The following is a 57,671-nucleotide window of genomic DNA, read 5'->3' as shown; positions in this document are numbered from 1 at the left end:
GTTGGAGATAAATTAACACCACCAATAGGAAATAGAAATACAGGTTTTCATGTGATTATCCCATCTTATAAAGGTGCTAAACCACTTGATCAAATTTTCTTAATAATTGAAGAAGGTGATAGACAAGTAGAAAGCCAGTCTGCTGTAATCACTGAGCCGTATCAGTTGGATATGCCATTTATTTTAGTTCCGTATGCCAGTGTTCCAAATACTGGCGATAATAGGCTATCTTATTATGTGGCGGATGCAAATGGAAACATCACTGTGTCACCAGCCCTCTATTTTAATTTAACGCGGTCAGTACCGAATGTACCACCAGAGATTGAGCGTACATTAGCGGTACCTAGAATTTTCACTCATAAAGATCAGGAAGAACTTGGACAAAGAAGCAGGATCAATCTTGCAAGTATTTTAGGTGGGGGGCTGGATGCGCATATTTCTGTGGGTAAAAATAATGTAATAGATGTAGACAGTGTTATCAATGTGCGTATTTACGTTAATGGTATTGTACATGAGAATCCATCTTCGCAACTTTATTCTCCTGAGCCTCATACGGTAACTGCCGAAGAAGTAGCGGCTGGAGAGACTATTATTTCGCTTGGTCAGGCGTTCTTTACTGGTGTGGATTCGTATAGTGATGGGGGACCAGGTTCAGTTTATGTCACTTACAGCGTAGGCCAAAAGGAATCTAAGATTTGGTATGGACGTATTGATACTGTTCCACCTGGGCAGTATAGCTGATTGAGCATTTTCCATTTCTCCGGTCATTCTACTTATTATGCGAATCTACCTGTTATTGTTAACCAGTGAATCGTGGAATTAACAGTGATAGTATGAAGAATGGCAAACACGGCAGAAAGTGATTTAACAATTATCCTAATCTTGATCCTAAAATATGGTGGCTATATATGGTTATCTGGATATAAAGCTTATGCTTCGAGTGGGGATTTATTTATATGAGAAGTAGAAAGGAGATAGTAGATAGTAAGCATCGTTGTGTAAGCGCATTATTTTGATAGAAAATTAAGTGCTTTTTACTTATTGGTGTTTAACTTTAATATGAGGTTTAATATGTCGACAATTACAGCAGATATCGTTTCAGGAATAACGGTTTTAGAAGAGTGCCCAGTTGTTATCACTGTGATTTATTCAGGTGATGAATCTCATAAAGTAACGGAAACGACTGATATAGTGTACAGTGATCAGCAAGATGTCAGTTTTGATGAGACCCCTTGTATTTCAAGGGATGTCAAGAATAATACTTGCACTGCAAAATTTGTTGTTACTGCCAATTCTGGTGCCGGTGATTTCACCATAATATTTTCAATGGATAATACTACGGACCCCGATGCTAAATTAGAGATAGCATTTCATCTTATTGATAAAAATGGTTTTTCACATGCAGCGTTTGAACCTATCATTATTGGCGATTCGTTGATAAAAGATTTATCTCCGGCAGAGGATGATGAACAACCTTCTAAATTTTTCAATGGCAGCCTCCTTGTTAATATGTATGCTCAGAGTAAAACAAATGATCCGCTACCCTATTTTCAAATTCCTCTGGTAACGGATAAGCCAGTACGTATTTTTGAGGATGATAGAGATCAACTTACGACAGAAATATTGCCTTTTATTATTGAAAATGGTAATTATCAATATTATATTAATACCAATAGCAGGGGTTATGTTGCCTTAAGAGTTTTTCCTAAAAAATTTAAGGGTAACTATTCAGTACATATGTTTACAAAACTGCCATATTTGTTAAGAAATGCTTCATCAAGCATTCTATTTATTACAGAAGATATTGTTCCAAATCTTCCTGCACCAAACATTGAAGAATTGGTTGGTGATAAATTAACACCACAAATAGGAAATAGTAGTACAGGTTTTCATGTGATTATTCCATCTTATGCAGGTGCTAATCTACAAGATCAAATTTTCTTAGTGATTAGAGAAGATAGTGAAGAAACTCAAAGTCAATCTGCTGTGATTTCTAATATGAATCAGTTTGATATGCCATTTATTTCAGTTCCATATGCCAGTATTCCAAATATTGGCGATAATGAATTATACTATTATGCGGCTGATACAATGGGAAACGTAACTATATCATCCGCCCTCTATTTCTACTTAACGAGGTCAGTACCGAATCAACCACCAGAGATTAGGCGTACATTAGCAGCACCTAGAATTTTTACTCATAAAGGTCAGATTGAACTTGGACAGCGAGGTAAGATCAATCTTGTAAAAATTTTAGATGGAGGGCTGGATGCGCATATTGCTGTGGGTAAAAAAAATGGAATAGATGTGGATAGTGTTATCAATGTACGTCTTTACGTTAGTGGTGTTGTCAATGATATTCCATCTTCAAAAATTTATTCTCTTGAACCCCATACGGTAACTGCCGACGAAGTGGCGGCTGGAGAGGCTATTATTCTACTTGGTCAGGCACCTTTTACGGGTGTAGATTCGTATGATGATGGACCAGGATTAGTTTATATCACTTACAGTGTCAGAATAAAGAACTCCAAGATTTGGTTTGGACTCATTGATACTGTTCCCCCTGGAGGATAAATTTAGCTGATTGAGCTTTTATTTGTTTATTGGAAAATGCGTAAGCGTTTTCCATTTTCCCAGACATGTTTCTTATTTGTGAATTGGAGATTTTCTTATTACAGCTATAATATTTTATTAAGCATTATTATTTTATTTTCAATTAATAAATCATGGAGTTAATGGTGACAATATGAATAACAGCATATCAAGTGTGATTATCACAGAAAACGCGGCGAAAAGTGATTTAACCGATTACCCTAATCTTAATCCCAAAAATATTGTGACTATATATGGTCTACCTGGGTATAAATTCTATGCTACGACATCTATCGGTGCTTTTATTGTAGATGATAATGTTGATGTAGATCAGATCACATTGACGTTAGATGAGACTGGAAAAGGGCATTTTTATGTTCGTTCTCCGTTTGAACATAAAAATATTGAAAATAGTGAAGAATTTTCGGCTTTTGTGATGATTTACCCACAAGAGGATATCAATAAGGTCATATCTTTTCCACTTATTTTTGGTAATTATCGTCAGTCTGATGAAGCTATAGTATTTACCGCCTATAATTATACTACAGGCGCTCCGGCGGATGGGAAGACGCCTTGCTCGATATATCTTTTTATTGATCGTGAAAATAATGATGATATTAATCAAATCCGTATAAAAGTTAATAATAATGCACTTATCGATGGTTATAATAAAGACTGGGCAGATATTCCATTAAAGGAGGATGGTAGTGCGACAGTGAATGTGACTAGCAACACAGTAGGTAAAGTTAATGTTTGGCTAACAGCGCCTGATTCAGATTCAGGGGATAAAGTCAGTTTTGTTTTATCGTTCAGGCCGATTCCAATGGGAGATGAAATATGATTGCCAATAACGACAATACATTTATTCTTTTATCGTCGCCAGAGTTGCCGCAAGCAGATAACGATGGTCTGATTGACGTTTCTGTTCAACAGAACCAATATTTAATTATCAAAGTACCCTATCATAAGAAGTTAAAAATCTGGGATATGATAGTAGTAAGTGTTGGAGGAATCCTTTCTCGACCATATTATGTTCAGAATATTAATACTATTTTTTTTACTATAGCTATGTCGTTCTCTGAAATACCTGATGGTTGCTATAATGTGACTTATACATCAGCTGATGATTTCGAGAATGAAAATTTCTCTAAACCGGCTGTTATTAAAGTTATTAATTCTCCATCGATAAAATTATTACCATCAATTTACCCAGATTCAACATCTGGCGTTATTCACTATTCATCTCTTATACAACATCGTGGATTAAATGTGCATATCAGTTATCAGCAGATGCAGAAAGGCGATAGCGTCATATTCCACTGGCGGGGACATAATTTTAACTATGATCCAATTGCGAGGGCGGCCTGGGATGCACAACCCATAACAGTCAGTGATGAGGATATTAAGAAGGGTTATATTTCTTTAGTGGTGCCGGTGGAAAACGTGCTTTGTTTGGGTCAGGAAGGTGTGGGAACAGGGTATTATGAGGTTGGTAATACTATTTCTGCTCCAGGTTCAGTGATCTTGTCATTAATGGATATGTCATCTGTCATCATGTCAATTAGTGAAGGTGCGCCGATATTATCTAATGAATATCCCAGAATAAACCCGAAAAATTTGGTTGCGGTTTATGGGCCGCCAGGAAAGAGGTTATTGGCCAGTGTTGAGTCAGGCAATATTGTTGAAGGGGATGGTGCAAAATATCAATTTGCCCCTAATAGTTTCGGGTTGGCTTATTTCCATTTGCAATCTGAGGAAACGGGTAGTTTTCGCTGTACTGTTTCTGCGGAGGACGGGTCTGTAACATCGGGTGTAGGGCAGGCAATATTTAGTGAGTGGAGAGATGGCGGAGATATTATCAAAGCTTATGCATTTACCTCTGAAGTTCCTGCTGATGGCGTGAGTGTGTGTAGTGTTTATGTTATTGTGGACCGCACTGTCTATTCTGGCAAAAGATTACTTGTTCGTACTGATGGTTCAGCGATAATTTCAGGTTTTGGTGATAACGAGAGAGAGTTGCAGGTTGCAATTAGTAAGGATGGTTGTACAACTTTCCATATAACTAATACCAAAGCAGAAAAAAATAATGTGATAATAAGTTTACCCGATATTGATCAGTCGATTCAATTTTCTATTAATTTTAAACATTTTCCTTCTGTTTAACGTAAGGAATATTGTTAATTAGCATAATGTTATCAAGTGGAAATCATTTTGTTTTTAACTTTAAATCGATGATAGCATATATAAATATACATGATAGTGATAAATTAGGAGAATGAAATGGATAACGAACAGGTACTAGAAAATTCTAAGACATTAAATTGGATATCGAGTGAAAAAACCGAGACTGTGGATAAGTCTATACATATCGGTATAAAAGTAATTCAAGATAATTATTTGTTGCATGAAACGGATGTAATTTTCACGTTAGATAATGAATCTATGGCATTTAAAGAGAATAATGATCGTAAAATTATAAAAAGTACAGGAGTAATGGGTAAGATATCAGTTGAAATAATTTCCACTGGTTCAACTCCGTGTCAAGGGAATGTATATGCTTGTTTGGAAGATGATACTCAAATAAAAGCCCCTCCTCTCCAGATCGAGTTTACTGCTATTCCTGTGGCAACTCTTAATCTTGACTTAGGAAAAAATGAGGCATGGGCTAATAGTACCGATGAGAATACAGTAGTTGCAACTGCGTATGATAAGTCTGGTAACGGAATTAAAAGCCAAAAAATAACCTTCAATGTAGATGATTGGGCAACGGTATTTCCGTCTTCGGGTATAACAGATAAAGATGGTAAAATAACAGCTTCAATACAATCTAATAGTGCTGGGGAGGTGAGACTAGTAGCACAAGCGGAAGATATTGCAGAGGTTGCAATTATGCGTTTCACGGATAATCCATATCGGTTAGAGATCACAAAATTTCCGGATGTGTTATATTCATTTTCGAGCGGTATTATAGCCGGATATTTATATAAGAATGGCATAGGTGAGCCTAATGTAACTATAAAAGTATCTATGGGATCTTATCTGTTCCTGAATGATAAAGACAAAAATATGACTACCGATAAAAATGGATATTTTAGCTTTGGAGTTTATTCTACTTATTCTCAAGGGTATTCTCCTCGTCATGTACCTGCTATGAGTAAGTCTTCATCGGTTGGTATAAGTTATATTGTTGGACGGATATATAGTCAAAGGTGGATAGTATTAACTCCGGGGCTATATTAGGCGCTGGATATTTTTGGGGATACTAATTGCATGATTACTCATTGAAAAATCAGAGAAGTTCACTATTCTTAGCCGTTATCATGCAGTTTGAAAATAAGATGATTTTTATTATATCGGTAGGGATCATTGAATAAAAATATATAACTTGGATGGAATTTTACAACTATCATTGTTATACATCAATATTTAGTTAAAAACCTGAACTTCTCTTTAAGTGAAGTTCATGCTACCTAACTCATTATTTATTCATGTCATTTCTCACAATGATTAAGGAATTGTTATTAAATTTCCTTTAGTTGTGATCGCGTCCGCAATGACCTTTTGTGAAATAGGGCTATACTATAAATAGGCTATATAGTTATATAGAGTCAATTAACGTTAGCTTTTGAATTTTTCGGTTCTTAGTGTGCACGAAGAGTGTTGGAGGTAACAAATGAAACGTCAAAGTGCCTTCATAGTCGGTAATGTATTAATGGGTATTGGTATGTTGACCATTATTAGCAGCCTGGCTTATACATTACTGCCCCATATCTTCGGTTTTGGCTGGCCTGAGTTTTTATCTGAAGCAGCGCTATTGGGAGTTTTTATTGGTGCTCTTGTTTGGTTAGCTGGTGCCGGTGTGGGAGGCCGGGAAGGTGTGGCAGATCGCTACTGGTGGTTAAGAAACTATGATGAGCGTTATCGTCGTGGTGATCATCGGTATCCATAACAAAAACAGTGTTAGTTAGAATTCTTGCTAATGGAGATATATGATTATGTCTCTGGATAAGCAAAAAACCCGTTGAAGCTTTTGACAACGGGTTTTTTCTTATAAGGCGATTATGGATGAAACTTAGTGTTCAAACATTGCAGAGATTGACTCTTCATTACTGATGCGGCGGATCGCTTCAGCTAACATACCGGATAAAGTCAGAGTGCGAACCTTGTTCAGTGCCTTGATCTCAGCAGACAATGGGATGGTGTCACAGACAATGACTTCATCAATCACCGAGTTTTTGATATTGTCCACTGCGTTGCCGGAGAAAATCGGGTGAGTTGCATAGGCAAATACACGTTTGGCTCCACGTTCTTTCAATGCTTCAGCCGCTTTGCATAATGTACCGCCGGTATCAATCATGTCATCGACCAGTACGCAGTCGCGACCAGCAACATCACCAATGATGTGCATCACCTGAGAAACGTTAGCGCGTGGCCGGCGTTTATCAATGATAGCCATATCTGTGTCATTCAGCAGTTTAGCGATAGCGCGGGCGCGGACTACACCACCAATATCCGGGGAAACGACGATAGGGTTTTCCAATTCTTGCTGCAACATATCTTCCAGCAGAATCGGGCTGCCAAATACGTTATCAACCGGAACGTCAAAGAAACCTTGGATCTGTTCAGCATGCAGATCAACTGTCAGTACGCGGTCTACGCCGACACTGGACAGGAAGTCTGCGACAACTTTTGCGGTAATCGGCACACGGGCTGAACGGACCCGGCGGTCCTGACGGGCATAACCGAAGTAAGGGATGACTGCGGTAATACGTCCGGCGGAGGCACGGCGCAGTGCATCAACCATAACGACCAATTCCATTAAGTTGTCGTTGGTCGGTGCACAAGTGGACTGGATGATGAAAATATCACCACCGCGTACATTTTCGTTAATTTGTACGCTGACTTCACCGTCGCTGAAACGACCGACAGCAGCGTCTCCAAGATTGGTGTACAGGCGGTTGGCAACACGTTGTGCTAGTTCCGGGATGGCGTTACCAGCAAAAAGCTTCATATCGGGCACGAGAAAAACCTCAGGCTTGCGTCCAGAGAGATATTGTTGACCAATGCTCAGATGAACGGTATCTATTCATTGGTTCAATAACCGGGTATCCCAGAGCGGAAACTGTGCAAAGGTGAATTGTTGACGCCACGCGCAACAAAACCATGCAACCACTCAGGGGCTTGATTTAACACCTTACGGGCCGATGCTTCTGATTCGAATTCACCGAATACACATGCACCGGTCCCTGTCAGGCGTGACGGCGCGTATTCTAGCAGCCATGAAAGAAGCTGTTCAACCTTACGAAAACGTTTTCTTACAAGAGATTCGCAATCATTTGCGTACGGAGCCTGTAATAATGCGGCCAGAGAGCGAATTGGTGTATCACGTTTTAATTCCGGATCTGTGAAGACACGCAGAGTTGGGATCTCAATCCCAGGGTGAGCAACCAGATACCACTTCTCTTCTGGCTTTGCTATGTGCAGGATTTCACCAATACCTTCTGCAAATGCGGCGTGGCCTTTAATAAAGACTGGCACATCAGCACCAAGGCTGACGCCGAGGGTTGCCAGTGTCTCGTCTGTGAGGCTGGTTTGCCAGTGGTCATTCAGGGCTACCAGTACGGTAGCGGCATTCGATGAACCTCCGCCTAACCCACCGCCCATAGGCAGACGCTTGTTGATACAGATATCTGCACCTTGATGAGTAATGCCGGTACCGTGTTGATGGCTGTAGGATTGCAACAGACGTGCCGCGCGAACAATTAGGTTATTATCATGCTCTACGCCTTCTACCGGCGTCAGTAAACGGATTTCATTATCCTGACGTGGGGTGATGGTAATTTCATCACCATAATCCAGAAACTGAAACAAGGTTTGTAACTGGTGATAACCATCAGCGCGGCGACCGGTGATATAGAGAAACAGGTTAAGTTTTGCGGGTGAAGGCCAGGTCAGCGTCATTATTTTGTGGTCCAGTTATCCATTTTCAGCTTAATGCGGCGATCGCCCTGAGTCAGTTCAAGACGGTCAGGAAGAGAGGGGGTTGTGGCAGTATCGTAAGATTGATAATTAACCTGCCATGTTGCGCCATGTTGTTGATAGTTTAAAGTTTTCAACAGATAGTTAGCATCCAGCTTGAAGTCTTTTGCGTCACCAGGAAGACCGGTTATCCAATGTCGCAGATTATCCAGTGGAATATCCATATCGGTGAGTTGATAAATGATCTCTTCAGGATTATCACTGAAATATTTTTTACCCTGGTTATCGGTTAATTGCGTCATACCGGGCTGAACGATCAGCTCTAATTCAGTGCTGCCCAGTGGGTTTGTCAATAATAAACGGTAGCGCTCAGGGTTATATTGTTGCCAGAAAAAGCGGGCATAAACTTTCTTTTCATTAGCCAAATAGGCAAAAGATCCACGGGTCTGGTATTGGTTCAATTGCTGTAGTTGTTGTGTGTGTGCCCGCCACTGCGGGGAATCTGCCGAACTGTATCCACCGGGTTGCGTTAATGTACAGGCGGTCAACAGCACGCAAGAGAGTGGCAGCAGACGGAATAGTGATAATTTTTGCATTGGCTTCATTGGCAATCTCTGATTAATAACATGAAAACTTTTACACCACTTAATAGTGAAGAATGGCGCATTAATCCAGTTAAATCTCAAAAAATATCCTGAATAATGATATCAGACGTGGTTGAGCGTCTTTTATTGAACGGAGGTATCAAGTAGAATGCACAGCTAATTAAGAGTCCTTATTAAGGGTGATGATTTCATCAAAACAAGATGTTTTTTACGATGAATTGCCTTCCTGCTGATAATTCAATATGACTTTGTTAGCACTTGGTATCAACCATAAAACCGCTCCTGTATCCCTGCGTGAACGGGTGACTTTTTCACCGGACACTATCAGTGAAGCACTCGACAACCTTCTCCAGCAACCCCTGGTGAGGGGGGGAGTGGTATTGTCAACGTGTAACCGTACAGAGCTTTATCTCAGTGTAGAACAGCAGGATAATCTGTATGAACAATTGATTAACTGGCTGTGTGAATACCACCAGCTTAATCCCAGGGATCTAAAATCCAGTATTTACTGGCATCATGATAATGAAGCTGTCAGTCACTTGATGAGAGTAGCGAGTGGGTTGGATTCGTTGGTACTTGGGGAACCTCAGATCCTTGGGCAAGTGAAGAGAGCATTTGCCGAGTCGCAGGACAGCCATTCTTTATCGAGTGAGTTGGAGCGATTGTTTCAAAAATCATTTTCTGTCGCCAAGCGCGTCAGGACTGAAACAGAGATTGGTTCAAATGCGGTTTCCGTTGCTTTTGCGGCGTGTACCCTGGCGCGGCAGATTTTTGAAACACTTTCTGAACTGAATATTTTGCTGGTTGGTGCAGGGGAAACCATTGAGCTGGTTGCCCGCCATCTGAAAGAGCATCGGGTGCACCATATGATGATTGCTAACAGAACGAGAGAGAAGGCGCAGGTATTGGCTGACGAAGTTCAGGCGGAAGTGATCACTTTGCCTGACATTGATACACGTTTAGCCGAAGCTGATATTGTCATCAGTTCAACCGCCAGCCCTTTGCCTATTATTGGTAAAGGCATGGTTGAACGTGCATTAAAGTTACGCCGTAACCAACCGATGTTGCTCGTTGATATCGCAGTTCCCCGCGATGTAGAGCCTGATGTGGAAAAATTGAATAACGTCTATCTCTACAGTGTTGATGATTTGCAGGCAATTATTCAGCGCAATCTTGCACAGCGCAAAGCGGCGGCTGTTCAGGCTGAATATATTGTTCAGCAGGAAAGCGGTTATTTTATGGACTGGTTGCGTTCACAAGGCGCAGTCAATTCAATCCGTGAATATCGTGCTCAGGCAGAACAGATGCGGGTTGAAATGACCGCTAAAGCGCTGGCTGCTATCAACCAGGGGGCTGACGTAGAACAGACAATAAATCAATTAACTCATCAATTGACGAATCGTCTGATGCATGCACCTACCAAATCACTCCAGCAGGCTGCCAGCGATGGTGATCTGGAGCGTCTTAATTTATTACGTGACAGCCTGGGGCTGAAACATAATTAACCATATCTCGGAATAGGGTCTGAAATCACGAATGAAGCCTTCTATTGTTGCTAAATTGGAAGCATTACAAGAACGTCACGAAGAAGTTTTGGCTCACCTCAGCGATGCTGATGTGATTGCTGATCAGGAACGTTTCCGTGCTTTGTCACGGGAGTATGCTCAACTGACCGATGTGACGAATTGTTTTAAGGTCTGGCGTACGGTGCAGGATGACCTTAAGGCCGCTGAAATAATGCTTGATGACCCTGAAATGCGGGAAATGGCACAGGAAGAGATCAAGGACGCCAAGGTTCGTAATGAGGAGTTAGAGCAGCAGTTGCAATTGTTGCTGCTACCAAAAGATCCTGATGATGAACGCAACTGTTTTCTTGAAGTTCGCGCCGGAACTGGGGGTGATGAAGCGGCTATTTTTGCCGGGGATCTGTTTCGTATGTACAGCCGTTATGCTGAATCCCGTCGTTGGAAAGTTGAGGTGATGAGCGCCAATGATGGTGAGCATGGTGGTTATAAAGAAATTATCGCTAAAATTTCCGGCGAACAGGTTTATGGTCATCTGAAATTTGAATCTGGTGGTCATCGTGTTCAGCGTGTACCGGAAACTGAATCGCAAGGGCGCATTCACACTTCTGCCTGTACCGTTGCGGTTTTGCCGGAGATTCCAGAAGCAGAATTGCCAGAAATCAGCCCAAGTGATTTGCGTATTGATACGTTCCGTTCGTCTGGTGCCGGTGGTCAGCACGTCAACACTACGGATTCAGCTATCCGTATCACGCATATTCCAACCGGTATTGTCGTTGAGTGTCAGGATGAGCGTTCTCAGCATAAAAACAAAGCGAAAGCGATGTCGGTATTGGCCGCGCGTATTCGTGCTGCTGAGGTGCGTAAGCGCCAGGAAGCAGAAGCCTCGGAGCGCCGTAACTTGCTGGGTTCCGGTGATCGTTCAGATCGCAATCGTACTTACAACTTCCCGCAAGGACGGGTGACGGATCATCGTATTAACTTGACCTTGTACCGTCTTGATGAAGTGATGGAAGGCAAACTGGATATGCTTGTTCAGCCGATCGTTAATGAATATCAGGCCGATCAATTATCAGCGTTGTCAGAGCAGGATTGATGGATTATCACTCCTGGCTTAAACAAGCCACAATACAGTTATCAGCCAGTGACAGCCCTAAACGGGATGCGGAGATTTTGTTGGGGCTCGTCACTCGCCATTCCCGAACTTACCTATTGGCATTTGGGGAAACGCAACTCTGTTCAGAGCAGTTCAGCCAGCTTGAAACGTTACTGGCTCGCCGGGTAAAAGGTGAACCTATTGCTTACATTATCGGCGAACGTGAATTCTGGTCGTTGCCATTAAATGTTTCGCCTGCCACATTGATCCCGCGACCTGACACGGAGTGTCTGGTTGAAAAAGCGCTTGAACGGCTTGCACCGGCACCTTGTCACATTCTGGATTTGGGAACCGGAACCGGTGCGATTGCGCTGGCGATTGCCAGTGAGCGCCCCGATTGCCAGATTACTGGGGTTGATATCAATCCTGATGCGGTTATTTTGGCGCAGGGTAACGCTGAAAAACTGAAAATACAAAATGTGGATTTTCTGCAAAGCAATTGGTTCTCTTCGTTGAATAATCAACAATTTGCTATGATTGTGAGTAATCCGCCTTACATTGATGAAGCCGATCCACATCTGTTTCAAGGTGATGTGCGATTTGAACCGGAGAGTGCATTAATTGCGGCAGAACAGGGAACGGCCGATCTAAATACAATTATTAATTTGTCGCGTAATTTTCTGTTACCTGATGGATGGTTGTTGCTGGAGCATGGTTGGAAACAGGGAGACGTTGTAAGAAGCCTGTTTTCTGAGAGTGGTTATCAGCAGGTGGCTACTTTTCAGGATTATGGCGGTAATGAGCGAATAACACTGGGTCAGTGGAAAAGTGATGAAAGCCATAGCTGATTATGAATTTAATAACGCATCTTTAAGTAGCGGTATTCTGTTAATATCCGGAGCCATTCGCTCCGACTTTCCTCAGAACTCAGTAGAGATGCAGCTTCAGGTATTGACTGATGAAGCCAGGCGTGAAATATCTCCACAAATGAATAGAGAGGAACAGCTGGAAAAATTACTCAAGCTGTTTTACCAGAACTGGAAATTCGGCGGTGCCAGTGGTGTTTATTGTCAGTCAGATACATTGTGGTTGGATAAAGTACTGCAAACCCGCCAAGGTTCTCCTGCTGTTTTAGGCATCATTCTTATCCATATTGCTCAGGCTTTAGAACTGCCCTTTATGCCGGTTGTTTTTCCGACACAATTGATTCTGCGTATTGATTGCCCGGATAAACCGGTGAGGTTTATTAATCCAACCAATGGTGAAGTGCTGAGTGAATATATACTTGATGTGTGGCTAAAAGGTAATATCAGCCAGACAGCTGAATTGACAGCGGATGATTTGCAGGAAGCTGATAATATCAGCATGATACGCAAAGTGCTGGAGACCATAAAAATCGCGTTAATGGAAGAAGGGCAGTTGGAGTTGGCGCTGAAAGCCAGTGAAGCCGTTCTGATGTTTGATCCCGATGACCCATATGAAATACGTGATAGAGGGCTTATTTACGCCGAGCTTGATTGTAATCATATTGCAGTTTCTGATTTAAATTATTTTGTCGAGCATTGCCCGGAAGATCCGGTCGTAGAAATGATCAGAATGCAGATATACTCCATTGAGCAGCAATATGTTGTGTTGCACTGATATTGCTCTGCACTGATTTATCTGGTTAATTTATTTGCCCTTAACAGAAGGTATAAGTATGCAACAGAAAGTGGTTAATATTGGTGATATCAAGGTCGCTAACGATCTGCCGTTTGTTCTCTTTGGTGGTATGAATGTCCTTGAGTCACGGGATTTGGCCATGAGTATTTGTGAGCACTATGTGACAGTGACACAAAAACTGGGCATTCCTTATGTTTTCAAAGCGTCCTTTGATAAAGCAAACCGCTCATCAATTCACTCTTACCGTGGCCCTGGGCTGGAAGAGGGAATGAAGATTTTTCAGGAGCTGAAACAAACTTTTGGTGTGAAAATTATTACTGACGTGCATGAGCCGGTACAGGCACAGGCGGTGGCGGAAGTGGTTGATGTGATCCAACTTCCGGCATTTCTGGCGCGTCAGACTGATTTGGTTGAGGCAATGGCCCGTACCGGCGCGGTGATTAACGTTAAAAAGCCACAATTTATCAGCCCAGCCCAGATGGGGAATATTGTTGAAAAATTCAAAGAAGGCGGCAACGATCAGGTGATCTTGTGTGATCGTGGCAGCAACTTTGGTTATGACAATTTGGTTGTGGATATGCTGGGTTTCAATGTCATGGTCCAGGCCACGGGGGGGCATCCTGTGATTTTTGATGTGACTCATTCACTGCAATGCCGTGATCCGTTTGGTGCCGCGTCTGGTGGTCGTCGTGCTCAGGTTGCTGAACTGGCGCGTGCGGGAATGGCCGTCGGTATTGCCGGCTTGTTCCTTGAAGCTCATCCCGATCCGGTAAATGCGATGTGTGATGGCCCGTCAGCATTGCCGTTGGCAAAGCTTGAGCCATTCCTGATCCAGATGAAAGCGATTGATGACGTGGTGAAAAACTTCTCTCAACTGGATACCAGTAAATAATCTGGTGATATCACATGATGAATGTGTTTGGCGCTGGTTTACAGCGCCATTATTGGTAACAGGCTGGCTAAGCTCTTATTTCTAGTGGTTTCAGTCATCCATTTTTCAATTGAAATTCAATTCTTCCATTGCCCGTGGCAATGTTGCATGGAAACTGAGATGATTTTCAACCAATTGAACTTTGGCTCTGGCCAGTGTTTTTAAAGGCTGAAAGGGAATATCGCAAACAGCAATATATTTATCCTTACCCACTTCATCAATAAAGCGCTGAAAAGCGTGCAGCCCACCTGCATCCAATACAGGAACAGCATCCCATTGCATGAGGATCGTCTGATAACCTGCGCTTGCTTCCTTTAATTCTGTAAAGATACGTTCAGCCGCAGCGAAGAATAACGGGCCATTGATACGCACAACCAACAGATCTTTATCCCCATTTGTTTGTGGCAATTGGCTGATGCGGGTCATATTGGCGATTCGACGCATAAACAGCAGTGAGGCTAACACGATACCAATCGTAATCGCGATGACCATATCAAACAGCACCGTGAGCGACATACAAAGAACCAGCACAATAATGTCATCCCTTGGCGCACGGCGGATCAGATCGATAACTTTATGTATCTCGCTCATATTCCAGGCGACCATGAGCAACAGGGCGGACATGGCGGCCAGCGGAAGATAGGAGAGCATTGGCGCTAATGCCAGTAAAGTTAATAACACCAGTAGAGAGTGAACAATGGCGGAAACAGGTGATGTTGCACCGGCTCTGATGTTTGCCGCTGATCGGGCAATGGCTGCGGTAGCTGTAATACCACCGAAAAATGGCACAGCGATATTTCCCAACCCCTGACCAATTAATTCACTGTTTGAATGGTGCTTTTTACCTGTCATACCATCCAAAACCACGGCGCAAAGCAGTGATTCAATAGCACCTAACATTGCCATTGAAAAGGCCGCAGGCAATAAAGCTGAAACTGTTGCCCAACTGATATCAACGTGATGAGAACCCATATCGGGTAAACGCCACGGTAAAACGAATTGAGGAAGGATAGGCGGGATACCTTGACCTTGCGTACCATCATTCAATATATAACTGAATTCAGAACCGATAGTCACAACATCCTGACCAAATAAATTCATGATCCCCATCACGGCGGTTCCCGCGATCAAGGCTGGAAGATGTCCGGGTAATTTCAGCCCAAGCTTAGGCCAGTAAATCAGAACTGAAAGCGTCGCCAGGCCAATCAGCGTATCACTTAAATGCAGCGTTGGCAGTGCCTGAAACAGCGCGGCAACCTTATCGATATAACTTTCTGGTACATGTTCCAATTGCAGACCAAAAAAATCTTTTACCTGCATGGTTGCGATAGTGATGGCGATCCCAGAAGTAAAACCCAGTGTCACCGGTAGAGGAATATACTCTATTAATTTGCCAAAACGGGCTAATCCCATCACCAGCAGGATAATTCCCGACATTAATGTTGCAATAAGCAAACCACTCAGGCCAAATTGCTGAGATACCGGATAGAGAATGACCACGAAAGCGGCTGTGGGGCCGGAAACACTGTAGCGTGATCCGCCGGTTACCGCGATAACAATGCCGGCGATGGCGGCGGTGTAAAGCCCGTATTGTGGCGCGACACCACTGCCAATAGCCAGTGCCATCGCGAGTGGGATAGCGATAATACCGACAGTAATACCGGCAATAATATCTTTAATTAAACGGGTAAAAGAGTAGGGTTCTTTCCAACAAGCATCAATAACAGCACTAAATGGCCGTATGCCATTCATTCTACGAGTTTTCATCTGTGCATAAACCAAAAAAATAAAAGGAAAAAGCAATAAGGCCATCATAATCCGAATTGCAGGAATAATACTTTTAGTTCAAAACGATAGAGCCATACATCAAACTCAATGTAAATAGCTTAACGGCAGGGAAGTAAAAAGTAAAAGAGAGAATAACGCTTTTATCACTGGGAAATATCTTGGGATCAATTATATTACGTGTTTTTTCTTATCGGTAGATTTTATTAAGCTAATTTCATAAATAATATTATCAATGTTTTGAGATCTTAAGCTATATATTTTTTTAATTATAGAATTATAAGATTTATTTTTGTAATGAATTAACCTGCTTGATGACAATTTATAATTGTTATTATTGTGGAATTAAATAATTGATTGTGTATTTACTACTTGTATTTATTATGCAAGGATTAAATTAGCCATATCAAATGATTTCATAATTTATTTTTTCTTTAGTTTAGTGTGTGATTTGACCAACATTTTAATGTTTCTTAAATATTAGATTAATAATTTGACAGATATAAAAACCCACCCTATTATTTAGAGTGACTCATGTAATGAGACGAATTAAATTAGTCAAAAATACTTTTTTATCTTAATGATACTTATTCTGAATGCCCTATTTAAAGTAGGGTTGACGGTTGGAAGATAATTTTTAGATAAGGTAGAAATGTTTAAATGGATAAATATAACAGTAAGGTACTTATTATTGGTTCATCAAGTGAAATTGGGAATGCGATTTGTAAACATGCGGTAGCGAGTGGTTATGAGGTCTTAGGGACTTCACGTAAACCGCATAATGAAGAGATTCATTTGGATGTTATGTCGGATGGCAGCGTAAAAGAAGCAATTGAAATTGCAATTGAAAAGATGAGATGTATTGATGCGGTTATCTATACTCCAGCGATGTCATTGGATGGTTTGTTGCATGTCCAGGATATTGAAAGCTGGCATGATGTTTTTAATGTCAATTTATTCGGCGCTGCAAGAGTGGCAAAGTATTTGCTTCCGCATTTTATGAAGAATCGTAATGGTGTGATGCAATTTATCTCTTCTACAGCGAGTGTACGTGGATCGCCGGGAGCTACGGCTTATTCTTGTTCGAAAGCGGCTATGAACGCATTGGTAAAAAATATTGCTAATGACTATGGTCGGTTTAATATCAGGGCCTACGCTGTGATGCCAGGGTATGTTGATGGTGGCATGCTACGTCATATTTCTTCAGAGAAAAAAGTGGAATTAGCCAAAAGTATTGCATTAAAACGAATGGCAGATGTTGATGAAATTGCCCGTTTTTGTGTCGGAGCATTGAGTGCGTCAACTTATATAACAGGTACAACCCTTCGCATTGATGGAGGATTGATGGGTTAATAGCAACATCATAAATATTGCCAATCGCTTTAATGTGAGAATGATTGCCGGTTATCATTACAGTTTTGGTCAAACTATTTGGAATAAAGACTAAAGCTAATTATTAAACATCTTTATTCTTATATCGTTTATGAATTATTTTTCTGAATAAATCAGTAGGAATAAATTTTTCAATATACATATTTCTTGATATAAATAGATCTATAAACCATTAAGTAGGATATACGCATATTGGGGATGATGATATGGACAATATTGATATGGTTAATGAAGAATTAGCAAGTATTCTGTTGAATGTTGCTGAGTTAGACTCTGATTTTGAAATAACTTCGAATAAATTATTGAAGAGTGATCTTGGCATTGACTCACTAAAGTTAATTGATGTTATTTTATCGGTTGAGCGAACCTTTGGAAAAGAGATTTCCGAAGATGCGCTTGCTCGTATTCAAACTGTAGGTGAGCTTTGGGAGGAAATAAAGAATAACTTGCCATAGTCGGATTCGTTCAATCAACAATTAAGAGCCAATCCTATTAGATATTCATTCACAATAACGGTCTGAACAATAACGCTTATTGGGATAGGCTCTAGAATTTTCTATTCTTTAAACATGAGCTTGGTGAAAATGCTGACTTTTAACGTAGAAAATTTAGCTATTTATCCGAATATATTTCGGAATGAGAGAGAGGAGGGATTTTATCTTCCCTCTGATATTTCTGAATTTGTAAGCAATAAAGGTGATCGTTTTCGTGACGACTTCAGCCGCATTTGTACCTATCTGGCAAATAAGCTTATTGCAGAAGAGAGAAATGCAGAGAATGAATCTGTGATTGTGGGTACAGAATATGGCAACCTTGACGCAATGCTTCGTTTTCAGCAGCAGGTAAGGAATAATGATAAGACGGTATCCGCTCAACAATTTCCTTATGCTACTACAAGTTCAGCTTCAATCTTTATTAACATTGACAAGAAGGTGACAGGAGGAAACTGTACACTCAATGCAGGCAGTAAAACGCCGGTTATGGTATTAATTCAGGCGTTACTTAATTTATATAATAGATCAGCAGGTATTAGCCATCTGTTTTTGGGTGATATCTATTGTGCAGAAGCACTTGATGATATACGAAAAAAAATCAACAACCAGAAATCAATATCTTCTGGCGTGATGTGTGTGGATTTATCGAGTGGAAAACAATTTACGGCAGATTTTTTCTTTGGGTCAACAGTGGAAGAAATAAAAAGGCAGCTTAACGCTTTATCACCGGGTACTAAAATTTTTATATTCAATACGTTAAATAAGAATGAAGCATTAATTAATACGATTAAAGATTATAATATCATTGAATATCAAGAATATAACAGTGCTTTTCTATTTCATGAATTTATGAGTGCTATTCTGCACAGTAAAAAAGAAGATGCTTTTATATTTATGACAATCGATAACATGAATGCCTCAGGCGTAAGGGTTATACATAATGATGATTAATTATATTAGCCAGGTCTTTTCATCTGAAGAGGAGATATTTAAATATCATTTTCCTGATAACCCTGTTGTTCCTGGTATACTGCCGGTAGCCGCTTTTTGTAAAGAGATGGCTGATAAATCTGTCGATTTTATCAATTTGAAAAATCTATCTTTTTATCAATTTATACGTCCTGATGAGAGCATTAAATATAGCCAGGAGAGGAATAAAATTTCTGCAACCGTATCCGGAAAACTCTGTTTTTCTTTTTTACTGGATTATTCTGGCAAAGATGATAAATGCGAAAGTAAAATAAATCTTTTTTCATCTTCTCTATTATCATTACCATTGCGTGAACCCGAATTTTGGTTTTTGCCGAAGACCGTCTATATTAATGATATGTCAAATAGCGCAAATTGTCATTTGGATATTAAATTATTGCAGTATGAATCCGCTTATTTGCAAAAATTCCATTATTCTCCTTTGCTTATCCTTGTTGAGGCAATGGGGAATTTGGCATTAGTTTTGCAACATCAGCAGCAAAACATTTTAACTGAAAGTGATTATGTTTTTGCCAGATTTGGTGAATTGGCTTTCAGTCCGGAGATTGAACATATTAATTCTCCTGTGTTTATTGAGACTAAAGTGACACGGTTTGGTTCAATAATGTGTTGGGATGCATGGGCATATAGTGAAGGGGAAAAATTGCTTTGGATAAATGACGCTGTATCAATTAAGAGGAAGGGGAACGATGTTGGATAAAATATATGTTACCGGGCTTGGCGTCGTCACTCCCATTGGTATAGACGTCGAAAGTTATTGGAAGAAGTTATGCGCTGGAGAGTCAAACTTTACCCGATTGGCGCCTGTTTATGCTTCTATGAAGCCAAATTTTGTTGCCGGAAAAATTTCGGCTGGGCCGCGTATGGATATAAAAGCCAGGGCACCAAAATGTACAGGGGCACAGGTGCCTGATTCTTCTCTGTATGCTGTAGACGCAGCACTCCAGGCGATAGCAGATGCAGGATTACAACCGGGATGCGCTGAATTGCGTAATGCATTAGTGTGTGTTGGTAATAATGAGGCTGAGGCGGATATTCTTGATCAATTAGTTGAAGGTATGCCTGTGAATTGGAATGCCAATATCTATTCGAGTCATGCGGTTTCCGATAATGTTGCTCGCGCAATTGGTTCTTCCGGACCTTCCATGACGATACATAATACCTGTGCGTCAGCAAATATTGCCCTTGAAACAGCACTACGCATGATGAAAGCAGGGATAGTTTCAACATCCGTAATAGGTGGCGGAGATGCTTTTTCTAAAAAGGTGTGGTCAGGTTTTTACATGCTTAATGCATTGGGTGCGGAACAGTGCCGTCCGTTTTCTCAATTAAGACGCTTTATTACCATATCTGAAGGCGCTGCTTTTTTAGTGTTGCAGAATAGGAAGCGAGTTAGCGAATATCAATCTCCTTATGCTGAATTGATCGCCACTGCAAGTAATAATGATGCATTACATCCTACTAATTTGGATATTCAGAGTGTTACTCAATGCCATGAAAAATTATTAAATTCGGCAGGGCTGGACGCTGGAGATATTGATGGTATATATGCACATGGCACGGGAACAAAAGCTAATGATGCAGTAGAAGCGTCAATATTTTCTGAATATTTCCCCAACTCGGTTGTTTCAGCGATTAAAGGAACTATAGGGCATATGATGGCAACGGCGGGAGCGATTGGCGCAGTCAGTGCTTGCTTATCTTTGAGAGATCAGATTATGCCACCAACAAATATTTTGCCGGAGGATTTTGAATATCAATTTAATTTGATTACTCATGATATGGAAGTAAAACATAATTTACGTTATGTGCAGAATAATGCATTTGGCTTTGGTGGTAATAACGCGATCACTTTATTTGGTAAGGTGACTTAATTCTTCATGATACAAAACGGACTATAAATATAAAGCGCATAATCTGATTTTCATGAAAGAAAAATAATAATTTTGAGGTTAATAATATGATTATATTAGGTATCAGTGGTCTTCCCAACTCTCAACGTTTTATGCAAGAAAATTATCCGCGTGTGAGTAAATTAGACGAGCGTGTTTGTCAGGGAGTAGATAGTGCGGCCTGTTTGATTATTGATGGAAAAGTTGTTGCCGCTGCGGCGGAAGAACGTTTTACCGGAGAGAAAGGCACGGGACGGTTTCCAGCCAATGCGATTAACTATTGTTTGGCGGAAGCAGGTCTCACACAAGATGATATACAAGTTATCGCCCACGGTTTTAATTACGATCACTATCGTCGTTTTTTTATGTCGAACGAAAAAATGTTCGAGGGTGTTTTCAGTGGCAAGACGGTGATTGATGAATTCGTTTCAGCCGGATGGCAGGATATTGAACCGCGTTTTCAAGCGGTAGATCACCATTTGGCTCATGCGGCGTCGGCCTTTTATCCCAGTGGTTTCCAATCTGCACTGTGTGTCGTTTCAGACGGCATGGGTGAAATAGAATCCTTGAGTGTTTATCTTGCTAAAGATCAGCAATTTCAAAAATTACACAGCCAGCCAATTAGTTCTTCATTAGGAATATTTTATTCTATTTGTACCCGGTTCCTTGGCTTTGTATTTAATAGTGATGAATATAAAGTCATGGGACTTGCCGCATATGGTAACCCTGAGCGATATCGCAATATTTTCAACGAATTGGCTCAATTCGATGCAGATAGTGGATCAATATCTATAAATTGGTCATCACAAGCGTTTGATAATGCGGAATATGGCTATCCTGGCGCGATAGCACAACTTAGCGATATGTTCGATCTTGCACCGAGAAGTGAAGATGACACTTTACTGGATGTTCACCAGGATTTTGCTGCGGGATTGCAGGAAAAATTCACACTTTTGCTGAAACAATTAGTCACATATTGGTTGCAGAAAACCGGTGAAACGTCGCTTTGTCTTGCCGGCGGATCATTTTTAAACTGCAAAGCCAATCAGGTTCTTTGTCAGCTTGATGGAGTGAAAAATGTCTTTGTCCAGCCTGCATCGGGTGATGATGGTACTGCTTTGGGGGCGGCGCTTTTTGTTGCCGGTAAATACCACAATGATTCAGATCGTTACTTTAATCCCTATCTCGGCCCGCGCTTCTCAACGGATGAGATCCGTAATGTATTATTCCGACATGGTGGTAATGCAGGAATGAAATGGCGTTATTTGGGGTTGAACGATGATTATTTTATTTCTGCGGCGAAAGATATCGCCGGAGATAAAATCATTGCCTGGTTCCATGACCGGATGGAATTTGGTCCAAGAGCACTTGGCAATCGTTCAATTCTTGCGCTTCCGGCAGGTGAAGGAATAAAAGACAGAATTAACAGCACGGTGAAATTTCGTGAAGCTTTCCGTCCATTTGCGCCTGCCATTTTGGATGAAGACTGCGATATTATTTTTGAGACACGAAATCTGGCACCGACCCGATATATGCTTTGCACTGCCGGAGTAAAACCAGAAATGGCAGGGCCGGTCTCTGGTATTGTTCATGCTGATGGAACGGCACGTATTCAGCTTGTGGAACGTAATTTTAATGCGACTTTCTGGCGGTTATTAAAAGCGGTACAGGAAATAACCGGTTATGGTTGTCTGGTGAATACTTCATTTAACGTTAAGGGGCAGCCACTTATCATGTCACCTGATGTTGCGATAGATACGTTTTTGAAAACCTCACTGGATAAACTTTATATTGAGGGATTTGTTGTATGGAAAGAATAACGTTGAAATCCTGAAGAAAATGACTGAATTGAATAAAGCTTAGATATTTCAAATGTGTTTCCTTGTCGTCTTAGAAGAATATCTGGATATGATATTTGATGATATGGGAACACATCCTTTCAATTTGGAGGGCAGGGATTGCTTGCCGGATAATATAAGGTAATTGTCGATCAGCAAAGGTAATATAAGAATATGATAAAAGAACTTCAGCAGCGTAAGCTGTTATCCATTGTGCAATCACAGAATGGTCTTATTGGGTACAGGTTCACTGATAGGTTGTATGATGCCGCCGAAGTCCTTGATGCGACACTCTTGCAAGTTTTGTGTGAAGGAATATCGGTTACGCCACACTCCTGTACTACATTGTTACCTCGCTCCACGTTGGAACGTATAAATTTCTTTGATAAATTGCCTAGCAATCCGTTGCATGTTTACCCTCATTTAAACAATGAGGTGATGAGTGAGGAAGCGGGGGATGCATGGGTATTGAGTCCATCGACTTGCTATCATACCTTTTCTCATTTGATAGATAGCACCCATGATTGGGAATTGAAATATTTTACGGCTAAAGGACAGTGTCATCGATACGAACCGGTTAAAGATGAGCCTACCCGCATGGGGAATTTTACCATGCGTGAATTAATATTGGTGGGGATACAGGAAAAAGTAGAAACGCAATGTGAAATAATATTTGGACAAACCGTTAAATTCTTACGACTACTGTTTCCTTCTATTTCGGTGGAAAAAGCCAGCGATGTATTTTATGGCGAGCATTCTAAAGTGACTCGGAAAGTACAATTATCAATGGGCGTCAAGTGTGAAGTGCTTATTCCTTGGTTTGATAAATATAACGTTAGTGTTGGTTCACGAAATTTACACCGGGATTTATTTACCACAAATTTTAATATTATCAGTCGTGTCAGTGATTGCCCTATGCATTCTGCTTGTATTGCTTTTGGGATGGAGAGATTACTTTTGGCGCTGTTATCACATACTTTGAATTATGAACCTGACTTACTTATCGAAAATATATCACAAGCAGCCAAAATAATATTAAAGGAAAAATAACTGTGATTGCAGGACATAATATATTTGGTCCGTTATTCATAAATAAGTCCATTGTATCGAGGTGATAAAATACTTATGGAAAATATGATGGATAAATCGAAAATAAACGTCGCTATCAATTGTTTTACCGGTAGCCTGACAAGATTACTTAATCTACAGGGTAAGGAGATTTTTGAGGCAGAGATCTTTGAAGCTGGCAATGGTTATTTATTTCGTAGTGGTTATGATGAGTTGAATATGCCTGAATATACTTTCTCGGTTGAAACTGTTGGACTAACTGGCGCGGTATCTTTAGGTGCAAATATGGTTTCACTACCGATAGATTACACACATTGGTGTTGTCAATTATATGAATTATTATGTCAGAAGAAAGGCGTAGTTGCTTGGGTCAATTCGGCACATTTATCTTATTCTGAGGTTTATACCAATAAACCAGAATACCTGCATGCTGTGTTGATCACCGCTATTGCGGATGATTATTCACAAGTGCGTATCTTTGATTCTTTGGTGGTTGATCGGGAATCCTATGCTTGTGAGGCATGGATGCCCTCCGAGCAATTTTATTTAGCGCTTTACGATAAAGTGCCCGGTGAAACTTATGATCATATGGGGCATTTTTATATTGTTGATTCATTGAAAGATCTAGAGATCATGTCGGTAAGGAAATTACTGACTTGTCAAGCTGAATTATTTAATACTTTACCCGAATATTATGATGCGTTGAGAAATTATAGCAAATTATGCCTGAATGCGTTTCAGCAGCCAAAGGAAAAAGCTTGTCGGGCTGCCAAAAGATTGTTTGATCATATCAGTGTGTTGTATGTGATACCCAATTTGAGTTTGTTAAAATATTCTTTAATCAGAGCAGATATTGCACCTTCTCTGATTGAACATTGCACGGAATTGATTGGTCATTGGAAAGCTTTATCTATTTTAGCCCTAAAGTTTGAAGCCACATTATCACTTCAGGTATTAGAAAAAATAGAGGGCCGTTTTAATCACATTGACCAAATGACTAATGTGATGTGGGGGGAGTTGTCTAGGTATAAAGATAAATCCTGCGATTGATAATGACGGAACACTGCCGCACTGTCTAATTTATATATAAACTAATTCGTAAACAAGGTAATAATTTTCATAAATATTATCACGCATAAATAAAATCGTAACTCTTTTAATTTAAACTTTTCATTAACAAATCTTGTTGATATGATGGAGCAGCTCAGGTACAGCGTAATCAGAGTCTCATTTTTGGATGTTTTATTATTTACACTGCCATAACACCAAAATACGAGAAGTAAGTTATTGATACAACCCAGTTTGCAAGATGGTCAAGCAGTAACTTAAGTTGAAGTTACCCCACTAAATGGATGGTAAATATGACTAAAAAATTTTCATTCATTATTAACGGCCAAGTCGAAGCATTTCCTGAAAGTGATGATTTAGTGCAATCCATTAATTTTGGTGATAATCGTGTTCATCTGCCCATATTGAATGACTCTCAAGTAAAAAACATTATTAATTATAATGAAAATAATAAATTACAGCTGCATAACATTATCAATTTTCTCTACACAGTAGGGCAAAGATGGAAAAATGAAGAATATTCAAGACGCAGGACATACATTCGCGACCTGAAAAAATACATGGGATATTCAGAAGCAATGGCTAAGCTGGAGGCCAACTGGATCTCTATGATCTTATGTTCTAAAGGTGGTCTTTATGATGTTGTAAATAATGAGCTTGGTTCTCGCCATATCATGGATGAATGGTTACCTCAGGATGAAAGTTATATTAGAGCTTTTCCGAAAGGTAAATCTGTACATCTGTTGGCGGGTAATGTCCCATTATCGGGTATAATGTCTATATTACGCGCAATTTTGACAAAGAATCAATGCATTATAAAAACCTCATCCGCCGATCCTTTTACAGCCAATGCATTAGCGTTAAGCTTTATTGATGTAGACCCTAATCATCCGATAACGCGCTCTTTGTCTGTTATATATTGGCAACATCAAGGTGATACATCACTCGCAAAAGAAATTATGCAACATGCGGATGTCATTGTCGCTTGGGGTGGGGAAGATGCGATTAATTGGGCTGTAAAGCATGCACCACCTTATATTGACGTAATTAAATTTGTCTCTAAGAAGAGTTTCTGCATTATTGATGATCCTGTTGATTTGACGTCCGCAGCGACAGGTGCGGCTCATGATGTTTGTTTTTACGATCAACAAGCTTGTTTTTCCACCCAAAACATATACTACATGGGAAGTCATTATGAAGAATTTAAGCTAGCGTTGATAGAAAAACTAAACTTATATGCGCATATATTACCAAACGCCAAAAAAGATTTTGATGAAAAGGCAGCCTATTCCTTAGTTCAAAAAGAAAGTTTATTTGCTGGATTAAAAGTAGAGGCTGATGTTCATCAGCGCTGGATGATTATTGAGTCAAAGGCGGGTGTGGAACTTAATCAACCACTTGGCCGGTGTGTGTACCTTCATCATGTCGATAATATTGAGCAAATATTGCCTTATGTTCAAAAAAATAGGACGCAAACCATCTCTATTTTTCCTTGGGAGTCAGCATTTAAGTATCGGGACGAATTAGCATTAAAAGGTGCTGAAAGGATTGTAGAAGCAGGAATGAATAACATATTTCGAGTGGGTGGATCTCATGATGGAATGAGACCGTTACAACGATTAGTGACATATATTTCTCATGAAAGGCCATCTCACTATACTGTTAAGGATGTTGCGGTCGAAATAGAACAGACTCGATTCCTGGAAGAAGATAAGTTCCTGGTATTTGTCCCTTAAATAGGTAAAAAGTATGGAAAATGTATCCAGATATAAAACCATCGACCATGTTATTTGCGTTGAAGGAAATAAAGAAATTCATGTCTGGGAAACACTGCCAGAAGAAAACAGCCCAAAAAGAAAGAATGCAATTATTATTGCATCTGGCTTTGCCCGGAGGATGGATCATTTTGCTGGTCTGGCGGAGTATTTGTCACGGAATGGGTTTCATGTGATCCGCTATGATTCACTTCACCATGTTGGATTGAGTTCAGGGACAATTGATGAATTTACCATGTCTATAGGAAAACAGAGTTTGTTAGCCGTAGTTGATTGGTTAAATACACAAAAAATAAATAACCGTGGTATTTTGGCTTCAAGCTTATCTGCACGGATAGTTTATGCAAGCCTGTCTGAAATCAATGTTTCGTTTTTAATCACTGCGGTGGGTGTTGTTAACTTAAGATATACTCTCGAAAGAGCTTTAGGATTTGACTATCTCAGCTTACCCATTGATGAACTGCCGAATAATCTGGATTTTGAAGGCCATAAATTGGGTGCTGAAGTCTTCGCGAGAGATTGCTTTGATTTTGGCTGGGAAGATTTAACTTCCACAATGAATAGCATGATGCATCTTGATATACCGTTTATTGCTTTTACTGCAAATAACGATGATTGGGTAAAACAAGATGAAGTCATCAAATTGTTATCAAATATTCGTAGTAATCGATGCAAGATATATTCTTTGCTAGGAGGTTCACATGATTTGAGTGAGAACTTAGTGGTCCTGCGCAATTTTTATCAATCAGTTACGAAAGCGGCTATCGCGATGGATAATGATAGTTTGGATATCGATATTGATATTACTGAGCCGTCGTTTGAACATCTGACTATTGCGACAGTCAATGAACGCCGAATGAAAATTGAGATTGAAAATCAAACAATTTCTCCGTCTTAACTCTATCACTCGGATAGAAACATAAGGACTATTTATGAAATTCGGAAACTTTTTACTTACCTACCAACCACCTCAACTTTCTCAAACCGAGGTAATGAAACGTTTGGTTAAATTAGGCCGCGTCTCTGAGGAGTGTGGTTTTGATACTGTATGGTTACTTGAGCATCATTTCACGGAGTTTGGTTTGCTTGGTAACCCTTATGTCGCTGCTGCATATTTACTGGGTGCAACTAAGAAACTGAATGTAGGGACTGCTGCTATTGTTCTCCCTACCGCTCATCCGGTACGCCAACTTGAAGATGTGAATTTGCTGGATCAAATGTCAAAAGGACGATTTCGGTTTGGTATTTGCCGGGGGCTTTACAATAAAGACTTCCGCGTATTTGGTACAGATATGGATAATAGCCGCGCCTTAATGGAGTGCTGGTATGGGCTAATAAGAAATGGAATGACGGAGGGATATATGGAGGCTGACAATGAACATATCAAATTCCATAAGGTAAAAGTAAATCCGACGGCATATAGTAGAGGTGGAGCACCTATTTATGTCGTTGCTGAATCAGCCTCGACAACTGAGTGGGCCGCTCAATTTGGTTTACCGATGATATTAAGTTGGATTATAAATACTAACGAAAAGAGAGCGCAAATTGAGCTCTATAACGAGGTGGCTCAAGAATATGGTCATGATATTCATAATATCGACCATTGCTTATCATATATTACATCCGTAGATCATGACTCAATTAAAGCGAAAGAAATTTGCCGGAATTTTCTGGGGTATTGGTATGATTCCTATGTGAATGCTACGACCATTTTTGATGATTCAAACCAAACAAAAGGTTATGATTTCAACAAAGGACAGTGGCGTGACTTTGTATTAAAAGGACATAAAAATACCAATCGCCGTATTGATTACAGTTATGAAATCAATCCCGTAGGAACGCCGAAGGAGTGCATTGATATAATTCAAAAAGACATTGACGCCACGGGAATATCAAATATTTGTTGTGGGTTTGAAGCTAATGGCACAGTAGACGAAATTATTGCTTCTATGAGGCTTTTCCAGTCTGATGTCATGCCATTTATCAAAGAAAAACAACGTTCGCTATTATATTAGCTAAGGAAAATGAAATGAAATTTGGATTGTTCTTCCTTAACTTCATCAATTCAACAATGGTTCAAGAACAAAGTATAGCCCGCATGCAGGAAATAACCGAGTATGTTGATAAACTGAATTTTGAACAGATTTTGTTGTATGAAAATCATTTTTCAGGCAATGGCATTGTCGGTGCTCCTCTGACTGTTTCTGGTTTTTTGCTCGGCTTAACAGAGAGAATTAAAGTTGGCTCATTGAATCATATCATTACAACTCATCATCCTGTCCGAATAGCGGAGGAAGCTTGCTTATTGGATCAGTTAAGTGAAGGGAGATTTATTTTAGGATTTAGTGATTGTGAAAAAAAAGATGAAATGCATTTTTTTAATCGCCCTGATAAATACCAACAGCAATTATTTGAAGAGTGCTATGAAATTATTAATGATGCTTTAACAACCGGCTATTGTAATCCAGATAACGATTTTTATAGTTTCCCCAAAATATCCGTAAACCCCCATGCTTATACGCAAGGCGGGCCTCGGAGATATGTAACAGCAACGAGTCATTATGTCGTGGAGTGGGCAGCCAAAAAAGGCATTCCTCTTATCTTTAAGTGGGATGATTCCAATGATGTCAGACATGAGTATGCGGAAAGGTATAAAGTCATTGCTGATAAACAGGGTATTGACCTATCATCTATAGATCATCAGTTAATGATATTGGTTAACGTTAATGAAGATAGTCAGAAAGCTAAAGAAGAGACACGTGCATTTATACGTGATTATGTTCTTGAAATGCACCCTGATGAAAATCTCGAAAAGAAACTCGAAGAAATAATCACAGAAAATGCCGTCGGAGATTATATGGAATGTATAGCTGCGGCTAAATTAGCAATTGAACAGTGTGGTGCAAAAACCATATTACTATCCTTTGAACCAATGAATGACTTGATGAGCCAGAAAAACGCAATTGATATTGTTAATGATAATATTAAAAAGTATCACATGTAATATACTCTATAGATTTCAAGATGCATTGAGACGGCAAGGGAGCGAATCCCCGGGAGCATAGCGAACTATGTGACCGGGGTGAGCGAGTGCAGCCAACAAAGAGGCAACTTGAAAGATAACGGGTATAAAAGAGTATGGCAGCAGCGCTGTCATACTTTCTAATATTATCTGGAGAGGTAAAACAGGTATGACTGCATATATTGAGAAACAAGACATCACAGCAAGCTCAGAAATTGATGATTTGATTTTTTCGAGCGATCCATTAATTTGGTCTTATGATGAACAGGAAAAAATCAGAAAAAAACTTGTACTTGATGCGTTTCGTTATCACTATAAACATTGTCAAGAATACCGTCGCTATTGTCAGGCACACAAAGTAGATGACAATATTACGGAAATTGATGATATACCTGTATTCCCAACATCAGTTTTTAAGTTTACTCGCTTATTAACTTGTAAGGATGACGAGATTGAAAGTTGGTTTACCAGTAGCGGCACCAATGGTCTAAAAAGTCAGGTGGCGCGTGACAGATTAAGTATTGAGAGACTCTTAGGCTCTGTGAATTATGGCATGAAATATGTTGGTAGCTGGTTTGATCATCAAATGGAGTTGGTCAACTTGGGACCCGATAGATTTAATGCTCATAACATTTGGTTTAAATATGTTATGAGCCTGGTAGAATTGCTATATCCCACGACATTCACCGTAACAGAAGAACGAATAGATTTTGTTAAAACATTGAATAGCCTTGAACGAATAAAAAATCAAGGGAAAGTTATTTGTCTTATCGGTTCGCCATACTTTATTTATTTGCTCTGCCATTATATGAAAGATAAAAATATCTCATTTTTTGGTGATGAAAGCCTTTATATTATAACGGGGGGAGGCTGGAAAAGTTACGAAAAAGAATCCCTGAAACGCGACGATTTCAATCAGCTTCTATTCGATACCTTCAACCTCAGTAATATGAGTCAGATCCGGGATATATTTAATCAAGTTGAACTCAACACTTGTTTCTTTGAGGATGAGATGCAACGTAAACATGTTCCACCGTGGGTATATGCGCGAGCACTTGATCCTGAAACGTTGAAACCTGTACCTGATGGAGTACCCGGTTTGATGAGTTATATGGATGCGTCATCAACGAGTTACCCCGCATTTCTTGTCACCGATGATATCGGGATAATCAGAAGAGAGTATGGTAAATATCCTGGTGTACTCGTTGAAATTTTACGGCGTGTCAATACGAGGACACAGAAAGGGTGTGCTTTAAGCTTAACTCAAGCATTTGACAGATAATATACAGGTAAAAAAGCTCAGGCGTTTTACCCTGAGCTCAGGTTGTTTACACGACACTAAATGTTGAGCCGTAGACGGAGCAATATCCAATGCCCGCGCTAGGTCACGAATTCCTAAATCTGGCTCTTCCAAAAAGTCAGCAATAACCTCGCCTGGATGAGGTGGATTAAACATTTTCATTATCTGTTTAAATGGTTATTAATTTTATATGGTAGATTCGAATAATAAGTGCAATTTTTCAGAAGGGTGGTCAGTTGCTATGCAATATTCTGGTTATGTTTATGACTTGCAAGAAATCCATAGGGTATAACAGCGAGTCGTTGGCGGAGTTTGTTTGCATGATTACGCCAGTAGCCGCCACTTATCAAAAAGCAGATTAATTCATTGGCAGGGAAATTTGATCAGGTTCCCAATAATTCAGAAGAAAAGCTAAAGAAAAAATAGCTGGTTCCGAAATAAAGTATGATAGGTAGAACGAAACTGTACGTGAGCTGAATTTTTTATATAGATCACTAATAAATTACGGGAGTTATAATGACTACAAGGTTTGATATAGAACACGGAAGACTGGTTTACACAGAAAAGTTAGGATGGGTAGACTTGGGACATGCTAAAGGTGATGACGTAAGAAAACTAATGGCTGCTATAAATGCAGGTGATGATACTAAGGAATCATATTTTACTGTTAGATATGTCCAATATATGGGGAAGGGGCGTAAATATGGGACATCTAAAATAACAAGATGGAAAGTTAGGCGGGGTTTATCTTTGTATGGTAAGAAGAGAGTTGCTCTTACTATTATGATGTATACAACTCATTTATTTGAGTCCTACCAAGACTCTTTTCCTTTTAATTGGGTTACGGATAGTGGTTATAGTGGTGAAGATTTAATTTCTAATTTACTTGGTTTTTATCGGGCTGTAAATGGCATTGATTATTTATCTCAGTTAGGAGTAGTAAGTAAAGAAGAAGCATTTGAGCGATGGGATTACTATGGTCCTATAGGTAAATATAAAAATAAAATTTTTAAACCATTATTATTTCCTAATCCTGAAAAATATCCAAATAATGCAAGACCTTATTATACGTCTCTACCTGGTTTTTTAAATACTATATCACCCATAAGTGATATAAAGACAAGTCATGACATAATACATATTAGCGAACAGACTGGGATTAACTTAGATGTGGAATATGCTGGGATTTCGATTGAGTAGTTTTATACGTATAATTGTTGTTATATCCATTCTCATTGGATGTGTTCTGATTTTTACTATGTCACTTGCAAATGTTAATTTGTCATATACAAAGAAAAATTTTATTTATTATAATATGTTTACTTTTGATGAAATTAAAAACATTCCCTTAATTTCAAATGATTATATCATATACTATGATTCACCTGATGGAACACCGACAATGACTAACAAAATTGTTTTTTCAAATGTAAATTTGAATAATAAATCAGAGTTAATAAAATATGTTGAAAGTATGGGTTTTGAAAAATACTTTGACGAATATTGGCATGATGAATATTGGCGTAAGGATAATGTACTCATAAATATAAAACAAAATGATACAAAGCGTACTATTTTGTTTTTAGTTGAGAAGAATTAAAATACATTGTCTTTTCTTATGCTGTAACCTGTGAATTTTTAGACCTCGACTGACAGTTTTATGTATATTTAACAGGTGTTAGTTGAGGTTAATATAAATAAGGAAGAAGACCGGGATACTTTTTACCGTTGGAAAAAGGATTATGTTGCCAAAGGAGAAAAAGGGTTTATTAATAGCAAACCATGCCCGGAAAATCCGGCTGTCCGCGTTTCCTCGTCCCTCCCTGCATCGGGGAATATATAAGCAAAAAAGCCTGAGTTTTCACTCAAGCTTTCTCTTCAAATCTGGCGGTGAGGGAGGGATTGACTCGCTAGCGCTCGCCCTCCGGGCCGCCTTTGGCGGTCCAAAACGGCGTTGCCGTTTTGTCAAACCCTGTTCGAGGGTTCTCAACCCTCCCTGCATCGGGGGAGTATATAAGCAAAGAGCCCAAGTGTTTAACCTGAGCTCTTCTTCGAATCTGGCGGTGAGGGAGGGATTCGAACCCTCGATACGTTTTCACGTATACACACTTTCCAGGCGTGCTCCTTAAGCCTCTCGGACACCTCACCGTGTTTTTTCGTCGCAGTCACTCTGTTTGATATCGTCGCTGCAACGGGGCGCTACTATAGGGAAAAGCATTACAAGCGTCAACACTCTTCTAATACTTTTCTTTGGTTTTATGATTGATTAACTAAATAACCGTCAATTCGATGCATTGATGCCCATCTGACGTTGTTGAAGTAAACCAATGCAAGTTTTTTGATAAGAAAAAAATGAATTCGTTAACTACTTAACATTCTCAACATTTTCATAAATATGATTAACAAAGGGGCTTGCAACCTGCTATTAATCAGATAACCCTGTATAAAAAAATAAAATAGGATAAATAATCATGGATATTATCTTTTACCACCCTTTTTTTGATGCCGCTCAATGGATCCAAGGCATGCAGCATCGACTGCCGAATATTAATATCCGTCAATGGAAACGAGGCGATAATGCTCATGCAGATTATGCAATGGCTTGGGCACCTCCCTACGAGATGTTGGCAAATCGCTCCGGATTGAAGGGGATTTTTATCCTGGGAGCAGGAGTAGAGGCCATTTTGAAGCAGGAACAGCAAAGACCTGGGATATTGCCCGCCGGTGTACCATTAATGCGGCTCGAAGATGCAGGTATGGGATTACAAATGCGGGAGTATGCAGTAGCAACGGTTTTACATTATTTACGCCGCATGGATGAATATAAGCTACAGCAAGGGCAGAGAATGTGGAAGCAACTCGAATCACATGATCGCCGCGATTTTGTAATTGGTGTGTTGGGTGCCGGGGTTTTGGGATGCAGTGTTGCTGAGACGCTGGTTGAGTTTGGTTTTACTGTACGCTGCTGGAGCCGTACTCCGAAGCAGATTAATAAGGTAGACAGTTTTTACGGTCAAGATCAGTTGGGCGATTTTCTCTCCGGCAGTAAAGTGCTTATTAATCTATTGCCTGATACACCAAATACCCGTGGTATTCTGAATTTATCGCTGTTTAGTCAGTTAAAACCGAAGTCCTATCTGATTAATCTCGCACGAGGCTCCCATTTGATAGAACATGATCTATTGGTAGCGATCAATAAAGGCTATATTGCAGCGGCTTCATTGGATGTATTTACTGAGGAACCCTTGCCGGAAATGCACCCATTCTGGACGCATCCCCGTATAACGGTTACTCCACATGTTGCTGCTATTACTATTCCCAATATCGCTATGGATAAGGTCAGTGAAAATATTCAGCGGATTGAAAAGGGTGAATTACCAACGGGTGTTGTGGATATCAAACTGGGATATTAACAGTGTCTCTTTACAGTAAGGTCGGTTATTGGGGACAATAGCGGCAAAATAGCGATTTATTTGGAAAATGAGATGAATGAATTTTCAATAGTCTGCCGCATTTTAGGGACGTTGTTTAACCGCCAGCCACAAGATCCGGTTCTGCAACCCCTTCTGACAATGATTGCGGAAGGTAAACTGAAACAATCCTGGCCGTTAGAGCAGGGTGCGTTGTTAGATCGCCTGCAACAGGGTTGTGAACTGCCGGCAATGACAACGGATTATACCGCGCTGTTTGGTGATGATGATGCCAGTGTGCCGGGTCGCCGTTCTGACTATACCGGGGAGAGTGAAAACGATATTCGTCAGTTTCTGACCGAACGCGGTATGCCATTGTCAGAGGGGCCGGTTGATCAGTTTGGTTCTCTGTTATTAGCGGCTTCATGGCTGGAAGATCAGGCCGCAGAAGATGAAGTTCAGGGGCAAATTGTGTTGTTTGATGAGTATCTTCTGCCGTGGTGTGGGCAATTGCTGGGAAAGGTAGAAGCCCACGCAACAACCGGTTTTTACCGGACATTGGCGACGATCACCCGTGAAGCGTTGCAAGCGTTACGGGAAGAGTTGGATTCTTAGTTTGAAACGGATAAAAAGGCAAATAATTTATGATTATTTGCCTTTTCTGTGATATCTCGATAAAAATTATTTATCGGTCAGCATGATAACAAATTTGCCAGGTTTGACTTCTAACCCTTTTGCCAATTTTTTGGCGGCGGCTTCAGCTTTGCTGTGATCCGGTTTCAATACATAAACGGGGTGAATATCAAAGAAAGCACTGAGTGATTTATTCAGATAAGGAAACAGCGCGTTAATCGGCTTTTCCATTTTTTCCGGTGTGATTTGATAATCAACGATTTCTAATTCTTTCAGAAAAATAGCGCCTTTTTCTGGATCAAACACAGGTTGAGCTTTTAGTGTCAGCTTCATATCCGCTTTAGCCGGGCCAAGCAGGGAGGCAATATTAACCTTTGCCTGGCCGGTTAATGCCATTTTATCGGGTTCTGTGCGGCCAATTTGGCTGGACAATTCTGTCAGTTCTATATCCGCGTTGGCAATACCATGTAATTCAATCTGTTTCTGGTAATGGACATGTTTCGCCAGATAGCCGTTAATCAGCTCTTCGCTGACACTGAAATCTTTGAATTGATCACAACCGCTGACCAACCCGGCCAGCAGTAATACTGCCCCCAAGAAAAATTTTCTCATATTGACTCCTTTTATTTTGAAGGGCAGATTTTACATCATTAACTGCCCTTAAGCATGGCGGATTCAATTTTACGCTGGTTAAACTGGCGGTGCAGTGCATACAACGTGATAAAGCCAATAATTCCTAACAGGATCCAGGGCAGTTGCGGCATGTTTAGCGTGTGGCCGGTATCATACAACCAACCGCCGCCGGTATAACCTAAAGCGCCGCCCAGTGCCAGGCCGAGGCGGCTAAAGCCCATATAACTGCCACGGGCGCGCGGATCGGCCAGTGAAGCGCTTAATGTCTCACGGGCAGGTTCGGCGATGATTGTACCAAGGTAGAACAGGCAGATAATGCCAAACAGCGTATTGATTTCACCAATCAAACCTATTGGGAACATACTCAGGCTCATCAGGAAAAGCCCTGCCATCAGGCGCTGTTCCAGCCGGAAACGTTTTTCGCTCCAGCGGGCAATGGGATAAAGCAAAGTCAACGAAAGTGTTGCTTCAATGGCGTACATCCACTTCACCGCTGCGGGCGTCCCGGCGATTTCATTAACGATAATTGGGAACATCAGCATGACCTGTACAGACAGCATAAAGTAGCCGGTCAGTGTCAACACATAAGTGAAGAAGCGACGGTCTTTAATGACGCGTCCCATACCTTCCCAGATTGGCGTACGGGTAGTGGAAATCCGGTATGCAGGGAGTTGCCAGGCATTCCAGATGGCTGCCAGAACGAAAATAACAGCACCTGTCCAACAAACAATCTGGAAATCGTATTGCAGCAGCCAGCTACCAATCAGCGCACCGACAACGGCGCCGGCGCTGTCCTGCATTAACAGCAGGGAATAAAAACGGCCACGCTCGTGAGGGCGGGTGAGTTTGATAACCAGTGCGGTCCGTGGTGGATCAAATAAAGTGCCGCCTAATGCGGATAATATGCAGGCAAGCCATAAGATCCACGGCTCAGTGGCTAATGCGATTAAAGCAAAACCAAGGGCGCGCAATAGCATCCCGGTGACAATCATCGGTTTTGCACCAAAGCGGTCGGCAATGGCGCCACCGAAAATGCCTAAGCCTTGTTGTACAAACTGCCGCAAACCAAGAGCAAAACCGACAACCAGCGCGGCCCAACCCAGTTGTTCAACAAAGTGTATTGATATTAAGGGAAAAACGACGAAGAAGCCCAGAACGACCAGCAAGTTATCAAATAACAAGAAGTACTTGCCCAGGCTACGTGCTTGCGAAACCAGTGACATTTCTCACCATTGGAATATTAGGAAGAGAAAATAATATAATTCTTCTATATTCTGTACTTAATTTAATCGTTAGGGTAGTGATTTATAGATAATATTTTTTTATCGTAAGCGGGTGGCTGGCAGGTATATTTTACAGATAGTGACTTAAATTTTTAATGGATAAATTAGGCATAACTAGGGAGAAATCATGTTTGGTTATCGTTCCACTTTACCGAAGGTTCGTCTGATAACAGAACGAATGGTGGTGCGTTTGGTGTACGAGCGAGATGCTTATCGTTTAGCTGAGTATTATGCAGAAAATCACGAATTTCTTAAACCTTGGGAACCGACCCGGGATAACAGCCATTGTCAGCCTTCTGGTTGGACAAGCCGATTGAATTTAATCACGGAAATGCAAAGACAGAGTGCAGCTTTTCATTTCTTGCTGCTTGATCCGAATGAAAATGAAGTTATTGGTGTGGCGAATTTCAGTAATATTTTGCGCGGTGCTTTTCATGCCTGTTATTTGGGATATTCTCTTGGTGAAAAATGGCAGGGGAAAGGGCTGATGTATGAGGCATTGCAACCCGCTATTCGTTATATGCAGCGTCAGCAGGGTATGCATCGGATTATGGCTAACTATATGCCTGATAATCATCGTAGTGGTAAATTATTGGAACGATTGGGTTTTGAGCGTGAAGGATATGCAAAGAAATATCTGATGATAAATGGAATTTGGCAGGATCATGTATTAACCGCACTGACAGATGAAAAATGGAATGGAAAAAGCTGATGATCAGATTGTACTGCTAGATAAACAAGAAACTGCCTAGTTACAAAGTTATAGCGGAACTTAAATTACAGTCTCGTCGTAAGCCCCATCATGGGGCTTTTGCTCATTAATGAACAAACAGATGTAGAGAGAAGGAGGGAAATGTAACTTGAAAGATGGTGTTTCCTCATACCTTATTTTTGACCCTTTTTTCTCAGTTAATTATAATTTATTGATTTATTTAAGAGATTAGCATCTGTTAAAAAAAAGGGTTTTTCTCCTTTGTGTCATTTTGCTCTTTAATAATCAAGAGATTAAAGTTAGTATTCAACAGTTCACTGCCGTACAGGCAGCTTAGAAATTTTCGCTTACATATTGGGCATTCACCCTGATGTTCACTGCCGTACAGGCAGCTTAGAAATGCACCACTAACCGGTGCAGCATTTGCACCAGGTTCACTGCCGTACAGGCAGCTTAGAAAGTAAATTAGCAGTCAAGCACATATCATATTTCGTTCACTGCCGTACAGGCAGCTTAGAAAATCCGGCGTTTACCGATATCGACATCAATAGAGTTCACTGCCGTACAGGCAGCTTAGAAATCCCAAATCCAGGTCTGATAACCGTAGATGCTGTTCACTGCCGTACAGGCAGCTTAGAAATGGTGAAAGAGAGCGGTTAGTTTTACCTTCCGGTTCACTGCCGTACAGGCAGCTTAGAAAATACCAAAGTGCTGTGCTGCTTCTGACAGGGAGTTCACTGCCGTACAGGCAGCTTAGAAACGTTCCCATATCCAGCGCTTTTATTTTTTCCTCGTTCACTGCCGTACAGGCAGCTTAGAAATTATTATAGGTTTTACTGGTAATCAGATTTCGGTTCACTGCCGTACAGGCAGCTTAGAAAATTGCAAAAATTCAGCTGTTGTCCACATTCCTGTTCACTGCCGTACAGGCAGCTTAGAAAAGTCCGGGGCGCTGTCATCAAGGGGTAGTAGCGTTCACTGCCGTACAGGCAGCTTAGAAAACGAACACTATCAATAATGTAGAGATTGCCATGTTCACTGCCGTACAGGCAGCTTAGAAACCACGAGATTACGGCGGATTGCTGACGACAATGTTCACTGCCGTACAGGCAGCTTAGAAAAACGATACCCGCATTCGTATGTCAGCAGGTCGCGTTCACTGCCGTACAGGCAGCTTAGAAATGCGGATAGCAGAGATACCGGGCAAATAGAACGTTCACTGCCGTACAGGCAGCTTAGAAATTAGAAAGATCGATTTATAATACCCTTTTGACGCAAATGGTATTCTCTGACAGACTGCAATGCATAGGAGCTATCTATATAGCAGACTTACCAATGGAGGCAACCATGAGTCATACCCGTTACGAAACTGATGTGGTCGCTTGGGCGAATGAGCAAGCAGCATTATTGCGTGCAGGTAAATTCTCTGAGATCGATATAGTTAATATTGCCGAGGAGATTGAGGACGTGGGCAAGAGTGAAAAACGTGAACTGGCAAGTCGTATGGCGGTTTTGTTGGCCCATCTTCTGAAATGGCAATTCCAGCCTGGCCGTCGTGGTTCAAGCTGGCAACGAACTATCAGGGAACAGAGAAAAGCACTGGAATTGCATATAAAAGAGACACTTAGCCTGAAAAGTACCATTGCTGATGAAAACTGGTTTGCTAAAGTTTGGGCTGATGCCGTTTCTTCCGCTGCCGACGAAACAGGGCTGGATATGTTCCCGGATGAATGTATCTGGAATATAAATCAGATCTTTTCCCAAGAGTTCTATCCTGATTAAATTAAGCTTTAATGAGTTGACTTATTTAACGCACTGACTTCGGTTGGTGCGTTTTTTTGAGCATGATTTTGAGATATAAATACGATGAATTTATTGAAATCGCTGGCTGCGGTCAGTTCTATGACCATGTTTTCCCGGGTTTTGGGCTTTATCCGTGATGCCATTATTGCCCGTATATTTGGGGCAGGTGCAACAACGGATGCTTTTTTTGTTGCGTTTAAATTACCTAATCTGTTGCGCCGTATTTTTGCAGAAGGCGCATTTTCTCAGGCATTTGTGCCGATTCTGTCTGAATATAAAAATCAGCAGGGAGATGAAGCGACCCGGACGTTTATTGCCTATGTTTCCGGTATGCTGACGTTAATTCTGGCGGTTGTTACGGTGCTGGGTATTTTAGCTGCACCGTGGGTGATTTATATTACCGCGCCGGGTTTTACCGATACTGCGGATAAATTTGCTCTGACGACAAATCTGTTAAGAATTACTTTTCCCTATATTTTTCTGATATCGTTGGCCTCGTTGGCAGGGGCAATCTTAAATACCTGGAATCGGTTTTCTGTACCGGCTTTCGCCCCGACGTTGCTTAATATCAGCATGATTGTGTTTGCGCTGTTTGTCGCCCCTTATTGCAATCCACCGGTGATGGCGTTGGGTTGGGCGGTTGTTGCCGGCGGTATTTTGCAACTTGTCTATCAGCTTCCTCATCTGAAAAAAATTGGAATGCTGGTATTACCGCGCATCTCTTTCCGTGACAGTGGCGTATGGCGGGTTATCCGACAGATGGGGCCGGCGATCCTTGGGGTTTCAGTCAGCCAGATTTCATTAATTATTAATACGATTTTCGCCTCATTTCTGATATCCGGTTCTGTGTCCTGGATGTATTACGCTGACCGTTTGATGGAATTACCTTCCGGTGTATTGGGCGTTGCTCTTGGAACAATTCTTTTGCCTTCGCTGGCGAAAAGTTTTTCCAGTGGCAATCATGAGGAATACACTAAACTGATGGATTGGGGGCTGCGGCTCTGTTTCCTATTGGCACTGCCTTGTGCTATCGCGCTAGGTATTCTGGCAGAACCTTTGACGGTTTCTCTTTTCCAGTATGGTAATTTCACCGCATTTGACGCAGCAATGACTCAGAAGGCATTAATTGCTTACTGTTTCGGGCTGATGGGGATAATTATTGTTAAAGTATTGGCACCGGGTTTTTATTCCCGTGGAGATATCAAAACACCGGTGAAAATTGCGATTGCGACTTTAATTTTGACTCAACTAATGAATCTGGCTTTTGTGGGTCCACTGAAACATGCCGGGTTGGCGCTTTCTATCGGTTTGGCAGCGTGTTTCAACGCAGGTATGCTTTACTGGCAATTACGGAAGAAAAATATTTTTAAGCCGCTGGTGGGGTGGGGTGTTTTCTCATTTAAACTGATTGTGGCAGTTGCAGTAATGGTTGCTGTGTTAGCGGTGACTTTATGGTTGATGCCGGCATGGGAACAGGGAAATATGGCTATGCGTCTGTTGCGGTTAATGATGGTGGTTATCGCTGGGGCTGCTAGTTATTTTGCGGCATTGATGCTGATGGGTTTCCGGTTGAAAGATTTTGCCCACCGTAGTTTATAAATAAGTTCAGGTATCCCGGCGGTTATTCTCGGATCAAGCCACGTTTGAGCTTTCGGAGATTGCTGGGATATCAACTTGCATAGAATTAATGTAACCAACTAATTGATTTGTGACTTATATATTTTCATCGTTGAAATATTAATAATTAAGTGATATCTCAGATGTTATAGTCACTTAATTTAATAAAGTTTGAATAAAAAGTTCATTGTGCGTGCCAGGTCGTGTTTTTATTGGTATCGTCCTGTGTTCAGCGGATTATTCAGAAGTCATAGATTAACTTACTGACCTTGATAGATTTAACTGAGTGGGGAAGAATTTATGTGGTTTGAAAAATTAAGTCATATTCAATCAGGTAAAACTGATCATATATTATTCTGTTTCCCTTATGCGGGTGGCTCGGCAGAAGTTTTTCGTAGCCTGAGCACTTGTCTGGCGAAAAATATCGCGGTATATGCATTACAATTGCCAGGTGGCGGCAGTCGTTTTGGTGAAGCGTTAAGCCGGGATGTGGAAAAGATTTTGCAGGCAGTACATGGGGAAATGAGACATCTGATTAACGGTAGCCGGTTTTCTTTATTTGGGCACAGTAACGGCGGTTTGTTTGCTTATGAATTGGCTAACCGGTTAAATAATGAGAACCAATCTCCGGCAAACGTATTTATTTCCGCAGAAGCCGCTCCGCATATTACCAATTTTAAAGAAGATCCATTTGATTTTTCTGATGCACAATTGAGTGAGTTGTTGGCAAAATACGGTGAAACGCATAATGAGGTCATCAATAATGAAGATTTCAAAGCGATATTCTTTCCTATTATTCGTAATGATTTATCGCTTAATTACCATATGAAGCATTACTTGCGGCAAAAGCAAAGTGTCTCTGAACTCGTTTTAATTCATGGACGAGAGGATAAAACGATGTCAAAAGAGGATATGCTGGCGTGGGAAAGCTACACTTGTGGTGGTGTTGATATTCACCTCGTCGATTCTGATCACTTCTTTATTCAGCATATCCCGAAAGTGGTTGCTAATATCATTCATACCAGAATTGCATTGAGCACCAAACAATAACGGATGATGACTGTATAGTACAAACCTTAACCGGCGTGATAAGGCAATGTATGCCTGTATCACGCCAATTTTTCAGAGAAAACTGTGATTGTACAGTTACATCCGCTCTACCGTCTCAATGCCCAATGTATTCAGACCTTGCTTTAGCGTCTTAGCGGTCAGCAAAGCCAGTTTCAGGCGGCTCTGGCGCAGTTCTTCGTTTTCTGCATTCAGGATCTGACAGTGTTCATAGAAACCAGAGAACAGACCGGCTAAATCGTACAGGTAAGCACACATAACGTGTGGTGTACCTTCACGGGCGACAGCGGTGATAGTCTCTTCAAATTGTAACAAACGGGTTGCCAGAGCTTGTTCACGATCCTCATTCAGGATAACCGGTAGAGTCAGGCTGCTTTCATCAATATCGGCACGTTTGAAGATCGAGGCCACGCGGGTATAGGCATATTGCATATAAGGCGCGGTGTTACCTTCAAAGGCGAGCATATTATCCCAATCGAAGATGTAATCTGTCGTACGGCTCTTGGAGAGATCGGCATATTTCACTGCGCCGATACCCACAGCTTCAACCACTTTTTTCAGTTCATCTTCTGGCATATCCGGGTTTTTCTCACGGATAAGTTTATCGGCACGTTCAATGGCTTCATCCAGCAGATCGGTCAATCTGATAGTACCACCGGCACGGGTTTTGAATGGTTTGCCATCTTTACCCAGCATCATGCCGAACATATGGTGTTCCAGTGACATGGTTTCAGGTATATAGGCCGCTTTACGAACGATGGCCCATGCTTGCATTAAATGCTGATGTTGACGGGTATCGATATAATAAAGCACGCGTTCAGCGTGCAGGGTATCATAACGATATTTTGCACAGGCGATATCCGTTGTGGTGTAAAGATAGCCGCCATCCTTTTTCTGGATAATCACGCCCATCGGTTCACCTTCTTTGTTTTTAAACTCATCAAAGTAAACCACGGTTGCACCATCACTTTCTACCGCCAGACCTTTCTGTTTCAGATCAGCGACAATACCGGGCAGCAGATCGTTGTACAGACTTTCCCCCATCACTGCATCTTGAGTCAAAGTGACATTCAGGCGGTCATAGGTTTGCTGGTTCTGGGCCATCGTGATATCCACCAGCTTGCGCCACATCGTACGGCAATACTCATCACCGCCTTGCAGCTTCACCACATAGCCACGGGCGCGGGTCGCAAACTCTTCATCTTCATCATAGTTCTTTTTCGCTTCACGATAGAAAGCTTCCAGATCGGCCAGTGCCATATCGCCGGCATTTTCGTTCTGCACTTTCTCCAGATAGGCGATCAGCATACCGAACTGAGTTCCCCAATCACCAACGTGGTTAGCGCGGATAACCTTATGGCCGAGGAATTCAAGTGTACGCACCGCAGCATCACCAATAATTGTGGAGCGCAGATGACCAACGTGCATCTGTTTAGCAACATTGGGTGCTGAATAATCGACAACGATAGTTTGCGGTTCGACTGGAGTAACGCCCAATTTCTCATCTTTCAGTGCAGTTTCGATATTCGCGGTAATCCAGGTTTTATCAAGAAAAATATTGATAAAACCGGGGCCGGCGATTTCAACTTTACTGGCAATACCTTGCAGATCCAGCAGGCTAACAACTTTTTCTGCCAGTTGTCGGGGTGGCATACCCACTTTTTTGGCGGCAGCCATCACACCATTGGCCTGATAGTCACCAAATTGCACTTTCGCGGATTGACGGACGTGAGCTTCGCTGTCGGCTGGAGCACCTGCTGCAATCAGCGCCTGGCTGACTTTTTCTGAAAGAATCGCCTGAATATTCACCTGGTTACCTTAAATTACGAAATGAGAAGTAAAGAAAGTAAGTATAGTACCGTAAAAACACGCTAATTCAGATAAAAAGACGTGAGTTCGGATAAAATTCGGGTAAAAAGACGAAAAATGTATAGCAAATACCATGATCAAGTAAAGCCCTGCTGTTGCTACTGTTCAGCTATAGGATGAGAAGACAAAAAACGTGTTTTCTTAAAAAATCGTTAATAATTTTAGCGAAAGAGCAGCAAAAATAAGAACTAGTTTGTAAGATAAAGGTCAAAGAATTGCTTATCTGTGATGTGTTCCCCGTGTTCACGGGGATGAACCATATAATATAGATTTGGTTGTTAAAAATAAGGAATGAGTTCCTCGCATTGGCGGGGATAAACCGGTGATATTTGCTGTGATGATGAAAAAACACGGTACGGATTATTTAACGGTGTGGTTATGATTAGAGTTAGTCGAATCGTTAATAAATAATGGCAAAGTGAGTTTTAAATTGTAATGTTTTGAAAAGAAATGTCAGTGTGAATGTAATAATAACATGATGATAAACCACATTATAATCGTAGAGTATGAGTATGTCGTGATTAATCTATTTGGTTTTTTTCTGGCAAAAATGTGATGCAATGATTAATGGAATAACCAAACATATGAATCATAACTGACCGTGGAGTAAATATATTATTTGTTAATAATCAATATGTTGAGTTTAATATTGTCATGATGATAATTTGGCGATAGATGGTGAATTAGAGGCTTTTTTGTTTATATAGATTGTTTTTTTGATCAGTTGGTCAATTTAACGATATCTATTCTTTGCTTAATGAAAACCTGAATCCTTTTTATATTTATAGCGCATTATTATCAATTTTCTTTTGTAAATTTTCAAAGAAGTTCTTGCACTCTGATGATGATTTAATAATTATTGTATAAACTTTGTCATATGGCCGAATATGAAAGAATATCATCAGATACTCTTTGTCGTTATCAACAGGGATTAACTGATTGGTGTTTGTTTCTTTTGTTTTCCGCCTATCCGGCTTTTTGTGTGGGATATAGGCCGTGTGTTGTATTCACGTTAAAAGAAGGAAATAAAACCAATGGGTATATCCGATCCGCGTCTGTGTTTCGATTGTAAGCGGTTTTTGAAAAACTGGGTAGAATTTCAGTTGGTGGATGAACAGGATAAGCCGCTGGTCAACATGCCTTATCGCCTGATTAGTCGTGGAACCCCAGGTTATGTGCGTCAGGGGGTAACCGATGGTTTCGGTGTGCTTAGGGAAGAGATGCTGTTACCCCATCCGGTAACACTGTATATCGCTGCTCAACCCTTGGCGGATGAAATGGAACAGCGCCCGTTGCGGGAAATACGCAGTGAAGAAGCGTCGGTGGTGAAGCTAAAAGCGGAAGCCGAAGGTCATCAATATCGCTATGTGACCATTGGGCAGATTAGTGATGGGGTGCCGGTGATTAAGGGATGGAATCCCAAAGATATTCCACCTCCGTATCATTTCCCGAACCCAGAGCCAAAAGGCTATGAAGTTCATCCGTTAAATCAACGTTATGTACTGGAAGTGTGCCCGTTCCGGGCTTGGGTCTTACAACTGCATCATCAGAAAGAGTATTCCATTGTCAATGCACATAACCAGTGTTTGATGAGTGTGCTGGCTTATGCCGATGGTGATGTCAATGTAGAAGGCTCTGTTAAACATTTTTTTAACCGGCAAATGGTGGATGTTTCAATCTTTCCCTATAAAGTGGAGGAATTGTCGGCAACACCTGTGGTCTATGATGTGCCATTTAGTGAACGTTATACTCGGGTAGAGTTTATTGATTCACGAGCAGGAAACAACAAGCAGGGGGATACCCAACTGTTTTATGCGGCCAGTCAAAATGATGCGGTTGTTAGTTGGCGGGGTACAGCCAGTTGGAGAGATGCCTTAACGGATACTACGTTCCAGCCCCTGGAATTGAGCTGTGATGATGAAAAAGCGCTGTGCAGTGAATTTATTCACCATGGCAAAGTGCATAAAGGGTTCTGGGAAGCGTTTAACTTGGTTGAAAAGCTAACAGTCCCGGGTGATGAAAATCTAATGGTATTCAATGAGATTCTGGACTTGGCTAAAAGGAAAAAGCTATTTATTTGTGGTCACAGCTTGGGAGGCGCTCTGGCATTATTGCACAGTGCACAACTGAAAGAGCACAATCCTTGTCTATACAGTTATGGGATGCCACGAACATTAACCCGCAGTGCAGTAGAAGAATTGTCTTCCATTACCCATTATCGCCATGTGAATGAAGATGACCCGGTTCCTTCTGTGCCCTGTGAGAAAGATATGGATAATGGTTTTTTCAATTACTGGACACCGGCGGGGTATGACTGGGAAATTGTGAAACTCGTGTCACCTTCACCGATTGTTAAAGCGATTAAACAAGCGACAGCCAGTAAAGAAATTTATCTGCATCATGGCAAAGTGGTTCATTTCTTAAAAGCTGGTGCCTGCCCGGAATGGCTGATTATTGCCAGTAATGCATCATTGATAACCAGATTAAGTGCAGAGGACATATTAAGTAATACGACAAAGCTGTATTTAATTCCTGAGCTGGATAAAGAAACAGAACACTCTTTCGCGCAGGCAGGTGAACAGCAAAACGCCCTGTTTAACCAGCTCACTCCGCAAGAAAAGGATAAATTGTTTGCTGAAAATAAAGATCCTGAGTTAAAAGACAAATTAAGTATTCTTAATCACTTCTCATCCAGATATGCCAGTTATATTGACGCACGTCTTAAAGAGTTATGTGAACCGGATAAAATGACGGTTTATCAGGACAGTCAGCGTCACTTTAAGGAAAAAATGGATGTTTATAAAAGCCTGATCCCAGATGCTATTTACTACCGTAATCTCTGTTTTCTGGAAATGGACAAACAATTAATAACGTCATTGGCCGTTAGTCAGCAGACAGAAAAAGGGAAACTGGCTTTACAGCATTATTGCGATGGTAAGGAACTCTCAGTATGAGAATAGTAAAAGTCACGCTGTTGCTACTATTGCTGTATTTTATTTACTGGGCGTTGGGCGATACCTTTTTTAACTGGCTTTTTCCCTTTTCATCTGACGGAAAGGGGCCGTGGATAACCGTGGAGGGTGTTGCGCCGAAATACACAAAACCGTATGTGTCAGCAGAATACATATCAAAAAAATGCTTTGAATATCAGTTGCATGCTGATATGTCGCCTTATAAGGTACCGACCTATAACGGATTGCGCCTGGATGTAAAGGCAGATCCGAAAACGGGTTATTTTCAGGCGAAATTACCCTTCAGTGGTGGAGGGTGGTGTAAGTGGAAGATTGACCAGGCGTTTGTGTCCGTGAGTTATACCGATGTTAGCCACCTGGAGAAAGATGCTATACCCTATGGAGGAACGGGTCTAACCGCCTTTATCAACGATGCTGTTCAAACAAATCTTAGCGAAACGGCGGCATCGAATATCATTGATTTTAGCCCGGTTATTTACCCTGTTTTGAAGATGGTTGAGAAAAGCCCGAAAAGAATATCCTTACAGGGTGAAGTATCAAAAATGCGCTCTTTTCGACTAACGTTAACTCCAGGAACTGAATGGAAAATTACCTTTAAGCCTAAGCTGGATGAGACCAAAATGGCAAAGGTCACTGTGACTGACGAGAAAGGCGAGTGGGTTGAATATCCTGGCGGGCGAATTGAAACCGGTACTCAAACAGTCGATTTTCGGTACATGTATATGAACATGAAGTAACGCTATCAGAACCTCCCATTTACTTCTAATAAGATGGACAAGAAGATTTGATATTGAATACGCTATACAGATAACACTGTAGGAATTGAGGAAAACTGACCATGATAAATATGAAACGCTATGGCACGGAACCACCAATATGAAAATATTAAAGGTCACACTGTCATTATTATTTTTGTATTTTATTTACTGGTCTATGGGCGATACCTTTTTTAATTGGCTTTTTCCCTTTTCATCTTCTGAAAAAGAACAGTTGATTACCGTGGAAGGAATCGTGCCGAAATACACAAAACCGTATGTATCCGCGGAATATATCTCAAAAAACTGTCTTGAGTATCAGTTGGATGCAGGAATGTCGCCTTTTAAAGTACCGACTTATTATGAATTAGACTTGGATATAAAAGCCGATCCGCAAACAGGTTATTTTCAGGCGAAATTACCTTTCAATGGTGGAGGGTGGTGTAAATGGAAAATCAACCGGGCGTTTGTGTCCGTGGGTTATGCCGATTAGCCACCTGGTGAAAGATGCTATACCCTATGGAGGAACGGGTCTAACTGCCTTTATCAACGATGCAGCGCGAACAAATTATTCTGAAGCCTCTGAGACTCGTGCATTGAATACGATAGACTTCAACCCGGTTATTTACCCTGTGTTGAAACTAGTTGAAGGGCGGCCAAAAAGAATTTCCTTACAGGGTGTGGTGGGTTTGTTTCCTTTTCGGCTGAAATTAACTCCAGGAGCGGAATGGAAAATTACCTTTAATCCTAAGCTGGATGAAACCAAAATGCCGAAGATCATCGTGACTGACGGGAAAGGTGAATGGGTTGAGTATCTGATGGCGGGTGGAATAAACAGAGATACCATTGATTACTGGAAAATAAAATAACGTCACTAAGGCCATATTACGGCTTGACCTAAACACTAACACCCGAAATAAGGAGTCCCTATGAACGAGGGGTTCACTTTCTCTGTCAGATTACCGATTTGCCGGAGAAAACATTTGCGGTAGCAGAATTCTCTTTACAGGAAGAATTATCCGAACTGTTTACCCTCTCTTTAACTCTGGTCAGTGAACGGGCGGATATTGACCTGGAATCACTGTTATTACAATCGGTGAAATTCCGGGTGGTTTTCAACGGCGTTGAGCAACGCCAAGTCAGCGGCATTATTGCACAGGCTGTACTGGGTGACACNCATACTCACCGTACCGTTTATTACCTCACCGTCCGGCCTGCGCTCTGGCGGATGAACCTGAATCAGGACAGCCGGATTTATCATCGGCAAAGCGTNCCGGAAATCCTCAACAGCTTACTGAAAAAACACTATATTCTGGCCGATTCCCAACTGAATGAATTTCATTACACACGCNAGTATGTGACGCAAAAGCGCGAGTCCGATTATGACTTTTTAGCCCGGTTAGTCGCCGAAGAAGGGCTGAATTTCTGGTTTGAAGACNACAAATTGTTTTTCAGTGACAGCCACTTAGGCATGACGGCCAATTTACCGCTGGTCTACAACCCTCAGGCAGAGTTAGCCACTGANATGAATGTGATTAATCAGGTGCGTCTGGGTGTCTCCATGACCCCGCAACGGGTGATCTATAATGACCGAAATCNTCAAAATCCCGCTTACCGCCTGACACACCGGGCCAATGTCGATCCGCGTGTTTTGGGGCAAGAAACCCTGTTTTCATTTTTTGAAAGCTACGGCCGTTTTCAAAAAGACGCGGAGGCGAAACCGTTTGTCCAGCGCCGTCAGGGGGGCGTTCAGAATCAACGTCAGTCCGGCAGCGGGCAAAGCAACTGTTTTAAACTGATGCCCGGTAAAATCTTTGACCTCAGCGAACATCCGGCTGATGCCATGAACACCCGCTGGCAAATCGTGACCATTCACCATTACGGCAAGGGTCCACAGGCACTGGAAGAAACCGGAGGCGGCTCAGGAACTTCTCTGCATAACGAATTCAGTTTTATTTCCGGTTATAAGGATTGGCGAGCGCTCTAACGCTACAAGCCGCTGGCGGATGGTGATGAAGTGGCGACCGTGGTGGGCCCGGCTGGGGAAGAGATTTATGTCAGCAAAGAGGGTTGTATTCGCGTCCATTTTCACTGGGATCGCTATGATAAGGCCGATGAAAACGCGTCTTGTTGGGTCCGGTTCGCACAGGGCTGGAATGGCAGCGGTTACGGTTTTATGGCGGTTCCCCGTATCGGTCAGGAAGTGATCGTCTCCTATTTGAATGGCGATATTGATCGGCCGATTGTCACCGGCTGCACCTACAATGGGTTAAATACAGTACCGATGGGGATGTATCGCACCGTATCACCGGCAGTCAGCATTTACAGACCGGGGAGGCGTTGATCGCTGAAAGCGGTCAGGAAACGCACCTGAAAAGCGGCGGTAAAATTGTGTTGGAAGCAGCGTCAGAAATTACCTTAAAAATCGGCGGCCATTTTATCCGGTTAACGCCCGGCGGTATTCTAACCTCCCCCAATTTATCCGTTGGGCAAGGCGCTGCCGGTGTCGGACGTGGTTTGTCTCTGCAATTACCAGAGGGTGTTGCGCCTCTGCCGGGTGTCGAATTTCCAGCCAGACCGCTTTGTGCTGTGCAGGCTCAATTGGAAGCTAATTTGATGATCGATAACCAGGGGGATATATGAACATTTCTATCAATTGGCAACAGTGGCTGACAACGTCTAATAGGCCACCTGTTTTCTTTATGCTCAATTCACTGGCAGAGCCGAATCCTGTCACTCTCTTTTATAAAAACGACTGGGTAGAGCAGGCTTTTCCATTGTATAGCGGTACACCGATGGATCACCTGTTGGCACAAAGTCCCTGGCTGGTTCAGCCCAAGTCAGGCTATCTGTCAGTCATCGGTTACCTGCTTGATAGCCAAACCCTGAGCGATAACAGTTGGGGCTGGGCTTACCGCAGTGAGGATTTATGGCCCCAACAGCTTAATCACTGGCGTTCACGCCAGCAGGTGATATTGCAGGAGAGGCAAGTGCTCTTGCGCAGTATGGATCCCCGCATTCTCAGTCAGTTATTACCGGCAATGATAATCAGTGACTGGTCGGGATTCCTGACGCCGGTGAGTGAATTAATGATCGACGCACCTGAGCCACAAATTTATTCCCGCCCTGAAAATTGTGGTCAAAGTGAGAGTGAAAAGCCCTTTGTCTTGGGTCATCATTTACTTGAGGCTTGGTTCCATTCTGATTACGCCTTGCAAGGGCAGGTATTTGCGAACTGGATGAGCCAGCAGGACAATTACGGGAACGGCTCACTCATAGGTTGAAAGGGCGTTTAGAAAATGGCGAGGGCATGAGTAACCTGACTGGTGCAGATTACTTACAGACGCTCTTGAGCAATAACGAACATTGGATAGCACATGATGGTTAACATCTTGCGAATTTCTAAACCTGTCATGGTTGCGGCTTTACACAACAAGAAATGCGGTTAAGTTTTCGTTACTTAGCAATACGATCAATTTCTTGTTNTGAAATATTACATTGAAAATGATATTTTGTCTTTATCATAGTGACCTNTTTTTTAGGTAATTATATTTCTCATAAACAGAAAATAAGAAAATTGCTTTTTTNNTTAGTTAAAATCCCAAAATCAATATAATAAAAAAATATATAATATATATTTTTGGCATTGTTCCTAATGTAATTAATTCCTATTTTGTTGTTATTTAATGTTTTTTATTTTAAGTGAATCTTATTGATTAAAATTGAAAATCTTTTGCAAATTATTTGTTGAAATTTTTAATAAAAAAGAAATTAATATCGTTTATGATTTAATAAATCCAAGAAAATAGCTCACCAGCATTGACCTAAAAAGGAACTACTATGCTTTGGAAGAATACTTCTAACTGTCTTCCTAAATATGATGAATAGAAGAGAGTCGTTTTTCCAATGGATAACATGTTCTCCGAATCAACGGAGATGAACCATAAATGAAATGATAATTCAATTGGCTTCAAATACTGTTCTTTGTGTCCACGGGGATGAGAATTCATTGGCATCCGTTTTTGCTTCATCGATGACTTTTCTTACAAGCCGCCATTGCTTTCAGCGTAAATTGTGCTAAGCACGGCAATCAATCTCAGGTTATCTGTATTTCTCTCCACGAGAATGAATGAGATAATCCCAGGATCCTGATTACCGATAGGATGGCTTTCATGACTTCCGGCGTCTGCCGGCTATTATTTTTCAATATAGAGGATAACTTTCACTCCTGTTTCTACTGTCATCATCAAAGGGTAATATCCTTACTTACCCCCGGTATTTTATGAAGAATGAGCTATTAGTGAAACAATTAAACAGATAGCGTTATTGGTTATCACAACAGCTTGGGATAAGTATATTTTTTTTGATTAAAAATCAATGTATTATTCTACCAAAATGATAATTGGACGGAATTTAAATGAATGAGAAACTGTTTTATCTATCGTGGATTATTTTTCTGAGAAAATAGGTTTCTATTATCCTTTTTATAGTTTATTAGATTGAAGATAATTGAATTCGTACTGAGTCTGTCATGCTTTCTTACAGTTTGTAACAATTTCTTACAAATTTATATTTTTGTAAATTTATAAAAAACGCTTGCTATCTGATGAAAATTTAATAACTATTACTTTAATTTCCATCATATGAACAATATGAAGGGAATTTCAACTTCTGCTCCCTTTATTCGAAGGGATTAACCGATTGGAATACATTGCTGTCTTCCTGTCGTTCAATTTGTTATTACTCACGGCATAGAGCTGGGTTTTCTGTCTGTGGTAATAGGATTTTTGCTCCCTTATTTTTAGGGTGGTGGGATCCATTATTTTAATTCCTGACGGGATATTTATGCTGAAAAATATCATACGACAAGGGGATAAAACCTCAAAATATATAAGGGCAGAGTGTAATGAACAGAAGAATGTCGCTTTTCCTGCAAGAGCTGAATTATATGCGGCAACTGGCGCAGGAAGCCGGAAAAGAACACCCTCATTTAGCCAGTTTTTTGTCCGAAGGGGCCAGTGATCCGGACGCTGAACGGGCAATACAGGTCTATTCCCTGTTCGCTTCCCGTCTTCGCCACAAAATTGAGGATGATTTTCCTGAGGTGACGCTAAATATGCTAACGCATATTTGGCCGCAAGCGCTGCGCCCGTTACCGCCAACGAGTCTCGTTCAATTTTCACCGCAAGAAGGTAATCACCTGGGGGCGACGACTCTGCCGGCGGGTACGCCAGTTTTTGCCGGTGAAGGCGAACAGGAAATACGTTTTGAAACCTGTTGTCCTCTGCATATCGAGCCCCTGACGGTGGTTGACCGGCAATTGAGCGCCACCGCAGAGTACAGTGAGATAACGTTAAAACTGCGCTGTTCAGGTAATACCCTGGAATGGCAAAGTCAGCCGCTGCATTTCTTTTTGGGCTGTGATCGTGAGCAGGCGGCACTATTAGCCTTGTGGCTTGATTTTCATCTCTGTGATATCCAGTTACGGACGCAGGATAAAACCGTCACGCTGCGTGACAGCTACCCGGTATCGGCGTGGTGGGGGACAGAGCGGCAGGTGGCCATTCTTCCTGTCAGGGAAAACTCACCGTTTTCCATTTTGCAACTGATGATGGAATATTACTATTTCCCGCATGTGCATGATTTTGTGACGATTGATATCAAGGAGGGTTGTTCGTTAGTGGCGTTGAACGCTGACCGGACATTCGAGTTGATTTTGCGGTTTGAAGGCAGTCTGGAACTGACTGATATTGCCCAAACCTTTCTGCTGGATTGCGTGCCGGTCAGACAACTGGAGCCGATGACCAGTGCGGCAATCCCGGTGAATAGTGGCATCAGCGATTATGAAATCCCATTAGAACCGACAAAACGACTGTTCAGCCTGGATCACGTTTACGTATCGACAGAACCGAAACTGGAACGTGGGCAGCCCTATCGCTATCTGCCGGTGAAACAATCTACCCTAACCTCTCATTTCCTGCCGGATGCGGAGTTTCTCTATTATTATCAGCTGAATACGGAATGCGATATTTTGCAGCATACCCGCCAACAGCTGCGTTTCTTTGACTGTCATGGTAAAGCGGCGAATAACCTGCCGTCGCAGTCCATTTTTTGCCAGTTTACCGGCTATCAGTCGCAGGCGGCTGACCTGGGTATCGGCGATATCAATCTGTCGGGCGAAAGTGCCACCGGGTTGACGGTCAGCAATATCACCCCGGTTTCCGCCTGTTATCCCTCCATGATAGAGGAAAGATCAGCTTGGCCGTTGATTTCCTGCTTTGCCGGCTCGCCCTGGATAATATTTCAAACCCACTCGTTGCAAGAGTTTCTGAAAATATTTGATTTTTCACCTGATCAGGCCTTAAGCCGACGTCTCCAGGCCCATATTAGCGGTATCGTCCGGCTGGAGAACATCCCGATAGATCGCCTCGACAAGGGGGTTCCTGTGCGGGGTCACCAGCTTATCCTGACGCTGAACCCGGATTGTTTCACCCATCAGGGGGAGATGTATCAGTTCTGCCTGGTGGTGACACGCCTGATGACCTTTTTCATCAGCATGGGCGCGTTTCTGATGATGAAGGTAGTTGATGGTCAGACAGGTGAAGTCTTGTGGGACTTTCAAGAGATGATGTTCGGGCTGCGGGCCTATATTTAATGTTAAAAGAAGGAAATAAAACCAATGGGTATATCCGATCCGCGTTTATGTTTCGATTGTAAGCGGTTTTTAAAAAACTGGGTAGAATTTCAGTTGGTGGATGAACAGGATAAGCCGCTGGTCAACATGCCTTATCGCCTGATCAGTCGTGGAACCCCAGGTTATGTGCGTCAGGGGGTAACTGATGGTTTCGGGGTGCTTAGGGAAGAGATGCTGTTACCCCATCCGGTAACACTGTATATCGCTGCTCAACCCTTGGCGGATGAAATGGAACAGCGCCCGTTACGGGAAATACGCGGTGAAGAAGCGTCGATGGTGAAGCCAAAAGCGGAAGCCGAAGGTCATCAATATTGCTATGTGACCATTGGGCAGATTAGTGATGGGGTGCCGGCGCTAGACGATTGGAATGATCCTAAAAAAATTCCGCCTCCCTATCATTTCCCAGACCCGGAGCCAAAAGGCTATCAGGTTCACCCGTTAAATCGACGTTATGTACTGGAAGTATGTCCTTTTCGGGCCTGGGTTCTGCTGCTGCATTATCAAAAAGAGTATTCCATTGTGAATGCTTATAACCAGTGTTTGATGAGTGTATTGGCCTATGCCGATGGGGATGTTGATATTGAAGGTTCTGTGAAACACTTTTTTAACCGGCAAATGGTGGATGTTTCAAAATTTCCCTATAAAGTGGAGGAATTGTCGGCAACGCCTGTAGTTTACGATGTGCCGTTTAGTGAACGTTACACTCAAGTGGAATTTATTAATTCAAAAACAGGGGATAACAAGCAGGGTAATACTCAATTGTTTTATGTGACAAGTAAAAACGATGTGATTGTCAGTTGGCGGGGTACAGCCAGTACAGAGGATGTCCTGACAGATGCTACGTGCCAGCCTTTAGAGTTAAGTTGCGATGAAAAAACATTGTGCGGTGAGTTTATTCACAGTGGCAAAGTACATAAAGGGTTTTGGGAAGCATTTAATTTGGTTAGCAAATTAAGAGTTCCCAGTGATACAGATCAAGACGTATTTAGTGACATCATTGACTTGGCTAAAAGCAAAAGGTTATTTGTTTGCGGTCATAGCTTGGGGGGAGCACTGGCATTATTGCACTGCGCGCAACTAAAAGAACATGATCCGTGTTTTTATAGCTACGGAATGCCACGGGTGTTAACAATCAGTGCGGTACGGGAACTGGCAGATATCACCCATTACCGCCATGTGAATGAAGATGACCCAATCCCTTCCTTACCACCGGAAAAAAATCTGGATAACTGGCTATATGATTGTTGGGGGCCACTCGGCTATTTATTCAGCCCTATTGAGTTACTGGATGTTACCAAAAGCGGTGAAATTTTCTTGCATCACGGGAAAATAGTGCACTTTTGTAAGATCAATCTGGTCATTGAATGGCTGGAAGAACGTAATCCAAGTAATCATGTACGGCTCAGAACCACCTTACCCACCAAAACAAAATTGTATTTGATTCCATCACTCAACAGTGAAACAGAAAATAATCTGAAAGATGCTGGGGATATTCAGAAAAGATTTTTTCAACAGATCAGTGAGGCAGATAAAGCCAAATGGTTTCCGTTGAATGAGAATCCGACTGAAAAAGATGCCTTGGGTTTCCCTGATCATAGTTCACTGAAATATGCCCGCTACATTGGCGCGCGGTTAGCAGAACTGGTTGCGCCGGAGAAATACCATTTTTTCCGGGATCAGGAACAATTATTTGAAAAAACGTTGAATGAAAGGACCGATATTGTTCAAGGTATTCGGCAACGGGATATATTATTTTTACAGATGGATCATCAGTTGAAACAAACACTGATTTGTACTCAACAGGATAAACAAGGACCGTTGGCCTTAATACGCTATACGGATAACGCTGTAGGAATTGAGGAATAATTATCATGATAAATATCAAGCAATACTTATCTGTCTTATCCGTGATTTTAATATCAGGTTGTGCTGATCCTAATGAGCCGCTTTCTCCGCCCAAAGAGAATCAGTGGATCACCGTAGAAGGAGTGGCACCGAAATACACACAGCCGCATGTATCCGCAGAGTATATTTCAAAAGATTGCCTTGAATATCAGCTGCATGCTGATATGTCACCTTATAAGGTGCCGACTTATAATGGGCTTCGCCTGAAAGTGAAAACAGATCCACAAACCGGTTATTTTCAGGCGAAACTACCTTTTAATGGTGGTGGTCGGTGCAAATGGAAAATTAACCGGGCCTTTGTATCAGTGAGTTATACAGATATCCATCATTTGGTAAAAGATGCTATTCCGTATTCAGCAACCGGTTTAATCGCATTTATCAATGATGCAGCCCGGACAAATATCAGCGAAATTGAAGCATTGGATACGATTGATTTTAGCCCGGTTATTTACCCCATTTTGAAAGTCGTTGAAGGCCGACCGAACAGAATATTCTTACAAGGTGAAGTTGGTATGTATCCCTTTAGGTTGAAGTTAACACCGGGTGCTAAATGGAAAATCACCTATAAACCTAAGTTGGATGAAACCAAAATGCCAAAAATCACTGTAATTAATAAGAAAGGCGGCGAATGGGTTGAATATCCTAATGGAAGAATCGACCTCCGTCGCCAAACGATAGACTACTGGAAGATAAAATAATATCTACCTCTGTAGGAATTGAGGAGGATTTACCATGATAAATATCAAGCAATACTTATCGCTCTTGGTACTGAGATTAATGCATTGAATATAATAGATTTCAGACCTGCTATATTACCCTATTCTGGAAATGGTTGAGGGACTTCCTAAACTCTTATTCTTACGGGGTGAAGTAGGTACACGTTTTTTTCGATTGAAATTATCTCCTGGAGCTGAATGGAAAATCACTTTTAAGCCTAATCTAGATGAAACCAAAATTCCGAAGGTCACTGTGACCAAACAAGGGGAATGGGTTGAATATCGCGGCGGTAAGATTGATAACGGTACTCAAGAGGTCGATTTTCGGTACATGTATATGAACATGAAGTAATGCTATCAAAGTCGCTTATTTATTCATCAGGAAGATCTGATATTGAACACGCTATACAAGATGCCGAAAATTATTATCCCGCCAGGTAAAGAACCTTCAAGGGTCGAATATCCTGATGATCGGGTGGATATAAACAGAGATACCATTGATTACTGGAAAATAAAATAACGTCACTAAGGCCATATTACGACTTGACCTAAACACTAACACCCGAAATAAGGAGTCCCTATGAACGAG

Annotated in this window: 46 protein-coding genes, 1 tRNA gene, 1 other RNA gene, 3 pseudogenes and 1 CRISPR repeat array (1 of these 52 cut by a window edge); of the genes and pseudogenes, 41 read left to right on the top strand and 10 right to left on the bottom strand. The window is 41.4% G+C overall.

The genetic code is table 11. The features are described from left to right. The 6 genes from PTE_RS14130 to ychH all read left to right on the top strand — a co-directional run. Positions 1-741, top strand: partial view of a hypothetical protein gene (locus tag PTE_RS14130; RefSeq protein ID WP_036847653.1) — the end only. The gene continues 768 nt to the left of window position 1, outside the view; the window shows 741 of its 1,509 coding nt (coding positions 769-1,509); the start codon falls outside the window, past its left edge; its stop codon occupies positions 739-741. 330 nt (positions 742-1,071) lie between these two features. Then, positions 1,072-2,574: a hypothetical protein gene (locus PTE_RS14125; RefSeq protein ID WP_036847651.1), complete on the top strand. Its 1,503-nt coding sequence runs from the start codon at positions 1,072-1,074 to the stop codon at positions 2,572-2,574. Positions 2,575-2,746: 172 nt separating this feature from the next. Next, on the top strand, positions 2,747-3,433 hold the full coding sequence (locus PTE_RS14120) for a hypothetical protein (protein ID WP_036847649.1): 687 nt from the start codon (positions 2,747-2,749) through the stop codon (positions 3,431-3,433). Beyond that, positions 3,430-4,755, top strand: coding sequence for a hypothetical protein (locus tag PTE_RS14115; RefSeq protein ID WP_036847648.1), 1,326 nt, complete (start codon positions 3,430-3,432; stop codon positions 4,753-4,755). Before PTE_RS14120 ends, PTE_RS14115 begins: the two co-directional genes overlap by 4 nt. Before the next feature lie 117 nt (positions 4,756-4,872). Then, positions 4,873-5,832 (top strand): Ig-like domain-containing protein, encoded by a 960-nt coding sequence (locus PTE_RS14110; RefSeq protein WP_036847647.1) that lies wholly within the window; start codon positions 4,873-4,875, stop codon positions 5,830-5,832. Positions 5,833-6,265: 433 nt separating this feature from the next. After that, positions 6,266-6,541 carry a stress-induced protein YchH gene (gene ychH / locus PTE_RS14105; RefSeq protein ID WP_036847646.1) on the top strand — a complete coding sequence of 92 codons (276 nt, stop codon included), beginning with the start codon at positions 6,266-6,268 and terminating at the stop codon, positions 6,539-6,541. 123 nt (positions 6,542-6,664) lie between these two features. Here the strand turns inward: ychH and prs are convergent, their stop codons facing one another. The 3 genes from prs to lolB all read right to left on the bottom strand — a co-directional run bounded on the left by prs (position 6,665) and on the right by lolB (position 9,176). Beyond that, a complete protein-coding gene (prs, locus tag PTE_RS14100) occupies positions 6,665-7,612 on the bottom strand; it encodes a ribose-phosphate diphosphokinase (protein ID WP_036847644.1) in 948 nt (315 codons plus the stop codon). A gap of 74 nt (positions 7,613-7,686) precedes the next feature. Beyond that, complete coding sequence (ispE, locus tag PTE_RS14095; protein WP_036847642.1) at positions 7,687-8,553, bottom strand: 4-(cytidine 5'-diphospho)-2-C-methyl-D-erythritol kinase; 867 nt, start codon at positions 8,551-8,553, stop codon at positions 7,687-7,689. Next, positions 8,553-9,176 (bottom strand): lipoprotein insertase outer membrane protein LolB, encoded by a 624-nt coding sequence (lolB, locus tag PTE_RS14090; protein WP_081738247.1) that lies wholly within the window; start codon positions 9,174-9,176, stop codon positions 8,553-8,555. The genes ispE and lolB overlap by 1 nt, the downstream gene beginning before the upstream one ends. A gap of 242 nt (positions 9,177-9,418) precedes the next feature. On the opposite strand from lolB, the gene hemA reads away from it, so the two are divergent. The 5 genes from hemA to kdsA are packed head-to-tail and all read left to right on the top strand — an operon-like array spanning position 9,419 to position 14,349. Beyond that, a complete protein-coding gene (gene hemA, locus PTE_RS14085; RefSeq protein WP_036847640.1) occupies positions 9,419-10,681 on the top strand; it encodes a glutamyl-tRNA reductase in 1,263 nt (420 codons plus the stop codon). A gap of 31 nt (positions 10,682-10,712) precedes the next feature. After that, positions 10,713-11,795, top strand: coding sequence for a peptide chain release factor 1 (gene prfA, locus PTE_RS14080; RefSeq protein ID WP_036847638.1), 1,083 nt, complete (start codon positions 10,713-10,715; stop codon positions 11,793-11,795). Next, the gene (gene prmC / locus PTE_RS14075) at positions 11,795-12,643 is read left to right on the top strand and encodes a peptide chain release factor N(5)-glutamine methyltransferase (protein WP_036847635.1); all 849 of its coding nucleotides are present in this window, start codon (positions 11,795-11,797) and stop codon (positions 12,641-12,643) included. Before prfA ends, prmC begins: the two co-directional genes overlap by 1 nt. Further along, complete coding sequence (sirB1, locus tag PTE_RS14070; protein ID WP_036847632.1) at positions 12,627-13,436, top strand: invasion regulator SirB1; 810 nt, start codon at positions 12,627-12,629, stop codon at positions 13,434-13,436. Before prmC ends, sirB1 begins: the two co-directional genes overlap by 17 nt. A 58-nt stretch (positions 13,437-13,494) precedes the next feature. Further along, positions 13,495-14,349 (top strand): 3-deoxy-8-phosphooctulonate synthase, encoded by an 855-nt coding sequence (gene kdsA, locus PTE_RS14065; protein ID WP_036847630.1) that lies wholly within the window; start codon positions 13,495-13,497, stop codon positions 14,347-14,349. Positions 14,350-14,454: 105 nt separating this feature from the next. On the opposite strand, the gene dauA is transcribed toward kdsA, so the two are convergent. Continuing rightward, complete coding sequence (gene dauA / locus PTE_RS14060) at positions 14,455-16,155, bottom strand: C4-dicarboxylic acid transporter DauA (RefSeq protein ID WP_036848371.1); 1,701 nt, start codon at positions 16,153-16,155, stop codon at positions 14,455-14,457. A 678-nt stretch (positions 16,156-16,833) separates the two neighbouring features. Here dauA and PTE_RS14055 point away from each other — a divergent pair. The 13 genes from PTE_RS14055 (at position 16,834) to luxE (ending at position 30,994) form a co-directional block, all read left to right on the top strand. After that, the gene (locus PTE_RS14055) at positions 16,834-17,526 is read left to right on the top strand and encodes an SDR family NAD(P)-dependent oxidoreductase (protein ID WP_036847627.1); all 693 of its coding nucleotides are present in this window, start codon (positions 16,834-16,836) and stop codon (positions 17,524-17,526) included. Positions 17,527-17,771: 245 nt separating this feature from the next. Further along, complete coding sequence (locus PTE_RS14050; protein WP_036847625.1) at positions 17,772-18,020, top strand: acyl carrier protein; 249 nt, start codon at positions 17,772-17,774, stop codon at positions 18,018-18,020. A 129-nt stretch (positions 18,021-18,149) separates the two neighbouring features. Next, complete coding sequence (locus PTE_RS14045) at positions 18,150-19,010, top strand: hypothetical protein (protein ID WP_036847622.1); 861 nt, start codon at positions 18,150-18,152, stop codon at positions 19,008-19,010. Continuing rightward, positions 19,000-19,749, top strand: coding sequence for an ApeI family dehydratase (locus PTE_RS14040; protein WP_036847619.1), 750 nt, complete (start codon positions 19,000-19,002; stop codon positions 19,747-19,749). The genes PTE_RS14045 and PTE_RS14040 overlap by 11 nt, the downstream gene beginning before the upstream one ends. Beyond that, positions 19,739-20,923, top strand: coding sequence for a beta-ketoacyl synthase N-terminal-like domain-containing protein (locus tag PTE_RS14035; RefSeq protein ID WP_036847616.1), 1,185 nt, complete (start codon positions 19,739-19,741; stop codon positions 20,921-20,923). The genes PTE_RS14040 and PTE_RS14035 overlap by 11 nt, the downstream gene beginning before the upstream one ends. 86 nt (positions 20,924-21,009) lie before the next feature. Further along, the gene (locus PTE_RS14030; RefSeq protein WP_036847613.1) at positions 21,010-22,761 is read left to right on the top strand and encodes a carbamoyltransferase family protein; all 1,752 of its coding nucleotides are present in this window, start codon (positions 21,010-21,012) and stop codon (positions 22,759-22,761) included. A gap of 192 nt (positions 22,762-22,953) precedes the next feature. Further along, positions 22,954-23,829 carry a class-II aminoacyl-tRNA synthetase family protein gene (locus PTE_RS14025; protein ID WP_036847610.1) on the top strand — a complete coding sequence of 292 codons (876 nt, stop codon included), beginning with the start codon at positions 22,954-22,956 and terminating at the stop codon, positions 23,827-23,829. A 75-nt stretch (positions 23,830-23,904) separates the two neighbouring features. Continuing rightward, positions 23,905-24,897, top strand: a complete 993-nt coding sequence (locus PTE_RS14020; protein WP_036847607.1) for a hypothetical protein — start codon at positions 23,905-23,907, stop codon at positions 24,895-24,897. A gap of 311 nt (positions 24,898-25,208) precedes the next feature. After that, entirely contained in the window at positions 25,209-26,651 is a 1,443-nt protein-coding gene (gene luxC, locus PTE_RS14015; RefSeq protein WP_036847604.1) for a long-chain-fatty-acyl-CoA reductase LuxC, read from the top strand. A 13-nt stretch (positions 26,652-26,664) separates the two neighbouring features. Continuing rightward, a complete protein-coding gene (locus PTE_RS14010; RefSeq protein ID WP_036847602.1) occupies positions 26,665-27,588 on the top strand; it encodes an acyl transferase in 924 nt (307 codons plus the stop codon). A gap of 34 nt (positions 27,589-27,622) precedes the next feature. Further along, the gene (luxA, locus tag PTE_RS14005) at positions 27,623-28,705 is read left to right on the top strand and encodes a luciferase subunit alpha (protein WP_036847600.1); all 1,083 of its coding nucleotides are present in this window, start codon (positions 27,623-27,625) and stop codon (positions 28,703-28,705) included. Positions 28,706-28,719: 14 nt separating this feature from the next. Further along, positions 28,720-29,694 carry a luciferase subunit beta gene (luxB, locus tag PTE_RS14000; RefSeq protein ID WP_036847598.1) on the top strand — a complete coding sequence of 325 codons (975 nt, stop codon included), beginning with the start codon at positions 28,720-28,722 and terminating at the stop codon, positions 29,692-29,694. Positions 29,695-29,881: 187 nt separating this feature from the next. Next, positions 29,882-30,994 (top strand): long-chain-fatty-acid--protein ligase LuxE, encoded by a 1,113-nt coding sequence (gene luxE, locus PTE_RS13995; RefSeq protein WP_036847596.1) that lies wholly within the window; start codon positions 29,882-29,884, stop codon positions 30,992-30,994. Between the two features lie 24 nt (positions 30,995-31,018). Here the strand turns inward: luxE and PTE_RS26565 are convergent. Then, a pseudogene (locus PTE_RS26565) lies at positions 31,019-31,174 on the bottom strand (helix-turn-helix transcriptional regulator); the annotation flags it as partial. Between the two features lie 354 nt (positions 31,175-31,528). Between PTE_RS26565 and PTE_RS13990 the strand changes: the two are divergent. Next, the gene (locus PTE_RS13990; protein ID WP_036847594.1) at positions 31,529-32,212 is read left to right on the top strand and encodes a hypothetical protein; all 684 of its coding nucleotides are present in this window, start codon (positions 31,529-31,531) and stop codon (positions 32,210-32,212) included. Positions 32,213-32,270: 58 nt separating this feature from the next. After that, on the top strand, positions 32,271-32,612 hold the full coding sequence (locus PTE_RS13985; RefSeq protein WP_241826140.1) for a hypothetical protein: 342 nt from the start codon (positions 32,271-32,273) through the stop codon (positions 32,610-32,612). A 285-nt stretch (positions 32,613-32,897) separates the two neighbouring features. Here PTE_RS13985 and PTE_RS23825 read toward each other — a convergent pair. Both PTE_RS23825 and PTE_RS13980 read right to left on the bottom strand, forming a co-directional pair. Further along, positions 32,898-33,023: non-coding RNA, RtT sRNA (locus PTE_RS23825), on the bottom strand. Between the two features lie 47 nt (positions 33,024-33,070). Further along, positions 33,071-33,160 (bottom strand) — tRNA-Ser (locus PTE_RS13980). Positions 33,161-33,483: 323 nt separating this feature from the next. Here PTE_RS13980 and ghrA point away from each other — a divergent pair. Continuing rightward, positions 33,484-34,425, top strand: a complete 942-nt coding sequence (gene ghrA, locus PTE_RS13975) for a glyoxylate/hydroxypyruvate reductase GhrA (protein WP_036847592.1) — start codon at positions 33,484-33,486, stop codon at positions 34,423-34,425. A gap of 72 nt (positions 34,426-34,497) precedes the next feature. Beyond that, the gene (locus PTE_RS13970) at positions 34,498-35,037 is read left to right on the top strand and encodes a TorD/DmsD family molecular chaperone (protein ID WP_036847590.1); all 540 of its coding nucleotides are present in this window, start codon (positions 34,498-34,500) and stop codon (positions 35,035-35,037) included. Positions 35,038-35,103: 66 nt separating this feature from the next. On the opposite strand, the gene PTE_RS13965 is transcribed toward PTE_RS13970, so the two are convergent. Further along, entirely contained in the window at positions 35,104-35,667 is a 564-nt protein-coding gene (locus PTE_RS13965) for a lipoprotein (RefSeq protein WP_036847588.1), read from the bottom strand. A 38-nt stretch (positions 35,668-35,705) separates the two neighbouring features. Next, on the bottom strand, positions 35,706-36,911 hold the full coding sequence (gene mdtH / locus PTE_RS13960) for a multidrug efflux MFS transporter MdtH (protein ID WP_036847586.1): 1,206 nt from the start codon (positions 36,909-36,911) through the stop codon (positions 35,706-35,708). Positions 36,912-37,098: 187 nt separating this feature from the next. On the opposite strand from mdtH, the gene rimJ reads away from it, so the two are divergent. From rimJ to PTE_RS13940, 4 genes are all read left to right on the top strand, one after another. After that, on the top strand, positions 37,099-37,683 hold the full coding sequence (gene rimJ / locus PTE_RS13955) for a ribosomal protein S5-alanine N-acetyltransferase (protein ID WP_036847584.1): 585 nt from the start codon (positions 37,099-37,101) through the stop codon (positions 37,681-37,683). A 312-nt stretch (positions 37,684-37,995) separates the two neighbouring features. Next, positions 37,996-38,925: direct repeats of the CRISPR family, unit length 28 nt; unit sequence GTTCACTGCCGTACAGGCAGCTTAGAAA. A 105-nt stretch (positions 38,926-39,030) separates the two neighbouring features. After that, complete coding sequence (locus PTE_RS13950) at positions 39,031-39,465, top strand: DUF29 domain-containing protein (protein ID WP_036847581.1); 435 nt, start codon at positions 39,031-39,033, stop codon at positions 39,463-39,465. A gap of 84 nt (positions 39,466-39,549) precedes the next feature. Further along, positions 39,550-41,085: a murein biosynthesis integral membrane protein MurJ gene (gene murJ / locus PTE_RS13945; protein WP_036847579.1), complete on the top strand. Its 1,536-nt coding sequence runs from the start codon at positions 39,550-39,552 to the stop codon at positions 41,083-41,085. A gap of 318 nt (positions 41,086-41,403) precedes the next feature. Continuing rightward, positions 41,404-42,153, top strand: a complete 750-nt coding sequence (locus PTE_RS13940; RefSeq protein ID WP_036847576.1) for a thioesterase II family protein — start codon at positions 41,404-41,406, stop codon at positions 42,151-42,153. 96 nt (positions 42,154-42,249) lie between these two features. On the opposite strand, the gene argS is transcribed toward PTE_RS13940, so the two are convergent. Continuing rightward, positions 42,250-43,980, bottom strand: coding sequence for an arginine--tRNA ligase (gene argS / locus PTE_RS13935; protein WP_036847574.1), 1,731 nt, complete (start codon positions 43,978-43,980; stop codon positions 42,250-42,252). Positions 43,981-45,074: 1,094 nt separating this feature from the next. Here argS and PTE_RS13930 point away from each other — a divergent pair. The 9 genes and pseudogenes from PTE_RS13930 (at position 45,075) to PTE_RS13890 (ending at position 57,064) form a co-directional block, all read left to right on the top strand. Next, complete coding sequence (locus PTE_RS13930; RefSeq protein WP_036847572.1) at positions 45,075-46,994, top strand: lipase family protein; 1,920 nt, start codon at positions 45,075-45,077, stop codon at positions 46,992-46,994. After that, entirely contained in the window at positions 46,991-47,749 is a 759-nt protein-coding gene (locus PTE_RS13925; protein ID WP_036847569.1) for a hypothetical protein, read from the top strand. The genes PTE_RS13930 and PTE_RS13925 overlap by 4 nt, the downstream gene beginning before the upstream one ends. 196 nt (positions 47,750-47,945) lie before the next feature. After that, positions 47,946-48,636, top strand: a pseudogene (locus PTE_RS24590) (hypothetical protein). A 98-nt stretch (positions 48,637-48,734) separates the two neighbouring features. Beyond that, positions 48,735-50,111 (top strand): annotated as a pseudogene (gene tssI, locus PTE_RS13910) (type VI secretion system tip protein TssI/VgrG). Then, on the top strand, positions 50,108-50,410 hold the full coding sequence (locus PTE_RS27020) for a hypothetical protein (protein WP_339366723.1): 303 nt from the start codon (positions 50,108-50,110) through the stop codon (positions 50,408-50,410). The pseudogene tssI and the gene PTE_RS27020 overlap by 4 nt, the downstream one beginning before the upstream one ends. After that, a complete protein-coding gene (locus PTE_RS13905; RefSeq protein WP_245219051.1) occupies positions 50,407-51,051 on the top strand; it encodes a DUF4123 domain-containing protein in 645 nt (214 codons plus the stop codon). Before PTE_RS27020 ends, PTE_RS13905 begins: the two co-directional genes overlap by 4 nt. 1,622 nt (positions 51,052-52,673) lie before the next feature. Then, positions 52,674-54,422, top strand: a complete 1,749-nt coding sequence (locus tag PTE_RS13900; protein ID WP_036847562.1) for a type VI secretion system baseplate subunit TssF — start codon at positions 52,674-52,676, stop codon at positions 54,420-54,422. Positions 54,423-54,446: 24 nt separating this feature from the next. Beyond that, positions 54,447-56,327 (top strand): lipase family protein, encoded by a 1,881-nt coding sequence (locus PTE_RS13895; RefSeq protein ID WP_036847559.1) that lies wholly within the window; start codon positions 54,447-54,449, stop codon positions 56,325-56,327. A 5-nt stretch (positions 56,328-56,332) separates the two neighbouring features. Next, entirely contained in the window at positions 56,333-57,064 is a 732-nt protein-coding gene (locus PTE_RS13890; RefSeq protein WP_036847557.1) for a hypothetical protein, read from the top strand. Positions 57,065-57,671: the final 607 nt, after the last annotated feature.

It is taken from the genome of Photorhabdus khanii NC19, from assembly GCF_000517265.1.
Lineage (GTDB): Bacteria > Pseudomonadota > Gammaproteobacteria > Enterobacterales > Enterobacteriaceae > Photorhabdus > Photorhabdus khanii.
This window is presented reverse-complemented; position numbering and strand designations above follow the sequence as displayed.

What these genes read in the sequence shown, in the direction of transcription:
- PTE_RS14125 (WP_036847651.1), top strand. Translation starts at nt 1,072, where the DNA reads ATGTCGACAATTACAGCAGATATCGTTTCAGGAATAACGGTTTTAGAA.
- PTE_RS14120 (WP_036847649.1), top strand. Translation starts at nt 2,747, where the DNA reads ATGAATAACAGCATATCAAGTGTGATTATCACAGAAAACGCGGCGAAA.
- PTE_RS14115 (WP_036847648.1), top strand. Translation starts at nt 3,430, where the DNA reads ATGATTGCCAATAACGACAATACATTTATTCTTTTATCGTCGCCAGAG.
- PTE_RS14110 (WP_036847647.1), top strand. Translation starts at nt 4,873, where the DNA reads ATGGATAACGAACAGGTACTAGAAAATTCTAAGACATTAAATTGGATA.
- ychH (WP_036847646.1), top strand. Translation starts at nt 6,266, where the DNA reads ATGAAACGTCAAAGTGCCTTCATAGTCGGTAATGTATTAATGGGTATT.
- ispE (WP_036847642.1), bottom strand. Translation starts at nt 8,553, where the DNA reads ATGACGCTGACCTGGCCTTCACCCGCAAAACTTAACCTGTTTCTCTAT.
- lolB (WP_081738247.1), bottom strand. Translation starts at nt 9,176, where the DNA reads ATGAAGCCAATGCAAAAATTATCACTATTCCGTCTGCTGCCACTCTCT.
- hemA (WP_036847640.1), top strand. Translation starts at nt 9,419, where the DNA reads ATGACTTTGTTAGCACTTGGTATCAACCATAAAACCGCTCCTGTATCC.
- prfA (WP_036847638.1), top strand. Translation starts at nt 10,713, where the DNA reads ATGAAGCCTTCTATTGTTGCTAAATTGGAAGCATTACAAGAACGTCAC.
- prmC (WP_036847635.1), top strand. Translation starts at nt 11,795, where the DNA reads ATGGATTATCACTCCTGGCTTAAACAAGCCACAATACAGTTATCAGCC.
- sirB1 (WP_036847632.1), top strand. Translation starts at nt 12,627, where the DNA reads ATGAAAGCCATAGCTGATTATGAATTTAATAACGCATCTTTAAGTAGC.
- kdsA (WP_036847630.1), top strand. Translation starts at nt 13,495, where the DNA reads ATGCAACAGAAAGTGGTTAATATTGGTGATATCAAGGTCGCTAACGAT.
- dauA (WP_036848371.1), bottom strand. Translation starts at nt 16,155, where the DNA reads ATGAAAACTCGTAGAATGAATGGCATACGGCCATTTAGTGCTGTTATT.
- PTE_RS14055 (WP_036847627.1), top strand. Translation starts at nt 16,834, where the DNA reads ATGGATAAATATAACAGTAAGGTACTTATTATTGGTTCATCAAGTGAA.
- PTE_RS14050 (WP_036847625.1), top strand. Translation starts at nt 17,772, where the DNA reads ATGGACAATATTGATATGGTTAATGAAGAATTAGCAAGTATTCTGTTG.
- PTE_RS14045 (WP_036847622.1), top strand. Translation starts at nt 18,150, where the DNA reads ATGCTGACTTTTAACGTAGAAAATTTAGCTATTTATCCGAATATATTT.
- PTE_RS14040 (WP_036847619.1), top strand. Translation starts at nt 19,000, where the DNA reads ATGATGATTAATTATATTAGCCAGGTCTTTTCATCTGAAGAGGAGATA.
- PTE_RS14035 (WP_036847616.1), top strand. Translation starts at nt 19,739, where the DNA reads ATGTTGGATAAAATATATGTTACCGGGCTTGGCGTCGTCACTCCCATT.
- PTE_RS14030 (WP_036847613.1), top strand. Translation starts at nt 21,010, where the DNA reads ATGATTATATTAGGTATCAGTGGTCTTCCCAACTCTCAACGTTTTATG.
- PTE_RS14025 (WP_036847610.1), top strand. Translation starts at nt 22,954, where the DNA reads ATGATAAAAGAACTTCAGCAGCGTAAGCTGTTATCCATTGTGCAATCA.
- PTE_RS14020 (WP_036847607.1), top strand. Translation starts at nt 23,905, where the DNA reads ATGGAAAATATGATGGATAAATCGAAAATAAACGTCGCTATCAATTGT.
- luxC (WP_036847604.1), top strand. Translation starts at nt 25,209, where the DNA reads ATGACTAAAAAATTTTCATTCATTATTAACGGCCAAGTCGAAGCATTT.
- PTE_RS14010 (WP_036847602.1), top strand. Translation starts at nt 26,665, where the DNA reads ATGGAAAATGTATCCAGATATAAAACCATCGACCATGTTATTTGCGTT.
- luxA (WP_036847600.1), top strand. Translation starts at nt 27,623, where the DNA reads ATGAAATTCGGAAACTTTTTACTTACCTACCAACCACCTCAACTTTCT.
- luxB (WP_036847598.1), top strand. Translation starts at nt 28,720, where the DNA reads ATGAAATTTGGATTGTTCTTCCTTAACTTCATCAATTCAACAATGGTT.
- luxE (WP_036847596.1), top strand. Translation starts at nt 29,882, where the DNA reads ATGACTGCATATATTGAGAAACAAGACATCACAGCAAGCTCAGAAATT.
- PTE_RS13990 (WP_036847594.1), top strand. Translation starts at nt 31,529, where the DNA reads ATGACTACAAGGTTTGATATAGAACACGGAAGACTGGTTTACACAGAA.
- PTE_RS13985 (WP_241826140.1), top strand. Translation starts at nt 32,271, where the DNA reads ATGTCACTTGCAAATGTTAATTTGTCATATACAAAGAAAAATTTTATT.
- ghrA (WP_036847592.1), top strand. Translation starts at nt 33,484, where the DNA reads ATGGATATTATCTTTTACCACCCTTTTTTTGATGCCGCTCAATGGATC.
- PTE_RS13970 (WP_036847590.1), top strand. Translation starts at nt 34,498, where the DNA reads ATGAATGAATTTTCAATAGTCTGCCGCATTTTAGGGACGTTGTTTAAC.
- PTE_RS13965 (WP_036847588.1), bottom strand. Translation starts at nt 35,667, where the DNA reads ATGAGAAAATTTTTCTTGGGGGCAGTATTACTGCTGGCCGGGTTGGTC.
- mdtH (WP_036847586.1), bottom strand. Translation starts at nt 36,911, where the DNA reads ATGTCACTGGTTTCGCAAGCACGTAGCCTGGGCAAGTACTTCTTGTTA.
- rimJ (WP_036847584.1), top strand. Translation starts at nt 37,099, where the DNA reads ATGTTTGGTTATCGTTCCACTTTACCGAAGGTTCGTCTGATAACAGAA.
- PTE_RS13950 (WP_036847581.1), top strand. Translation starts at nt 39,031, where the DNA reads ATGAGTCATACCCGTTACGAAACTGATGTGGTCGCTTGGGCGAATGAG.
- murJ (WP_036847579.1), top strand. Translation starts at nt 39,550, where the DNA reads ATGAATTTATTGAAATCGCTGGCTGCGGTCAGTTCTATGACCATGTTT.
- PTE_RS13940 (WP_036847576.1), top strand. Translation starts at nt 41,404, where the DNA reads ATGTGGTTTGAAAAATTAAGTCATATTCAATCAGGTAAAACTGATCAT.
- PTE_RS13930 (WP_036847572.1), top strand. Translation starts at nt 45,075, where the DNA reads ATGGGTATATCCGATCCGCGTCTGTGTTTCGATTGTAAGCGGTTTTTG.
- PTE_RS13925 (WP_036847569.1), top strand. Translation starts at nt 46,991, where the DNA reads ATGAGAATAGTAAAAGTCACGCTGTTGCTACTATTGCTGTATTTTATT.
- PTE_RS13905 (WP_245219051.1), top strand. Translation starts at nt 50,407, where the DNA reads ATGAACATTTCTATCAATTGGCAACAGTGGCTGACAACGTCTAATAGG.
- PTE_RS13900 (WP_036847562.1), top strand. Translation starts at nt 52,674, where the DNA reads ATGAACAGAAGAATGTCGCTTTTCCTGCAAGAGCTGAATTATATGCGG.
- PTE_RS13895 (WP_036847559.1), top strand. Translation starts at nt 54,447, where the DNA reads ATGGGTATATCCGATCCGCGTTTATGTTTCGATTGTAAGCGGTTTTTA.
- PTE_RS13890 (WP_036847557.1), top strand. Translation starts at nt 56,333, where the DNA reads ATGATAAATATCAAGCAATACTTATCTGTCTTATCCGTGATTTTAATA.